At 63.2% G+C, this 57,233-nt stretch carries 49 protein-coding genes and 1 pseudogene (1 of these 50 running past the window's edge); 23 read left to right on the forward strand and 27 right to left on the reverse strand.

Features of this window, described 5'->3' with window-relative positions; genetic code table 11:
- From PJE01S_RS06205 to PJE01S_RS06220, 4 genes are all read left to right on the forward strand, one after another.
- The coding region (locus PJE01S_RS06205; RefSeq protein ID WP_218017503.1) for an electron transfer flavoprotein subunit alpha/FixB family protein at positions 1–381 on the forward strand (381 nt) is incomplete at its 5' end.
- Positions 382–477: 96 nt separating this feature from the next.
- Positions 478–2,268, forward strand: a complete 1,791-nt coding sequence (locus PJE01S_RS06210; RefSeq protein WP_068832299.1) for an acyl-CoA dehydrogenase — start codon at positions 478–480, stop codon at positions 2,266–2,268.
- A 107-nt stretch (positions 2,269–2,375) separates the two neighbouring features.
- The gene (locus PJE01S_RS06215; RefSeq protein WP_068832300.1) at positions 2,376–3,329 is read left to right on the forward strand and encodes an NAD(P)H-dependent flavin oxidoreductase; all 954 of its coding nucleotides are present in this window, start codon (positions 2,376–2,378) and stop codon (positions 3,327–3,329) included.
- Between the two features lie 30 nt (positions 3,330–3,359).
- Entirely contained in the window at positions 3,360–4,484 is a 1,125-nt protein-coding gene (locus PJE01S_RS06220; protein ID WP_068832301.1) for an acyltransferase family protein, read from the forward strand.
- A gap of 61 nt (positions 4,485–4,545) precedes the next feature.
- Here the strand turns inward: PJE01S_RS06220 and PJE01S_RS06225 are convergent, their stop codons facing one another.
- Both PJE01S_RS06225 and PJE01S_RS06230 read right to left on the reverse strand, forming a co-directional pair.
- Positions 4,546–4,893, reverse strand: coding sequence for a DOPA 4,5-dioxygenase family protein (locus PJE01S_RS06225; protein ID WP_068832542.1), 348 nt, complete (start codon positions 4,891–4,893; stop codon positions 4,546–4,548).
- A gap of 71 nt (positions 4,894–4,964) precedes the next feature.
- Complete coding sequence (locus tag PJE01S_RS06230) at positions 4,965–5,231, reverse strand: hypothetical protein (RefSeq protein ID WP_068832302.1); 267 nt, start codon at positions 5,229–5,231, stop codon at positions 4,965–4,967.
- Positions 5,232–5,371: 140 nt separating this feature from the next.
- Between PJE01S_RS06230 and PJE01S_RS06235 the strand changes: the two genes are divergently transcribed.
- Entirely contained in the window at positions 5,372–6,457 is a 1,086-nt protein-coding gene (locus tag PJE01S_RS06235; RefSeq protein ID WP_068832303.1) for a PA0069 family radical SAM protein, read from the forward strand.
- A 241-nt stretch (positions 6,458–6,698) separates the two neighbouring features.
- On the forward strand, positions 6,699–7,040 hold the full coding sequence (locus tag PJE01S_RS06240) for a hypothetical protein (RefSeq protein ID WP_068832304.1): 342 nt from the start codon (positions 6,699–6,701) through the stop codon (positions 7,038–7,040).
- 239 nt (positions 7,041–7,279) lie between these two features.
- Here PJE01S_RS06240 and PJE01S_RS06245 read toward each other — a convergent pair.
- Positions 7,280–7,495: pseudogene (locus tag PJE01S_RS06245) on the reverse strand (ABC transporter permease); the annotation flags it as partial.
- Positions 7,496–7,562: 67 nt separating this feature from the next.
- Here PJE01S_RS06245 and PJE01S_RS06250 point away from each other — a divergent pair.
- Together PJE01S_RS06250 and PJE01S_RS06255 are read left to right on the forward strand one after the other, a co-directional pair.
- Positions 7,563–8,807 carry a molybdopterin-dependent oxidoreductase gene (locus PJE01S_RS06250; RefSeq protein ID WP_068832306.1) on the forward strand — a complete coding sequence of 415 codons (1,245 nt, stop codon included), beginning with the start codon at positions 7,563–7,565 and terminating at the stop codon, positions 8,805–8,807.
- Positions 8,804–9,205, forward strand: a complete 402-nt coding sequence (locus PJE01S_RS06255; RefSeq protein WP_245660653.1) for a hypothetical protein — start codon at positions 8,804–8,806, stop codon at positions 9,203–9,205. The genes PJE01S_RS06250 and PJE01S_RS06255 overlap by 4 nt, the downstream gene beginning before the upstream one ends.
- Before the next feature lie 358 nt (positions 9,206–9,563).
- Here PJE01S_RS06255 and PJE01S_RS06260 read toward each other — a convergent pair whose 3' ends face one another.
- From PJE01S_RS06260 to PJE01S_RS06270, 3 genes are read right to left on the reverse strand one after another with little or no spacing between them, the layout of a single operon-like run.
- The gene (locus PJE01S_RS06260; RefSeq protein WP_068832307.1) at positions 9,564–11,015 is read right to left on the reverse strand and encodes a bifunctional 2-methylcitrate dehydratase/aconitate hydratase; all 1,452 of its coding nucleotides are present in this window, start codon (positions 11,013–11,015) and stop codon (positions 9,564–9,566) included.
- 11 nt (positions 11,016–11,026) lie between these two features.
- Positions 11,027–11,920, reverse strand: a complete 894-nt coding sequence (gene prpB / locus PJE01S_RS06265) for a methylisocitrate lyase (RefSeq protein WP_068832544.1) — start codon at positions 11,918–11,920, stop codon at positions 11,027–11,029.
- Between the two features lie 2 nt (positions 11,921–11,922).
- A complete protein-coding gene (locus PJE01S_RS06270) occupies positions 11,923–12,912 on the reverse strand; it encodes a tripartite tricarboxylate transporter substrate binding protein (protein ID WP_068832308.1) in 990 nt (329 codons plus the stop codon).
- A 250-nt stretch (positions 12,913–13,162) separates the two neighbouring features.
- On the opposite strand from PJE01S_RS06270, the gene prpR reads away from it, so the two are divergent.
- On the forward strand, positions 13,163–15,130 hold the full coding sequence (prpR, locus tag PJE01S_RS06275) for a propionate catabolism operon regulatory protein PrpR (RefSeq protein WP_068832309.1): 1,968 nt from the start codon (positions 13,163–13,165) through the stop codon (positions 15,128–15,130).
- 88 nt (positions 15,131–15,218) lie between these two features.
- Here the strand turns inward: prpR and PJE01S_RS06280 are convergent, their stop codons facing one another.
- The 12 genes from PJE01S_RS06280 to PJE01S_RS06335 all read right to left on the reverse strand — a co-directional run bounded on the left by PJE01S_RS06280 (position 15,219) and on the right by PJE01S_RS06335 (position 29,203).
- Positions 15,219–15,887, reverse strand: a complete 669-nt coding sequence (locus PJE01S_RS06280; RefSeq protein ID WP_068832310.1) for an amino acid ABC transporter permease — start codon at positions 15,885–15,887, stop codon at positions 15,219–15,221.
- Positions 15,888–15,993: 106 nt separating this feature from the next.
- Positions 15,994–16,776 (reverse strand): transporter substrate-binding domain-containing protein, encoded by a 783-nt coding sequence (locus PJE01S_RS06285; RefSeq protein WP_174548522.1) that lies wholly within the window; start codon positions 16,774–16,776, stop codon positions 15,994–15,996.
- Between the two features lie 139 nt (positions 16,777–16,915).
- The gene (locus tag PJE01S_RS06290) at positions 16,916–18,577 is read right to left on the reverse strand and encodes a phosphoethanolamine transferase (RefSeq protein WP_068832311.1); all 1,662 of its coding nucleotides are present in this window, start codon (positions 18,575–18,577) and stop codon (positions 16,916–16,918) included.
- 112 nt (positions 18,578–18,689) lie between these two features.
- A complete protein-coding gene (gene fghA, locus PJE01S_RS06295; RefSeq protein ID WP_068832312.1) occupies positions 18,690–19,559 on the reverse strand; it encodes an S-formylglutathione hydrolase in 870 nt (289 codons plus the stop codon).
- A 59-nt stretch (positions 19,560–19,618) separates the two neighbouring features.
- Positions 19,619–20,725, reverse strand: coding sequence for an S-(hydroxymethyl)glutathione dehydrogenase/class III alcohol dehydrogenase (locus PJE01S_RS06300; RefSeq protein WP_068832313.1), 1,107 nt, complete (start codon positions 20,723–20,725; stop codon positions 19,619–19,621).
- 290 nt (positions 20,726–21,015) lie between these two features.
- Positions 21,016–22,155, reverse strand: a complete 1,140-nt coding sequence (dnaJ, locus tag PJE01S_RS06305; RefSeq protein WP_068832314.1) for a molecular chaperone DnaJ — start codon at positions 22,153–22,155, stop codon at positions 21,016–21,018.
- 114 nt (positions 22,156–22,269) lie between these two features.
- The gene (gene dnaK, locus PJE01S_RS06310; RefSeq protein ID WP_068832315.1) at positions 22,270–24,210 is read right to left on the reverse strand and encodes a molecular chaperone DnaK; all 1,941 of its coding nucleotides are present in this window, start codon (positions 24,208–24,210) and stop codon (positions 22,270–22,272) included.
- A 135-nt stretch (positions 24,211–24,345) separates the two neighbouring features.
- Complete coding sequence (grpE, locus tag PJE01S_RS06315; RefSeq protein ID WP_068832316.1) at positions 24,346–24,906, reverse strand: nucleotide exchange factor GrpE; 561 nt, start codon at positions 24,904–24,906, stop codon at positions 24,346–24,348.
- A gap of 479 nt (positions 24,907–25,385) precedes the next feature.
- A complete protein-coding gene (locus tag PJE01S_RS06320; protein WP_068832317.1) occupies positions 25,386–25,709 on the reverse strand; it encodes a winged helix-turn-helix transcriptional regulator in 324 nt (107 codons plus the stop codon).
- Between the two features lie 205 nt (positions 25,710–25,914).
- Entirely contained in the window at positions 25,915–26,976 is a 1,062-nt protein-coding gene (locus PJE01S_RS06325) for a Gfo/Idh/MocA family protein (protein WP_068832318.1), read from the reverse strand.
- Between the two features lie 2 nt (positions 26,977–26,978).
- Entirely contained in the window at positions 26,979–27,959 is a 981-nt protein-coding gene (locus PJE01S_RS06330; protein WP_068832319.1) for a Bug family tripartite tricarboxylate transporter substrate binding protein, read from the reverse strand.
- A gap of 398 nt (positions 27,960–28,357) precedes the next feature.
- Positions 28,358–29,203: a FadR/GntR family transcriptional regulator gene (locus PJE01S_RS06335; RefSeq protein ID WP_245660655.1), complete on the reverse strand. Its 846-nt coding sequence runs from the start codon at positions 29,201–29,203 to the stop codon at positions 28,358–28,360.
- 153 nt (positions 29,204–29,356) lie between these two features.
- Here PJE01S_RS06335 and PJE01S_RS06340 point away from each other — a divergent pair, with 153 nt between their 5' ends.
- From PJE01S_RS06340 to PJE01S_RS06395, 12 genes are all read left to right on the forward strand, one after another.
- Positions 29,357–30,166, forward strand: coding sequence for an NAD-dependent epimerase/dehydratase family protein (locus PJE01S_RS06340; RefSeq protein ID WP_068832320.1), 810 nt, complete (start codon positions 29,357–29,359; stop codon positions 30,164–30,166).
- A 4-nt stretch (positions 30,167–30,170) separates the two neighbouring features.
- A complete protein-coding gene (locus PJE01S_RS06345; RefSeq protein ID WP_068832321.1) occupies positions 30,171–31,079 on the forward strand; it encodes an SMP-30/gluconolactonase/LRE family protein in 909 nt (302 codons plus the stop codon).
- Positions 31,080–31,200: 121 nt separating this feature from the next.
- A complete protein-coding gene (locus tag PJE01S_RS06350) occupies positions 31,201–32,187 on the forward strand; it encodes a TRAP transporter substrate-binding protein (protein ID WP_068832322.1) in 987 nt (328 codons plus the stop codon).
- Between the two features lie 87 nt (positions 32,188–32,274).
- A complete protein-coding gene (locus PJE01S_RS06355) occupies positions 32,275–32,769 on the forward strand; it encodes a TRAP transporter small permease (protein ID WP_068832323.1) in 495 nt (164 codons plus the stop codon).
- Positions 32,760–34,112: a TRAP transporter large permease gene (locus PJE01S_RS06360; RefSeq protein WP_068832324.1), complete on the forward strand. Its 1,353-nt coding sequence runs from the start codon at positions 32,760–32,762 to the stop codon at positions 34,110–34,112. Before PJE01S_RS06355 ends, PJE01S_RS06360 begins: the two co-directional genes overlap by 10 nt.
- Before the next feature lie 50 nt (positions 34,113–34,162).
- Positions 34,163–35,752 (forward strand): galactarate dehydratase, encoded by a 1,590-nt coding sequence (gene garD / locus PJE01S_RS06365; RefSeq protein WP_068832325.1) that lies wholly within the window; start codon positions 34,163–34,165, stop codon positions 35,750–35,752.
- 88 nt (positions 35,753–35,840) lie between these two features.
- Positions 35,841–36,623, forward strand: a complete 783-nt coding sequence (garL, locus tag PJE01S_RS06370) for a 2-dehydro-3-deoxyglucarate aldolase (RefSeq protein ID WP_068832326.1) — start codon at positions 35,841–35,843, stop codon at positions 36,621–36,623.
- Positions 36,624–36,666: 43 nt separating this feature from the next.
- Positions 36,667–37,554: a 2-hydroxy-3-oxopropionate reductase gene (gene glxR / locus PJE01S_RS06375; protein ID WP_068832327.1), complete on the forward strand. Its 888-nt coding sequence runs from the start codon at positions 36,667–36,669 to the stop codon at positions 37,552–37,554.
- 76 nt (positions 37,555–37,630) lie between these two features.
- Positions 37,631–38,593, forward strand: coding sequence for a Bug family tripartite tricarboxylate transporter substrate binding protein (locus PJE01S_RS06380; RefSeq protein WP_068832328.1), 963 nt, complete (start codon positions 37,631–37,633; stop codon positions 38,591–38,593).
- 164 nt (positions 38,594–38,757) lie between these two features.
- Positions 38,758–39,876: an aldose epimerase family protein gene (locus tag PJE01S_RS06385; RefSeq protein ID WP_068832329.1), complete on the forward strand. Its 1,119-nt coding sequence runs from the start codon at positions 38,758–38,760 to the stop codon at positions 39,874–39,876.
- Positions 39,877–39,930: 54 nt separating this feature from the next.
- Positions 39,931–40,452, forward strand: a complete 522-nt coding sequence (locus PJE01S_RS06390; RefSeq protein WP_068832330.1) for a DUF3299 domain-containing protein — start codon at positions 39,931–39,933, stop codon at positions 40,450–40,452.
- A 17-nt stretch (positions 40,453–40,469) separates the two neighbouring features.
- Positions 40,470–41,786, forward strand: coding sequence for a M20/M25/M40 family metallo-hydrolase (locus PJE01S_RS06395; RefSeq protein ID WP_084389394.1), 1,317 nt, complete (start codon positions 40,470–40,472; stop codon positions 41,784–41,786).
- A 122-nt stretch (positions 41,787–41,908) separates the two neighbouring features.
- Here the strand turns inward: PJE01S_RS06395 and rpoD are convergent, their stop codons facing one another.
- From rpoD to ggt, 3 genes are all read right to left on the reverse strand, one after another.
- Positions 41,909–44,377: an RNA polymerase sigma factor RpoD gene (gene rpoD / locus PJE01S_RS06400; protein ID WP_084389395.1), complete on the reverse strand. Its 2,469-nt coding sequence runs from the start codon at positions 44,375–44,377 to the stop codon at positions 41,909–41,911.
- Between the two features lie 337 nt (positions 44,378–44,714).
- Positions 44,715–46,736: a DNA primase gene (gene dnaG / locus PJE01S_RS06405; protein WP_068832331.1), complete on the reverse strand. Its 2,022-nt coding sequence runs from the start codon at positions 46,734–46,736 to the stop codon at positions 44,715–44,717.
- Between the two features lie 232 nt (positions 46,737–46,968).
- The gene (gene ggt, locus PJE01S_RS06410; protein ID WP_068832332.1) at positions 46,969–48,807 is read right to left on the reverse strand and encodes a gamma-glutamyltransferase; all 1,839 of its coding nucleotides are present in this window, start codon (positions 48,805–48,807) and stop codon (positions 46,969–46,971) included.
- 111 nt (positions 48,808–48,918) lie between these two features.
- On the opposite strand from ggt, the gene PJE01S_RS06415 reads away from it, so the two are divergent.
- Positions 48,919–49,854 (forward strand): LysR family transcriptional regulator, encoded by a 936-nt coding sequence (locus tag PJE01S_RS06415; RefSeq protein ID WP_068832333.1) that lies wholly within the window; start codon positions 48,919–48,921, stop codon positions 49,852–49,854.
- A 13-nt stretch (positions 49,855–49,867) separates the two neighbouring features.
- Here PJE01S_RS06415 and PJE01S_RS06420 read toward each other — a convergent pair whose 3' ends face one another.
- From PJE01S_RS06420 to PJE01S_RS06445, 6 genes are all read right to left on the reverse strand, one after another.
- Positions 49,868–50,611 carry an amino acid ABC transporter ATP-binding protein gene (locus tag PJE01S_RS06420; RefSeq protein WP_068832334.1) on the reverse strand — a complete coding sequence of 248 codons (744 nt, stop codon included), beginning with the start codon at positions 50,609–50,611 and terminating at the stop codon, positions 49,868–49,870.
- 26 nt (positions 50,612–50,637) lie between these two features.
- A complete protein-coding gene (locus tag PJE01S_RS06425; protein WP_084389396.1) occupies positions 50,638–51,741 on the reverse strand; it encodes an amino acid ABC transporter permease in 1,104 nt (367 codons plus the stop codon).
- Positions 51,742–51,745: 4 nt separating this feature from the next.
- Positions 51,746–52,942 carry an amino acid ABC transporter permease gene (locus tag PJE01S_RS06430; protein WP_068832336.1) on the reverse strand — a complete coding sequence of 399 codons (1,197 nt, stop codon included), beginning with the start codon at positions 52,940–52,942 and terminating at the stop codon, positions 51,746–51,748.
- The gene (locus PJE01S_RS06435) at positions 52,942–53,979 is read right to left on the reverse strand and encodes an amino acid ABC transporter substrate-binding protein (RefSeq protein ID WP_068832337.1); all 1,038 of its coding nucleotides are present in this window, start codon (positions 53,977–53,979) and stop codon (positions 52,942–52,944) included. Before PJE01S_RS06435 ends, PJE01S_RS06430 begins: the two co-directional genes overlap by 1 nt.
- A 405-nt stretch (positions 53,980–54,384) precedes the next feature.
- A complete protein-coding gene (locus tag PJE01S_RS06440) occupies positions 54,385–55,152 on the reverse strand; it encodes a 3-hydroxyacyl-CoA dehydrogenase (RefSeq protein WP_068832338.1) in 768 nt (255 codons plus the stop codon).
- Between the two features lie 199 nt (positions 55,153–55,351).
- Positions 55,352–56,410, reverse strand: coding sequence for an extracellular solute-binding protein (locus PJE01S_RS06445; RefSeq protein WP_068832339.1), 1,059 nt, complete (start codon positions 56,408–56,410; stop codon positions 55,352–55,354).
- A 160-nt stretch (positions 56,411–56,570) separates the two neighbouring features.
- Here PJE01S_RS06445 and PJE01S_RS06450 point away from each other — a divergent pair, with 160 nt between their 5' ends.
- Positions 56,571–57,233 carry the 5' portion of a patatin-like phospholipase family protein gene (locus PJE01S_RS06450; RefSeq protein ID WP_068832549.1) on the forward strand. Its footprint extends 228 nt past the window's final position, so only the first 663 of its 891 coding nucleotides appear in the window; its start codon is at positions 56,571–56,573; the stop codon falls past the right edge of the window.

Consider the following 57,233-nt stretch of genomic DNA (forward strand, 5'->3'; position numbering starts at 1 on the left):
AAGAGCGACCGCCCGGAGCTGACCGCCGCCAAGATCATCGTCTCCGGTGGCCGGGCCCTGGGCAGCGCCGAGAAGTTCAACGAAATCATGACGCCGCTGGCCGACAAGCTGGGCGCCGCGCTGGGCGCCAGCCGGGCCGCCGTCGATGCGGGCTACGCGCCCAACGACTGGCAGGTCGGCCAGACCGGCAAGATCGTCGCGCCCCAGCTCTACATTGCCTGCGGCATCTCGGGCGCCATCCAGCACCTGGCCGGCATGAAGGATTCCAAGGTCATCGTGGCCATCAACAAGGACCCCGAGGCACCGATCTTCTCGGTGGCCGACTACGGCCTGGAGGCGGACCTGTTTACCGCCGTGCCGGAACTGGTGGCGGCGCTGTAATTGCTGCGATTTGAAAAGGCATCGCTCGCGGTGCCTTTTTTTCTTGGCCAATCGATTGAATGACTGATTGAGCATTAGTAGACACCGGAGACAACCATGAGCTACAAAGCCCCCCTCAAGGACATGCTGTTTGACATCCAGCATCTGGCCAACATTGACCAGGTGGCGCAGATCCCCGGCTTTGAAGACGCCGGCTTTGAAACGGCGCAGGCGGTGCTGGAAGAATGCGCCAAGTTCAACGAGGGCGTGCTGGCGCCGCTGAACTTTGAAGGCGATAAAAACCCTTCGAGCTGGAAAGATGGCGTGGTCACCACCACCCCCGGCTTCAAGGAGGCTTTCAGGCAGTATGTGGAAGGGGGCTGGCAAGGCCTGCAGCACCCGACCGACTTTGGCGGCCAAGGCCTGCCCAAGACCATAGGCGCGGCCTGCGGTGAAATGCTCAATTCGGCCAATATGAGCTTTGCCCTGTGCCCGCTGCTGAGCGACGGCGCCATTGAAGCGCTGCTGACGGCCGGTTCCGACGAACTCAAGGCGGTCTACCTGGAAAAGCTGGTGAGCGGCCAGTGGACCGGCACCATGAATTTGACCGAGCCGCAGGCCGGCTCCGATCTGGCCATGGTGCGCAGCCGCGCCGAGCCGCAGCCCGACGGCAGCTACAAGGTGTTTGGCACCAAGATTTTCATCACCTATGGTGAGCACGACATGGCCGAGAACATCGTGCACCTGGTGCTGGCCCGCGTGGCCGGCGCACCGGAAGGCGTGAAGGGCATCAGCCTGTTTGTCGTGCCCAAGTTCCTGGTGAACCAGGACGGTCGCTTAAGCGCGCGCAACGACGTGCACTGCGTCAGCATAGAACACAAGCTGGGCATCAAGGCCTCGCCCACGGCCGTGCTGCAGTACGGCGACCACGGCGGCGCCGTCGGTTACCTCGTCGGCGAGGAAAACCGCGGCCTTGAATACATGTTCATCATGATGAACTCGGCGCGCTACGCCGTGGGCATGCAGGGCATCGCGATTGCCGAGCGCGCCTATCAGAAGGCGGTGACGTTTGCCAAGGACCGGGTGCAAAGCCGCCCGGTCGATGGCTCCATCAAGGCCAGCGCGCCCATCATTCATCACCCCGACGTCAAGCGCATGCTGATGACCATGCGCGCCTACACCGAAGGCTGCCGCGCCATGGCCTCTAGCGCGGCCGCGGCCTACGATGCATCGCACCACCATCCCGATGCCGGGGTGCGCCAGCAAAACCAGGCCTTCTACGAATTCATGGTGCCGCTGGTCAAGGGCTACAGCACCGAGATGAGCCTGGAGGTCACCTCGCTGGGCGTGCAGGTGCATGGCGGCATGGGATTTATCGAAGAGACCGGCGCAGCGCAGTACTTGCGCGACGCCAAGATTCTGACGATTTACGAGGGCACGACCGCCATCCAGGCCAACGACCTGGTGGGCCGCAAGACCGCGCGCGATGGTGGCCAGACCGCCAAGGCCATTGCCGGGCAAATTGAAACCACTGAAAGCGAGCTGCTCCAGCAGGGCAGCGCCGATGCGCTGGCCGTGGCCAGGCGCCTGAAAGCTGCGCGCCAAGCCTTGCTTGATGTGGTCGAGTTTGTCACCGCCAATACCAAAACCAACCCGAATGCGGTGTTTGCCGGCAGCGTGCCCTACCTGATGCTGGCCGGCAATGTGGTGGCCGGCTGGCAAATGGCGCGTTCACTGCTGGTGGCGCAGGAGCAACTGGCCCAGGGTGTCGATGCCGGCTTCATGAAGGCCAAAATCACGACGGCCCGCTTTTACGCCGACCACCTGCTGACCAAGGCTCCCGGCATGCGCGACAGCATTGTCGAAGGCGCCGACAGCGTGACCGCGCTGGCACTGGACGCCTTCTGATCAGCGCTGTCTAGCTACTGATTTGATAGCCTCTCTCGCTCATTGTGATTGGGCTAGAGCGGTATTTTCTTGAAAATTTTGCTTCACTGAACTTGTTGAAAGACGCTATGTCCAGACTGCCCGCTCCGCTGAACAATCTGCCGCTGCCCATCATCGGCTCGCCGCTGTTCATCATCAGCAATCCCAAGCTCGTGATAGAGCAGTGCAAGGCCGGCGTCGTGGGCGCCATGCCCGCGCTCAATGCGCGCCCGGCTTCGCAGCTGGAAGACTGGCTGGCCGAGATCACCGAAACCTTGGCCGCCTATAACCAGGCCAACCCCGGCAAGCCGGCTGCGCCGTTTGCCATCAACCAGATCGTGCACAAGTCCAACGACCGGCTGGAGCACGACATGGAAATGTGCGTGAAGTACAAGGTGCCCATCTACATTACCAGCCTGGGCGCGCGCGAGGACATCAACGCCGCCGCGCACAGCTACGGCGGTGTGGTGCTGCACGACATCATCAACAACAAGTTCGCGCGCAAGGCCATCGAAAAAGGCGCGGACGGCCTGGTGGCCGTGGCGGCTGGCGCCGGCGGCCATGCCGGCGTGAAAAGCCCGTTTGCGCTGATCCAGGAAATCCGCCAGTGGTTCGACGGCCCGCTGGCGCTGTCGGGCTCCATCTCGACCGGCGGCGCCGTGCTGGCCGCGCAGGCCATGGGCGCCGACTTTGCCTACATCGGCTCGGCCTTCATCGCCACCGAGGAGGCGCGTGCCGCCGACGCCTACAAGCAGGCGATCGTCGAGGGCAGTTCCGACGACATCGTTTACAGCAACCTGTTTACCGGCGTGCACGGCAACTACCTGGCGCCGTCCATACGCGCCGCCGGCATGGACCCCGAGAACCTGCCCCAGAGCGACCCGAGCAAGATGAACTTTGGCGGCGACAAGTCCAAGGCCTGGAAGGACATCTGGGGCGGCGGGCAGGGCATTGGCGCGGTCAGCAAGGTGCAGAGCACGGCCGCCTTTGTGGCCCAGCTCAAGCGCGAGTACGAAGATGCCCGCCTTCGGCTGGCGCTTTGAAGTCCGCTCCGAGCTTGATCGCCAGCCCTCATGCGTTCGCCTGAGCAGCGCCTGCGCGGCATCGATGCGCTCAAGGGCATGGCCTGCGCCCTGATTGTCTGGCACCACCTGGCTTTTTACGGCCCGATGTCGGATGTGGTTCACGCCTTTGTGCCGGGCCTGACGGACTGGCTTTATGACTATGGGCGTATGGCGGTGCAGGTGTTTCTGGTGGTCGGCGGCTTTTTGGCGGCCAGTTCGCTGGCGCCCCAGGGCCAGGCGAGCTTCAGGCAGCCTGGCCGCCTGCTGCTGCGCCGCTACCGGCGGCTGCTCCAACCCTATCTGCTGGCGCTGGCTGTGAGCGTGCTGGTGGCCGCGCTGGTGCGGCCGTGGTTTGAACACCCCTCGGTGCCCGAGGCCCCTACGTCGCAGCAAGTTCTCGCCCATGTGCTGCTGCTGCAGGATGTGCTGGGCCTGGAGGCGCTGTCGGCAGGCGTCTGGTATGTGGCGATTGATTTTCAGCTGTTCGTGATCAGCGTGCTGATTCTTGCTTTCGCACGCCAGCTGCAGCAGCGCTGGCCGCAATTGCCCGTGCGGCTCGGCATGGGCCTGCTGCTGCTGCTGCTGGCCATGTCCTCGCTGCTGTTTTTCAACCGCCGGGCGGGCCTGGACATGACGGGCCTGTATTTCTTTGGCTCCTACGCCCTGGGCATGATGGCCTTCTGGGCCTCGAACACGGCCAGCGAGGTCAGGCGTGGGCAGTGGCTGCTGGCCATCGCCCTGCTGGGCGGGGCGGCGCTATTGCTGGATTTCCGGGGGCGGATCGCTCTCGCGCTGGTGCTGGCGCTGGGCCTGGTGTGGCTGCAAAAAAGCGCCTGGCCCAGGCCATGGCGGGAGCCGCGCTGGCTGGTGCAACTCGGCCAGATGTCGTACTCGGTGTTTCTGATTCATTTCCCGGCTTGCCTGCTGGTCAATGCGGTGGTGAGTTTTTTCTGGCCGACACAGCTCATGGCCAACGCGCTGGGAATGCTGGCCGCCTTCGTGCTGTCCCTGTTGGCGGGCGCGTTGCTGTACAGGCTTGTTGAATCCCGGCAACTGCCAGCACGTGGCGCGTCTCAGGCGAGCCCCCCTCTCGCCATCATTCCTGCCACTGCGGCTTTTGTTGATGGAAGCTAACTTGGGCCCATGAAGGACGGGCGCAGGCAGCTATCAAATAGATAGCGATCAGGTTCTTCGTTCAGCGCCTGAACATCTCCAGCTTCAAGACTGAGGCGTTGCCCAGCCACGTGGCATGGGTCGTGTGATCCGCCAGGTCATCGCCCGTGACGCCGTGCACAAAAACATCAAGCCCTTCGCGGTGCTGCTCCAGCCACGGGATCAGGCGCTCAAATTCCACGCTGTCAAACGCCAGCTGGCAACTCCAGTGCGGATGCGGGCCGACTTCGCGCTCATGTACGCGCCCCACGGTGACCTTGAAAAGCTCGCCCGCCTGCTGGCACAGCGCACGCGCCTGCGCAACGGTTTCCGGGCCGAAATAGACATGGGCGTGGTAGTGGCTGTGGATGTTTTCGGGGCGTTGGGTCATGGCAAAAGAGAGGAAAGACAAAAGGGGATGCCCGGGCCGCCATGTCGGGCGGGCGAGGGGCCGCTACAGATTCAAGCGCCTTCCAGAAAAGTCATGTCCGGCAATGGCATGTCCGGATTGTCCTGGCGGGCCTGCGCATGAACCTTCCTGATGCGCTGGCGGCAATGGTCGAGGTCATCGACCTGAAAAAGAAACAGCACCTCCCCGGGGGCTTCCGCGTTTTGCCAAAGATGCTCGAGGACCATGCCCTGTTCGGCATGGTCGGCAGCATCTTTTTCGAGTTGCTGTTTGACGTCCGCCAGTTTGACGCCTGTGAGTTTTGCCAATACGTGCGCCATGTTCAACCCCTGGGTAGGGGGCCATTATTGCGGCCTGAATCACCCCGCGATTGCCATGGGGTTTTTGCTTGTTTATACTGTATTTATATACAGTTATTTGTGGGCGCCCGAAATCATACCCGCAGGTCGTTTTGCATCCCATGGCTGAAGTCATCATCCCTCTCCATGCCATCAAGGGCCGGGGCAGCGCCACGCGCATCGCGCACCGGTTCGAGAAGGAGGCGCGCGCCGCCTATGACGATGGCTGGGGCACGCTGGAAGAGGCCGCAGGCGAGGCGCGGTGGCTGGAAACCGAGGTGCTGTTTGAAGACGCCCGCAGCGCCATCACGCACAACGACTCGCCCGACATCTTTTTTGACTATGGCCTCAACCCGTACCGGGGCTGCGAGCACGGCTGCGTCTACTGCTATGCGCGGCCCACGCACAGCTACCTCAACCTGTCGCCGGGCCTGGACTTTGAAACCAGGATCATCGCCAAGCGCAATATTGCCGAGGCGCTGCGCGCCGACCTGGGCAAGCGCAGCTATATGCCCAGGCTGCTCAACATCGGCTCGGCCACCGACTGCTACCAGCCGGTGGAGCGCGAACTGCGGCTCACACGCGGCGTGATCGAGGTCCTGCAGCAGGCCAGGCATCCGTTTTCACTGGTCACCAAGTCCAGCGGCGTGGAGCGCGACCTGGACCTGATTGCCCCCATGGCGGCCGACAGGCTGGCTGCCGTGTACGTCACTATCACCACGCTGGACGGCGAACTGGCACGCAAGCTGGAGCCGCGCGCCGCCGCCCCGCATCGCCGCCTGCGCACCATCGCGACCTTGGCGGCCGCAGGCGTGCCCGTCGGCGTCAGCGTGGCGCCGCAGATCCCGTTTGTGAACGAGGATATGGAGCAGGTGCTGGAGGCGGCCTGGGACGCGGGCGCGCGCACGGCGTTCTACACCGTCATACGCCTGCCCTGGGAGCTGGCACCGATATTCAAGGAGTGGCTGGAACTGCACTACCCGCGGCGCGCCGCCCGCATCATGGCGCGCATTCATGAGATGCGCGGCGGCAAGGACTACGACAGCGATTTCGCCTCGCGTATGAAGGGCAGTGGCCTGTGGGCCGAGCTGATTGCCCAGCGCTTTGAGAAAACCTGCCATCGCCTGGGCCTTAACCGCCAGCGCACCGAGCTGGACCTGAGCCAGTTCCGGCCACCGGGGTCGGCCGGGCAGGGCAGTCTTTTCTGACGCACCCCCCGGCTTGAGCGCAGCGTCGGTCGTTATTCACTTCAAAGTCAAATCAGTCCTGTATCTCCTACCTTGATTCCCTGCTCACATTTTGAACAGCAGCCAAGAGCTAGGTTTTTCGGGGGCAAGGTCACTTTACCGTCCAGCAACAATTCGCCCGTCAACGCAAGCATTCGATCTGCCGTTGAACGTTCAGGTTTGCAGGCAGTTGTGACCAGCAACCTTCAAAAGGAAATCAATCATGAAAAAACTTCTGATCGCTGCCGCACTCTTTTCCGTCCTCGCCGCGTCAAGCTTTGCGCAAGCCGCTACTGGGGAGCATAAAGACAATCACTTCCAGAAGACGCACCCGCGCCGCGAGCAGGTCAACGAACGCCTGGCCAACCAGAACAAGCGGATCAAAGAAGAGGTCAAGGAAGGCGATATGAGCAAGGCCAAAGCAGCCAGACTTCACAAAGAAGACCGTCAGATTCGCCAGGAAGAGCGCGCCATGGCGGCACAAAACGGTGGCCACATCACCAAGCTAGAACAAAAGACGTTGAACCAGCAAGAGAACAAAGTCAGCGCGCAAATCGGCAAGTGAGCCGGCGCCTGAAGCGGCGGTGAATCAAGGTCATGGATGGCTGATTTTTTGCCAGCATGACAGCCTAAAAAAAAAAGATGGCCTCCAGGAGAGGTCATCTTTTTGGATGTTGTGGAGTGAATGTTTTCAGCGCACAAGTCCACAGCATGACGACTCGCCTTTTCTGAAGGTGAACCGCCTTTAAATCTCTCCTGCATCCCCTAAATCAGTAAGTGGATCAGTGATTGCCGGTAAGGTCGTCAACTGACCGGTATCAGCAACTCGCGCAGGTAGCTGCGGTTCAGCCGCAGCTCCAGCCATTTCTGCAGCGTTTCACACGTGGCGCTCATGGCCCGGTAAATCGCTGCTGCCGCGAGATACAGCGGGAAGGGCTGGAAAGTCGTCGCAATGACTTCCTTGGTGGCCAGCATCCGTTCGCTCACGGCAATCACCGACACCAGCGAGGTGTCCTTGACAGGTTTGTTTCACCTGTACAAAAGCATAGAATGATCGCTTCAGATACCGGCCTACGGAGGACATCTTATGAAAAAGTCCGTTAGCAGTGAATCGCGTCGCAGGCTTCTGGCCGGTACCGGCGCTCTTGCGGCGCTGTGGCCGGTGCGCATTCTGGCCGGCGAGGTCGGCAGCTCGGGCGCGCTGGGCTTCGCCGAGATTCCCGACGGAGCGCTTGCCGAACAGCATCTGTACGCGCTGCCAGGCAAGGTGCCGCTGATCAAGAAGACCTACCGCCCGCCCAACTTCGAGACGCCGCTCGAGTATTTCCGCACGCCGATTACCCCGAACAACGCGTTCTTCGTGCGCTATCACCTGGCCGGAATTCCCGAGGTCAAAGCTGCCGATTGGACGCTCACTGTCGGCGGCGAAAGCGCCGGGCGCGAGCTTGCATTCACGCTGGATCAGCTGAAGAAGGAATTCGAGCCTGCCGAGCTTACAGCGGTGTGCCTGTGCTCGGGCAACCGCCGCGGCCTGTTCGAGCCACATGTCACCGGTGTCGAATGGGGCGTGGGCGCGATGGGCAATGCGGTCTGGCGCGGCGTGCGCCTGAAGGACATTCTTGCCAAGGTAGGTGTCAAGAGCGATGCGCTCGAAGTGGTGTTCGACGGTGCAGACCACCCCGTCATGGACAAGACGCCTGACTTTGTCAAATCGCTGCCGGTGGACGTCGCGCTCGACGAGAACACGCTGATTGCGTTCGAGATGAACGGCAAGCCGCTGCCGCACTGGAACGGTTTTCCCGCGCGCCTCGTCGTGCCGGGCTGGACCGGTACCTACTGGATCAAACAATTGATAAGCGTCAGGGTCGTGTCCAAGCCCGAGGCGAACTTCTGGATGAGCACGGCCTACCGGCTGCCGCGCGGCAAGTTCAAGACGCCCAGCTTCAAGTCGCAGGTGGGCAGTGCGAACGAGCCGATCACGACCATGGTCGTGAACTCGCTGATCACATCGTTGAAGAGCGGACAGCAGATTGCCCGCGGCAAACCGATCGAGGTGAAAGGCATTGCCTGGGACGGTGGCGCGGGCATAGCCCGCGTCGACGTGTCGTTTGACCTGGGCGCGAGCTGGCAGCAAGCAAGACTAGGCCGCGACCTTGGCCGCTTCTCGTTCCGCGAATTCGCGCTCGCCGTACCGGCGCGCGAGCGCGGCGCTGTCGTGGTGATGGCGCGCGCCACCAGCCGCTCGGGAGAAACGCAGGTCGAGCAACTCATCCACAACCCCGCCGGCTATCACCACAACGTGATCCAGCGCTTGTACCTGGAGGTGGTATGAAGACGCCCATGCGAACCGTTGCCGCTGGACTGGCCCCCACGGTCGCCCACTGCGTGCGGCTCCCTGCCCCTCGAGGGGGCCGCGTTTCACCTTGGGGCGGCCCGGCGGTGAAACTGGCCCTTGCGCTCGCCCTGGCCGCTACCGCCGCTACTGCCGCCACCGCGCAGGAATCGATAGTCGTGCTGAAAGAGGGGCCCGGCAAGGACAAGGCGATGCAGTGTATCGCCTGCCACAGCCTTGATTACATCCAGATGAACTCGCATTTTTTAGATAAGGCCGGCTGGACCGCGTCGATCAACAAGATGATCAACGTATTCGGCGCGCCGATTCCCAAAGAAGACGTGGAGATCATCGCGAACTACCTCGTGCAGAACTACGGCCAGCCTGCTGCCAAGTAGCTGCCTGCAGGCCATCCAGACCCTGGCGGCCGCAGGCACGACCCGTGGAGAAGTTCACTCATGCAAGGCTTGCATTTCACTGCAGACCTGTGCCCCTGCCGGGCGGGGGCGTTGGCGCCCGCCTGCCTGGAGATGAATCACCTGCGAGGCCACAGCCTCCACGGCGCCGCAGCACCACGCTACATCGACGGACCGCAAGCCGCACGCCAAGACCGCGTCGACCTGGGTGTGGCAGGTCGGCGCATACGGCGTTCCGGGAAGCGCTCGCCATCAGCCTCCCGCGCAGCTGACACACCAGTCGCCCGGTGCCCATGCCCTGTGGCATTCACTGGCACGACGTCATGAACAGGGCAAGGCCTCAGATCACATACATGTCCACATAGTCGTTGACCGCCATCGAATCGAGCCGCTGCGGGTCCAGGCTGACCTCGGCGATGCGCTCCTGCTGCTTCTTTGGAAACCGCCGCGCCAGGTTGGTGCGGAACTTGGCCTCTAGCAGCGGCAGGCCGTCAGCGCGGCGGCGCTTGTGGCCTATCGGGTACTCGACCACGATCTCGGGCAGCACGGTGCCGTCCTTGAGCTCGACCGTCATGGCGTTGGCGATGCTGCGCTTGTCGGGGTCGTGATAGTCCTTGGTGAACTGGGGGTCCTCGACACAGCTGATCTTGTCGCGCAAGGCATCGATGCGCGGGTCGGCGGCGACCTGGTCTTCGTAGTCGGCGGCGGTGAGGCGGCCGTGGATCAGCGGTACCGCGACCATGTACTGGATGCAGTGGTCGCGGTCGGCCGGGTTGTTCAGCGGGCCTTTCTTGTCGATGATGCGTATGCAGGCCTCGTGGGTGCGAATCGTCACGCGCCGGATGTCGTTGCTGGTCTTGTTCAATTCGGCGAGCTTTGCGCGCACCGTCATTGCCGCCTCGACCGCCGTCTGGCTGTGGAACTCGGCCGGGTAGCTGATCTTGAACAGCACATGCTCCATCACGTAGCTGCCGTAGGGGCGCTGGAACTTGAAGGGCTGGCCCTTGAACAGCACGTCGTAAAAGCCCCAGGTCTTGGCGCTCAACACACTCGGGTAACCGATCTCGCCGGTGCGGGCGATCAGTGCCAGGCGCACCGCGCGGCTGGTGGCGTCGCCGGCGGCCCAGCTCTTGCGCGAGCCGGTGTTGGGCGCATGGCGGTAGGTGCGCAGTGATTGTCCGTCCAGCCAGGCCAGCGACACCGCGTTGATGATCTCGTCGCGGCTGAGGCCCAGCATGTGCGCGACCACCGCAGTGGAGGCCACCTTGACCAGCACCACATGATCCAGGCCCACCTTGTTGAACGAGTTCTCCAGCGCGATCACGCCCTGGATCTCGTGCGCCTTGATCATGGCGGTCAGCACGTCGCGCATGGTCAGCGGCTTCCTGCCGGCGGCGACGGCCTGGCGGCTCAGCCAGTCGGCGGTGGCCAGTATGCCGCCCAGGTTGTCGCTGGGGTGGCCCCATTCGGCCGCGAGCCAGCAGTCGTTGAAGTCCAGCCAGCGGATCATGGCGCCGATGTTGAAGGCGGCCGCGACCGGGTCGAGCTGGAACTGCGTGCCCGGCACCTTGGCGCCGTTGGGCACCACGGTGCCGGGCACCACCGGCCCGAGCAGCTTGGTGCAGGCCGGGTACTCGAGGGCCTCGAGGCCGCAACCCAGTGTGTCGATCAGGCAGGTGCGCGCGGTGTCATAGGCGAGGGAGCTGTCGATGATGTACTGGCTGGCGTAGTCGGCGATGTCGACCAGCACCTGGTCGGGTTGAGGACGGATGTTGGAAATCTGATGGGACATGGAATTTCTGCTTACTTTTTGGAGGCGAAGAGCGCGTCGAGTTTTTGCTCGTACGCGTGATAGTCGAGGTAGTCGTACAGGTCGGCCCGCGTCTGCATGGTCGGTATGGCCGCTCGCTGGTGGCCGTCGCGGCGCAACACCTGGTAAAAATTCAAGGCCGCGGCATTCATGGCGCGGTAGGCGCCGCAGCAATAGAGCGCCATGTCGACCTCGACCGAGCGGAGTTCGTCGAGCGAGAAGATGGGCGTCGCGCCAAACTCGGTGAGGTTGGCCAGTACCGGCCGCTGCACCGCCTTTTTGACCTGGCCGTACATCGCCAGTTCGGTCATGGCCTCCGGGAAAATCATGTCGGCACCGGCCTCGGCGTAGGCGCAGGCGCGGTCGATCGCGGCCTGCAGGCCAAGCGTCGCGGCCGCGTCGGTGCGGGCCATGATCACAAAGCTGTCATCGGTGCGGGCGTCGACGGCGGCCTTGATGCGGTCCACCATCTCGGCCGTGTCCACCAGTTCCTTGCCCGGCCGGTGGCCGCAGCGCTTCTGGCTGACCTGATCTTCCAGGTGCACGGCGGCGGCGCCGGCCTTGATGAACGACCGGATGGTGCGGGCGATGTTGAAGGCGCCGCCCCAGCCGGTGTCGATGTCCACCAGCACCGGCAAGGTGGTAGCGTCGGTGATTCGGCGCACATCCACCAGCACGTCTTCCATGGTGCTGATGCCCAGGTCAGGCATGCCCAGCGAGTTGGCGGCCACCCCGCCGCCCGAGACATACAGGGCCTGAAAGCCGCAGGCCTCTGCCATGCGCGCGGTGTAGGCCGTGATGGCGCCGACGATCTGGAGCGGCGCCGCATCGGCGACTGCCGCGCGAAAGGCTGTGCCTGCAGAGACGCGTGGCAAGGAGGTCTGCATGCTCATTGGTCCGCCTTGATGCCGGCCTGACGGATCACCTTGCCGTAGCGCTCCACTTCGGCCTGCAGCAAGCTGCCGAACTGTGCGGGCGAGCCGCCTGCCGTGCCAACACCGTTGATCGCGAGCCGGTCCTCCATTTCCTTGGTCGCCAGCGTTGCATTGATTTCACGGTTCAACGCCTCAACAATGGGGGCCGGCACGCCCTTGGGCGCAATCAAACCATGCCATGCCACCACGTCGTAGCCAGGCACACCGGCCTCGGCCACCGATGGGATGTCCGGAAACGCGGCAAGCCGCTTGGCTGTGCCGACGGCCAGCGCACGCAACTTGCCAGCCTTGACATGCTGCATCACGGCCTCGGTGCCCGCGAACATCATCTGCACGTTGCCGGCGATCAGGTCGGTGACGGCGGGGCCGGTGCCCTTGTAGGGCACATGCGTGGCCTTGGCCTTGGCGAGGTCCAGCATGTATTCGGTCACGATATGAAGATGGCCGCCCTGGCCGCTGGAGCCGTAAGCGATTTTCCCGGGCTCCTTGCGCATCAGGTCCAGCAACTCGGCAAGACTCTTGACCGGCAGCGCCGCGTTGACCACCAACACATAGGCGCCGCGCGACAGCTGGATGACCGGCGTCATGTCGGCGATGGGATCGAAATTGAGCTTGTAGACGCTCGGGTTGACGGTGTAGCTGCCCGCCACCAGCAGCAGCGTGTAGCCGTCCGGCGGCGATTTGAGCGCCAGCTCCGTCCCCAGGTTACCTCCGGCGCCGGGACGGTTTTCAACGATCACGGGCTGTTTCAGACGCTCGCCCAGCTTGGTGGCCACCACGCGCGCGATGTAGTCGGTGCCGCCGCCAGGGGCAAATGGCGCAATGATCTTGATGGGCTTCGCCGGGAAGGTTCCGCTTTGCGCAAAACCGGCAGGCGCGGCAACTGCTCCCAGGGCGCCAACCGCCAAGGTGCCGAAATCGCGACGCGTGATGACTGGCTTCATATCAGGTCTCCTTATGCTTATTGAATGGTTCGCCTCCGTTGAGAGACTGATCACTGTAGGCAAGAGGTGTGCCCGCCTGATGCTCACGGTAAAAAGCAATGAAGTCATTGATTTGATTGATTATTTTTTATGCCTTTGGGGCTTGTCGTTGCGGCGTTTCATTTTTTTGTTGCAAATATGCGCATTTATTCAAAATTGAAACCGTCGGGCCATAATCCGGACCACCCAATCAGCATTCACTGACAGCCCCATGAGTCCTGAAGACACCGCCAGCCGCCATGCCGCGATAGCGCATCATCCCGTGATCTGGGCGGTGAGCGCCTATCGTCTGACCGACATCTTTCGGGGCATCGCGCCGGAGTTCTCGGCGCAGGCCGACATCCACATCATCAACAAAGGCTTCGCGGACGCGGTGGATGAGATTCAGGCGCGTCTTCGTCATGAGCGCTGCGATGTGATTGTGGCGGCCGGCTCCAACGGCGCCTATTTGCGCGAGCATCTGGCGCTGCCCCTGGTGCTGGTCAAGGTCGGCGGGTTCGACATCCTGGCCGCCCTGACGCGCGCGCGGCAGGTGTCGGACCGCATCGCCATCGTGACTCATAAAACCACGGCACCGGAACTGGGCAAATTCATCCGGTTGTTCGATTTGCCGATCAAGGAACGCTCCTACGAGACGGCGGACCAGGCCAGGCATTGCATCCGGGCGCTCGCGGCCCAGGGCATCGCGGTGGTGGTGGGGCCGGGGCTGGTCGCCAACCTGGCGGACGAGCTGGGCTTGCATGGCGTCTTTCTCTACTCACTTGATTCGGCGCGTGAAGCATTTTCGGACGCCGTGGAGATCGCACGCATCAAGCATGTGGAGGCCTCGCGCCATGCGCAGCTGGATGCGGTGCTGCAGCATCTGAGCGACGGCGTCGTGGCCATCGACATGACGCAGAAGGTGCTCTCCGTCAATCCGGCCATGCTGCGCCTGGCGGGCAGCCCGGAGACACCGATGGCGCAATGGCTGGGCAAGCCGCTGCGCGAGGTGCTGCCGGCCGTTCGCGCCGGTTCGGTGCTGACGCGGGGCTGGCCCGACCTGGGCAGCGTGGAACAGGTCGGTCAGCGCACGCTGGTCATCAACCGGGTTCCGGTCTTTGAGCAAGGCGTGCAAACCGGCGCCGTCCTGACCGTCATCGATTCGGGCGACGTCGAGCAGGTCACCAGCCGTTTGCGCCTGCACCAGCAGGTCAAGAACCGCCACGCGCGCTACCACCTGCACCAGGTGGCGGCTGTGTCGACGCGCATGAAGCAACTGATTGCCCTATGCGAAACCTATGCCAGGCGCAGCGACGCCACTGTTCTGATTTCAGGCGAAAGCGGCACTGGCAAGGAGTTGATTGCGCAGGGGATTCACAATGCCAGCCGGCGTGCCGCGGAGCCTTTCCTGGCCATCAATTGCGGGGCGTTCACGGAGTCACTGCTGGAAAGCGAACTGTTTGGCTACGAGGACGGTGCGTTCACCGGTGCCCGCCGAGGCGGAAAAGCCGGCCTGTTCGAGTCAGCGCACCTGGGCACCATTTTTCTGGACGAGATCGGGGAGATGCCGCTGGTGCTGCAGACCAGGCTGTTGCGCGTGCTGCAGGAAAAGGAGGTCATGCGGGTCGGCGGCCGCGAGTCCATTCCTGTCGACGTGCGCGTCATTGCCGCCACCCACCGGGATTTGCTGGGCATGGTGGAGGCACAGCAGTTTCGGCAAGACCTGTTTTACCGCCTGAACATCCTGCAGGTGGTGATCCCGCCGCTGCGGCAGCGTCCGGAAGATCTGGCGCTGCTGGCCGTGACGCTGTTCGATGCCGCGTTCAAGCGTGCCGGCCTGCAAGACCAGGCGCGCGACATCGTCAAGTCAGTGCTGCCATTGTTCATGTCCCACAGCTGGCCCGGCAACGTGCGGGAACTTGAAAATGCCGCCGAGCGGCTGGCCATTGGCTGCATCGCCCTCCACGGCATACCGGGTCCGGACGATTTGCAGCGCCTGCTCCCCGAGCTGCATGGGCCGCGCGTGGCTGGCAGCGGTGCCCGGCCGCCCGCAGCGGCGGGCGAACTCAAGGCCGTCACCCGGCAAACGGAGAAAGCCCATTTGCAGAGCGTGCTGTCGGAATGCACCGGCAATCAGGCGGAAGCTGCCAAGCGGCTGGGTATCAGCCGGGCAACGCTTTGGCGCAAATTGCGCGCCTGAGCGGGCCGGTTCCGGCCTTCATTCCCGGCGCGGCGGCTCATGCGGATGCGCATGCCCGGACCGCCTGGACCGCCCCCGTTGGGCCGGCTTAGCGCAGATAACTCCGGTTCAAGCGTGTTTCGAGCTTTTTCTGCAGCGCTTCAAAGCTCGCGCTCATGGCCCAGTAAATCGCCGCTGCCGCGAGATACAGCGGAAAGGGCTGGAAGGTCGTCGCGATGACTTCCTTGGTGGCCAGCATCAGCTCGCTCACGGCAATCACCGACACCAGCGAGGTGTCCTTGATGAGGCTGATCAGGCTGTTGGACAGGCTGGGCACGGCCAGCCGCAAGGCTTGCGGGCCGACCACATAGCGCAGCGTTTGGGCCTGCGTGAGCCCCAGGCTGCGGGAGGCATCCCACTGGCCATGCGCCACGCCGTTGATGGCGCCGCGAATCGTCTCCGACAGGTAGGCGCCGACGTTCAGGCTCAAGCCCAGAATGCCGGCGGTGATGGGTTCAAACTGGATGCCTATGCTGGGCAGGCCGAAGTAAATCACAAACAGCTGCACCAGCAGCGGCGTGCCGCGCATGCAGCTGACATACAGTGCGGCAAACCGCGACAGGCCGGGCACCCTGGCCAGCCGCGTGATGGCCACCAGGGTGCCGATGATGGCGCCAAAAAATACGGAGGCCACGGCCAGCAGCAGCGTCCACCCCGCACCCGTGAGCATCAGGGGCAGGGCATCGCGCAGCAACTGGGGCACGCCAGAAAAATCCATTGCAATCTCCACAAATAAAAACCCCGGCATCAAGCCGGGGTGCTTCAGACGTCGGGTGCGCTCGGGGCGCGCGGCTGAATGAATGTTACTTTGTTCCCGCCGGGTTTTATTTGGCGACAGGCGGTTTGCTCACGTCGCGGTCAAACCATTTGCTGGAAATTTTGGCGAAATTGCCGTCGGCCTGCAGATCAGCCAGCGCCTTGTCGATGGCGGTCTTGAACTTGGGGTTGTTCTTGACGAAAGGAATGCCGGATTTTTCCAGCTCGCCCACCGGGGCGCCGGGCTTGAGGGGTAGCTTGGTCTGCTTGACGATGTAGGGAATCAGCAGGCTGTCGTTCAACGCTGCGTCAATGCGGCCCAATGCCAGGTCCTGCAGGTATTCCTGCGCGCCGGGATAGGTTTTGATGTCGATGCCGCCGACGGCTTTGGCCATGTCGCCAAAGTTGGTGCCCTGGCCCAGGCCAAGCTTCTTGCCTTTGAGGTCTTCCAGGGTTTTGAACTCGCGCTTTTCGTTCTTGCGGATGATCAGCTGCGGGCTGGAGACGGTGTAGGGCTCGGAGAAATCAAAGGTCTCTTTTCGCTTGTCGGTGATGCCGACCTGGTTGATGACCACGTCGTATTTGCCGGCCTGCAGGCCCGCCAGGATGGCGCTCCACTCGCTGGTGGTGAATTCGGCCTTGACGCCCAGCTTTTGCGCCAGCGCGTTGGCAAGTTCGACTTCAAAGCCGGCCAGCTTGCCGTTTTCCTTGTAGTTAAAGGGCGGGTAAGTGCCTTCCAGGGCCACCTTGAGCGTGCCGCGCTGCTTGACGGTGTCCAGCAAATCGGCGGCACCGGCGCTCAAGGCGAGTGTGAGGAGAAGGCCGGAGGCCAGGGCTTTGCGAATATTCATATTCAACCTTTGCATAAGGAGGTTCTTGTTGAGACGAAAAAACGAATATTAAACCTGGCCTTGGAAGCGGAAAGCCGGCAGCCCAAAAGCCCGGGCTTGCATCAGGGCGAATGCGCCGCCTGGCTTTTGGTGGTGGCCCTCAGGGCTGGGCGCAGTGCGCGTAGATGTCGAGCGCGGGCTGGTAAACGCTGGTCTGCACATTCATCAGGCCCAGGACCGAATGGAAGTAGTTGTCATGGCTCACATGCGCGTCGAGTTGCTGCTTGAGGCAGGCGGTGGTGATCTTGCTGCGCTGCTCAAACTGGGGCGACAGCCAGGTGATCCAGGGCACGCGTTTTTGCACATCGGGCGCAATGCCGTAGGGCATGCCGTGCAGGTAGAGGTTGTTTTCGCCCAGCGACTCGCCGTGGTCGGCCAGGTAAAGCATGGCGGGCGCGCTGCGCGCTTCCTGCGTTTTAAGCCAGTCGATGGTGGCGCCCAGAAGGTGGTCGGTGTAGACGATGCTGTTGTCGTAGGCATTGACCAGCGCCGCACGATCGCAGCTTTGCAGGGAGTTGCTGGTGCACTCGGGCAGGAACTTCTTGAAGGCCGCGGGCGAGCGCTTGTAATAGGCCGGACCGTGGCCGCCCATCTGGTGCATCACCACCACCACGCCTTTGGCGCGGCGTTCGGCGGGCAGTGCGGCAATGCGCTCATCGAGGCCCTGCAGCATCACCTCATCAAAACATTCGCCGCCGTCGCACAGGCCGGGCACCTTCAGCTGCGTGGTGTCGACGCTGGGAATCCGGTCGCAGGCGCCCTTGCAGCCCGACTGGTTGTCAATCCAGAGCACGGCCAGGCCGGAATGCTGCAGCACGTCCAGCAGGCCCTCGTAATTGGCGGGGCGCGAGTCGTAGGCGTCGCGCCCGAAATTGGAAAACATGCAGGGCACCGATGCCGCCGTGCTGGTGCCGCAAGACCAGGCGTTGTGCTGGCTGACGATGTTTTCCCGCGCCAGCCGGGGCGTGGTGGGGCGGTTGTAGCCGTTGATGGCGAAGTTGCCGCTGCGCGCCGTTTCGCCCAGCACCAGCAGCAGCAGGGGCGGTTTGGCCTGGGCCGTGTAGCTGGCCCCCAGCTTCGCGTCTTTGCCCAGGGGCAGGATGGTGGTCTCGTCGCGCTGAAAGGGTTTGGCCGCGATGGAGCCCAGGGCGTAAAAGGAGTTGAGCGGGTTGATCAGGTAGCGCACATGCGTGTAGTTGCGCATCACCGAGGCGATGCTTTGAAAGAACAGCATCACCACCAGCACCAGCAGGGCGCAGGCGCCGATCAGGGTCATGGCATTGGCGAGCACCTGGCGCGCGGCGCCTTTGCGCCTGACTTTTTGCCGCCACAGGAAATAGCCGGGCAACACCGCCAGCGCTGCCACCGTGCCCAGCAGGCGCCAGTTCAGCAGGTCGCGCGTTTCACGCACATCGGTCTGCAAGGTGTTGACCATCATGGTCTGGTCGATGACCACGCCATAGGCCATCATGAAATAGGCGCCCAAGGCGGCCGAGACCAGGAAAATCGTGATGACGGGCTTGAGGGTCCAGCGCCAGGCCAGCAGGCTGAGCAGGGCGATGGTCGCCAGAGCAATCACCAGCCCCAGCGCGATGCTGATGGTGACGGCCTGGCCTGCGCTCAGGTCGGGCAGGCGGCCCAGCTCGCGCCACAGCGCCACGTTGCAAACGGTGGCGATCCAGAGGCTGGCCAGCACAACCAGCCAGAACTGCCGCATGCCGTCGGCATCCTGTCCGGTATTTCTGGAGCCCTTGCGGAACATGCGTGGAGGAGCGGGTTTGGTAGCGGGTGTCAACAGGGGGGAGGAAGCGTGCAACGACATAGCGTTGCATTGTATTTGTAGCGCCTTATGCCAGGCTTAGGTCATGCCGGGCTCACGCCCAGGCCAGCAACTGGCGGGCATGGTGTTTCAGGTGGTCTTCCATGAAGGTCGCGATGAAGTAATAGCCGTGGTCGTAGCCCGCATGGCGGCGCAGTGTGAGGGGCTGGCGGACGGCGGCGCAGGCTGCTTCGAACAAATGCGGGTGCAGCTGCCCGGCGAGGAATTTGTCGGCCAGGCCCTGGTCAATCAGGATGCCGCCGGGGTAGGGCGTGCCGGACCGGCCGCCCATCAATGCCGTGGCATCGTGCGCCTGCCACGTGGAGGGGTCTGCGCCCAGGTAGCCCGTGAAGGCCTTTTGGCCCCACGGGCACTGGCTGGGGGCGCAGATGGGGGCAAAGGCCGAGACTGACTTGAACAAATCACCATGTCTAAGTGCCAGCGTCAAGGCGCCGTGGCCGCCCATGGAGTGGCCGAAGAGGCCGATCCGGCCGGCATCCAGCGGCAGGCTGCGGGTCAGCAGCGGCAGCAATTCGGCGGTGAGGTAGCTCTCCATGCGGTAGTGCGTGGCCCAGGGCGCTTGCGAGGCGTCAAGGTAAAAACCGGCGCCCACACCAAAGTCCCAATTCTCCGTCTCTCCGGGCACAGCGGCGCCACGCGGGCTGGTGTCGGGCGCAATCAGCGCCAGGCCCAGTTCGGCCGCCCAACGCTGCGCGCCCGCCTTGGTCATGAAGGTTTCCTCATTGCAGGTCAGGCCCGCCAGGTAGAGCAGGGCCGGCACCCTGGCGCCTGGCTGTGCCTGGGGCGGCAGATAGACCGAAAACTTCATCGGCAGGCCGATTTCCGTCGAGGCATGCTGGTAGTAGCGCTGCACGCCGCCAAAGCAGGCCTGCTCGCTCAGCAGTTCGAGTTGGGTAGGGTTCATTTGACTACTGATTTGATAGCGGCCAGCGCTTGACTGGCAAGCGCTGGAGCGCTGTTTGATTAATAAAGCACGACGCCGCGGATGGATTCGCCGCGCTTCATGAGGTCAAAGCCCTTGTTGATGTCTTCGAGCGGCATGGTGTGGGTGATCAGGTCGTCGATGTTGATCTTGCCTTCCATGTACCAGTCGACGATCCTGGGCACGTCGGTGCGCCCGCGTGCGCCGCCAAAGGCCGAACCTTCCCACTTGCGCCCGGTGACGAGCTGGAAGGGGCGGGTGCTGATCTCCGCGCCGGCTTCGGCCACGCCTATGATGATGCTGCGGCCCCAGCCCTTGTGCGTGCATTCCAGCGCCTGGCGCATCACCTGGGTGTTGCCTATGCACTCGAAGCTGTAGTCGGCGCCGCCGTCGGTCAGCTGCACGATGGCATCGACCACGTTCTCGACTTCCCTGGGGTTGATGAAGTGCGTCATGCCGAATTGGCGGGCCATGTCCTGGCGCGCCGGGTTGATGTCCACGCCGATGATCTTGTCGGCGCCCACCATCCTGGCGCCCTGGATCACGTTCAGGCCAATGCCGCCCAGGCCGAACACCACCACATTGGCACCGGCTTCGACCTTGGCGGTGAAGATCACCGCGCCTATGCCGGTGGTGACGCCGCAGCCGATGTAGCAGACCTTGTCGAAGGGCGCATCTTCACGGATTTTTGCCAGCGAAATTTCGGGCGCCACCGTGTGGTTGCTGAAGGTCGAGGTGCCCATGTAGTGGAAGATGGGCTGGCCGCCCAGGCTGAAGCGGCTGGTGGCATCGGGCATCAGGCCCTTGCCCTGGGTGCCGCGTATCAGCTGGCACAAATTGGTCTTGCGCGACAGGCAGAACTTGCACTGGCGGCATTCGGGCGTGTAGAGCGGAATGACGTGGTCGCCCTTCTTGAGCGTCGTCACGCCGGGGCCCACATCGACCACGATGCCCGCGCCTTCATGTCCGAGGATGGCGGGGAAGATGCCTTCCGGGTCGGCGCCCGAGAGCGTGTAGTAGTCGGTGTGGCAGATGCCTGTGGCCTTGATTTCGACCAGCACTTCGCCGAGCTTCGGGCCCTCCAGGTCGACGGTTTCTATGGTCAGGGGTTGGCCTGCTTGCCAGGCGACGGCGGCTTTGGTTTTCATGGGGTGTCGATCTGCGTAGAGTGGAGCGAGGAAGAAGATGCGCGTGCGAGGCGCGAATCGGCACTATAAGCCAGACCCCGTTTGCGCGTGCCGGGTAACACGCGCAAGGCCTGGTCTGTAGTGCTTGATTTTGAAGGAAATAGGCTTCCAGGCCTTTAGGTACGGGCGCGAATAGCTATGAATTAAATAGCGATCTGCCCATACGGGCGCATTCAAAAAAAATGCCGGAACAGGTCCGGCATTGGCGTGTGTGCGAGGCCAGGAGCCGCTCGCAAAACCCGGCGCTGAACTCAGGCCGTGAAGAAGCTCTTCAGCTTGTCGGTCCAGCCTTCTTCGCTGGGCGAATGCTTGGCACCGCCTTTTTTCAGCGACTCGTCCAGTTCCTTGAGCAGCTTGCGCTGGTGTTCCGTCAGCTTCACGGGGGTCTCCACCGTGATGTGGCAGTACAGGTCACCGGGGTAGCTGGAGCGCACGCCCTTGATGCCCTTGCCGCGCAGGCGGAACTGCTTGCTCGACTGCGTGCCTTCGGGAATGTCGATGGCCGCCTTGCCAGACAGCGTGGGCACTTCGATTTCGCCGCCCAGTGCCGCCGTGGTGAAGCTGATGGGCACGGCGCAGTGCAGGTCGTCGCCGTCGCGCTCGAAGATGTCGTGCTTTTTGAGTCGGATCTCGATGTACAGGTCGCCCGGCGGGCCTCCGTTGGTGCCGGGCTCGCCGTTGCCGGTGGAGCGGATGCGCATGCCGTCGTCAATGCCGGCCGGAATCTTGACTTCCAGCGTCTTGTTGTTTTTGGTCTTGCCCACGCCGTGGCAGGCCACACAGGGTTCGGGAATCAGCTTGCCGGTGCCTTTGCACTGCGGACAGGTCTGCTGCACGCTGAAAAAGCCCTGGCGCATCTGCACCACGCCGTGGCCGTGGCAGGTGGTGCAGGTGACGACCTTGGTGCCGGGCTTGGCGCCGCTGCCATGGCAGGTGCTGCAGTCGTCCCAGCTCGGGATGCGGATTTGCGCGTCCTTGCCTTCGGCCGCTTCTTCCAGCGTGATTTCCATGGCGTAGCTCAGGTCGCCGCCACGGTAGACCTGGCGCCCGCCGCCCCGCTGGTCACCCCGCTGGCCGCCGAACACATCGCCGAAGATGTCGCCGAAGGCTTCGGCGAATCCACCAAAACCCTCAGCGCCCGGACCGCCGCGCATGTTGGGGTCCACGCCCGCATGGCCGTACTGGTCATAGGCGGCGCGCTTCTGGCTGTCGGAAAGCATTTCGTAGGCTTCCTTGGCCTCCTTGAATTTCTCTTCGGCCGCCTTGGACGTCTCACCCTGGTGGCGGTCAGGGTGGTGCTTCATCGCGAGTTTGCGATAGGCTTTCTTGATGTCTTCATCGCTGGCGTTCTTGGGGACGCCCAGCGTGTCGTAGTAGTCTTTTTTGGCCATGAAAATGCGTGTTCGGTAAATAAAAATTCCGCGGTCCGCAAACGGGAAAGCGGAACCGGGTGTTTAAGCCCGGATTCCGCTTGCCTGCATCGGGGCAAAACCCCGAGCGGGGTCTTAACCCTTTTTGACTTCCTTGACTTCGGCATCCACCACGTTGTCGTCGGCAGGCTTGGCCTGGGCCTGTTCGGCACCGGCCGCACCGGCGGCATCGCCGCCGGCGGCCTGCGAAGCCTGCATGTCGGCGTACATTTTTTCGCCGAGTTTCTGGCTGGCTTCCATCAGGGCCGCGTTCTTGGCGTCAATGGCGGCTTTGTCCTCGCCCTTGAGTGCTTCTTCCATGTCCTTGATGGCGGTCTCGATTTTTTCCTTCTCGCCGGCGTCCAGCTTGTCGCCGTACTCTTTCAGCGATTTCTTCACGCTGTGCACCATGGCTTCGGCATTGTTCTTGGCCTGCACGAATTCGACTTTTTTCTTGTCTTCTTCGGCGTTCAGCTCGGCGTCTTTGACCATCTGCTGGATCTCGGCCTCGGTCAAACCGGAGCTGGCCTTGATGGTGATCTTGTTTTCCTTGCCGGTGCCCTTGTCCTTGGCGCCCACATGCAGAATGCCGTTGGCGTCGATGTCAAACGACACCTCGATCTGCGGCGTGCCGCGCGCTGCCGGCGGAATGCCTTCGAGGTTGAATTCGCCCAGCGCCTTGTTGCCGGCAGCCACTTCACGCTCGCCCTGGAACACCTTGATGGTCACGGCCGGCTGGTTGTCTTCCGCGGTCGAGAAGGTCTGTGCAAACTTGGTCGGGATGGTCGTGTTCTTCTTGATCATCTTGGTCATCACGCCGCCCATGGTTTCAATGCCCAGGGACAACGGGGTGACGTCGAGCAGCAGCACGTCGGTGCGGTCGCCGGACAGGACCTGGCCTTGAATGGCAGCGCCCACGGCCACGGCTTCATCGGGGTTCACGTCCTTGCGCGGCTCCCTGCCGAACAACTCCTTGACTATCTCCTGCACCTTGGGCATGCGCGTCTGGCCGCCGACCAGGATCACGTCGTGGATGTCGCTCACGCTGACACCTGCGTCCTTGATGGCGGTGCGGCAAGGGGCAATGGTGCGCTCGAGCAGTTCTTCGACCAGGGCTTCCAGCTTGGCACGCGAAAGCTTGATGTTCAGGTGCTTGGGACCCGAGGCATCGGCCGTGATGTAGGGCAAGTTGATGTCGGTCTGCGCACTGTTGGAGAGCTCGATCTTGGCTTTCTCGGCGGCTTCCTTCAGGCGTTGCAGGGCCAGCACGTCCTTGCTCAGGTCCACGCCTTGCTCTTTTTTGAACTCGCCGATGATGTAGTCGATGATGCGCTGGTCGAAGTCTTCGCCGCCCAGGAAGGTGTCGCCGTTGGTGGACAGCACTTCGAACTGTTTCTCGCCATCGACGTCGGCGATTTCGATGATGGAGATGTCAAACGTCCCGCCACCCAGGTCATACACCGCAATCTTGCGGTCGCCTTTTTCCTGCTTGTCCAGGCCAAAGGCCAGGGCCGCAGCGGTGGGCTCGTTGATGATGCGCTTGACGTCCAGGCCGGCAATGCGGCCGGCATCCTTGGTGGCCTGGCGCTGGCTGTCGTTGAAGTAGGCCGGCACCGTGATGACGGCGTCGGTGACAGGCTCGCCGAGGTAGTCTTCGGCGGTCTTCTTCATCTTGCGCAGGATGTCGGCGCTGACCTGCTGGGCGGAAATTTTCTTGTTGCGCACTTCGACCCAGGCATCACCGTTGTCGGCGGCCACGATCTTGTAGGGCATCAGGTTGATGTCCTTTTGCACTTCCTTCTCGGTGAACTTGCGGCCGATCAGGCGCTTGATGGCGTAGAGCGTGTTCTTGGCGTTGGTCACCGCCTGGCGCTTGGCCGACGCGCCCACCAGCACTTCACCGTCTTCCTGGTAAGCGACGATGGACGGCGTGGTGCGTGCGCCTTCCGAGTTCTCGATGACCCGGGTGGTGTTGCCTTCCATGATGGAGACGCAGCTGTTGGTGGTGCCCAAGTCGATGCCGATGATTTTTCCCATGATTTACTCCTGCTTTTTTGATTCGTTAAAGGTTGGATGGTGGGGCGGCTGATGTTTCAGCCCTTGTGGATCAAGTTGTTGATGACTTGTGGATAAGTTTTGTGACTTCAAGTGCTCCAACCCCTTTTTTTCTGCTTACTTCGGGGCCGCCACGGTCACCAGGGCCGGGCGCAGCATACGGTCAGCAATCAGGTAGCCTTTTTGCAGCACGCTGACCACGGTGTTGGCTTCCTGCTCGGACGGCACCATGCTGATGGCCTGGTGCAGGTGCGGGTCAAACTTGGCGGCACCGACCGGATTGATTTCGACCACCTTGTTGCGCTCGAGTGCGCTCTTGAGCTGCTTGAGCGTGGCTTCCGAGCCTTCGCGGATATGTTCCAGCGTGGCGTCGGTGATGGCCAGGCCGGCCTCCAGGCTGTCGGCCACGGGTAGCAGGCTTTCCGCAAAGCTTTCCACGGCGAACTTGCGGGCCTTGGCGATTTCGTCTTCGGCGCGGCGGCGGGCGTTTTCGGCATCGGCCTTGGCACGCAGGTAACTGTCGGCCAGTTCGGCGTTTTTGGCTTGCAGGGTGGCGATTTCGGCTTGTGCCACGGTCAAGGCATCAAACTCGTTGGCGGCCTGGGCGGCTTCCAGCTCTTCAGGGCTGGGGGCGCCCGTCAGGGGTTGATCTTGCTCGGGTTGGTTATTTGTAGACATGCGCAATGACAGGTTTCAAGCTAATAATTTATTTAACTGGGGGTTGTAAAGCCCTTTTCAAGGCAAGGGCTTCACTGGGGGACAGAAATTTTCAGCCACAGGGCTGGCGCAGCGGGGGAGTCTGTTGAGCCACCCCCGGCGTGCCTGGCGTCTGGCGCAAACCGCCGTCACCAAGGTCATGCCGGATTGTAGATGCTGGGGGAAACCGGGGCTCTGGCGGGCTGGCGGCCGCCGGGTGGGGGCGCCAGCCAGGGGTTGGCGCATGGTTGCTATGCTATTGATAGCTTTTTGCGGCCGCTGTGATTGGGCTGGAGGCTGAAAACAGCCTGAAATGGTGGCGCGGGGGCCGGGTCTGCGCCGGCGCCGCCCGCTTTGGCTTGCCGGACGGCGTCACCGCTTTCGGGCCTGCCGGTGTTTTTCCGGCAAAAAAAACAGGCCCGAGGCCCGTCTTTTTTTGCAAGCGCGGAGCGCCTGGGGGTTTATTTTTTCTTGACGACGGCGACCTTGGTCTGGTTGGTGGCCCACTTGCCGGCAAAGGCCTGCAGGTCATTCAGGCGCTTGAGCAGGTCGGCACCCATCGTGGTGACGGTGTAGCCATCGCTGCCATGGCCCAGCAGGCCGGCGGCGCGCAATTCCTTGATGCGGGTGTTCAGGGTGTTCGGCGTGATGCTGCCAATGCTGTCTTGAAGGAGGCGAAAGGTCTGGGGATGGCCGTCTTTCAGGGCCCACAACACACGCAGCGCATAACGTGATTCCAGCAGCTCAAGCAACTGGCTTACGGCTGCATTTTCTTTGGCACTCATTGGGTTTTCTCCTCTGGTCACGGTTTGATCACGGTTGATTGGTAACGGAAAGCGTGGCGCCAAATATAACGCAAATTCCGGATTGCTACGAGTTTTATAGCTGCCAACGCCCGCTGCATGTGCACTGGCGGCCTGAAACTCTTGGAAAACCCGGTTGCGGACGGGCGCAAAAAGGTGCTGGAATTCTGCGGCGTCCAAGTTGGCCCTACATCACCGGAATCAGTGCCGCCGGGTGCAGCGAGATCGTGCTGCCGGTTTTCGACGACTCCATGATGGCTTCTATCACTTGCTGCACGCCGAGCGCCGAGCGCCCGGTCACGGCCGGCGCACTGCCGCTTTGCACGGCGGCAATGAAGTCCTGCAGCACGGCCCGGTGGGCGGCATGGTCGAATTGCATGGGGTTGGCGCCGCCGCCCGAAGCCTGCCGGGCGCCCCGCGTCATGGTTTGACCGTCGCTCAACATCACCCGCAGCTCGCCCGCTTCCAGCGTGGCGCTGCCGTGGGTGCCGTTGAGCTCGATGCGCTCGGGAAAGCCGGGATAGGCGGCGGTGGTGGCCTGCACGACGGCCACGGCGCCGCCGGCGTAATGCAGCAGCGCGGCCGCCGTGTCTTCGCATTCCATGCGGTGCACGGGGCTGGTGCTGGCCAGGCCGGTCACGCGTTCGGGCAGGCCGGTGAAACTCAGCAGCAGGTCCAGCGTATGGATGGCTTGCGTGATCAGCACGCCGCCGCCATCCCGCGCCAGGGTGCCGCGCCCCGGCTCGTCGTAATAGCTTTGCGGCCGCCACCAGCGCACGGACGCCGCGGCGCTGACCAGCTGGCCCAACTGGCCGGCGTCGAGCACTGCCCGCATGCCCAGGGCGGCCTCGCGCAGGCGGTGCTGCAGCATGACGGCCAGCGTGACGCCGTTTTCTTCACAGGCCTCGACCAGCGCATTGGCGCGGTTCAGGTCAATCTCGAGCGGCTTTTCGACCAGCACATGCTTGCCCGCGTGGGCTGCGCGCTGCACGATGTCCAGGTGGGTGTTGGCCGGCGTCAGCACCAGCACGGCCTGCACGCCGGCATCTTCCAGGATGTCTTCAAGCCGCGTGGTCTTGCGGGCGCCCGCTGGCACGCGCACGGCGGCCAGGCGCTCGGCACTTCGCCCATAGACCCAGACGACCTCCGCCTGGTCGGCGAGATCGTCCAGACTCTGGAAATGAGGGGCCGAGGCGAGTCCGGCCCCAATGACGGCCAGGCGCAGCCGCGCGGAAACAAGGTTGGGCATGCTTATTCGAGCTTGATGTTGGCGGCCTTGATGACCTGGGCCCATTTCTCGACTTCCGCCTTCTGGAAGCTCGCGAACTGGTCCATGGCCATGGCCGAAGGCTGCATGCCCAGTGCTTTCAGGCGCTCCTGCATCTCGGGCTGCTGCAGGATTTTTGCGATTTCGGCATGCAGCCTTTCAACCAGAGGCCTGGGCGTACCTGCAGGCGCAAAAATGGCTTGCCAGGACAGGACTTCAAAACCGGGCACACCCGACTCGGCCACCGTGGGCACGCTGGGCAGCGATTCCAGCCGCTTGGCAGAAGTGACGGCCAGTGCGCGCACCTTGCCGCTCTGGATATGGGGGCCGGCCACCACGGTGGTGTCGAACATCATGTCGACCTGGCCGCCAATCACGTCCTGAATCGCCGGACCGCTCCCCTTGTAGGGCACATGGATGAATTGCGTGCCCGACTTGAAACCCAGCAGCTCCAGGGCCAGGTGCTGCGAGGTACCGTTGCCGGCGGAGGCCGACGAGATGGTTTTGGGCTTGGCCCTGGCGGCGGCGAGCACGTCCTGCAGGCTCTTGTAGGGGCTGTTTTGGCCGACGATCAGCACCACGGGATTGGTGCCTATCAGCGTCACGGGGGTAAACGACTTGACCGGGTCGTAGCCCAGCCTGGGGTAGAGGCTCACATTGATGGCGTGCGAGCTGATGGTGCCGCCCAGCAGGGTGTAGCCGTCGGCGGGTGCGCGTGAGGCGACTTCGGAGCCCACGCTGCCGCCGGCGCCGCCCCGGTTGTCCACCACGATGGTGGTGCCCAGGGCCGGGCCCAGCTTTTGCCCTATCAGCCGGCCCAGGATGTCGGTGGTACCGCCGGCCGGAAAGGGCACGATGTAGGTCACGGGCTTGGTGGGCCATTTGTCCTGGGCCCAGCCGGGAAGGGCCACCGCGCCGGCGATGGCTGAGGCGAGCGTGGAAAGCATGAAGGAACGGCGTTGCATGTGGTCTCCTGTGATGGTATTTCTTATTAAACAAGGCGCCTCGGGGGATACCGTCCCCGAGGCGCCGTACTGGGGGGAAGTCAGGTCAAATTCACGCTGAAACCGTTGGACGCTTCTAACTTTCCAGGCGATGACGGCATACGCGCTCGGCGAACCATGCCGCGCGGCAGGCACGGCCGGAGCTGTCCGTCCGGATCAGCGGCTTGCGGGGGAAAAACGGACCATGCGCGCCGCTCAGTTTGGGCCGCATGCCGTCTTGCCCGGCGACGGGGATCAGCCAAAGCCGGGTCATGCATGGTGTCTGGGGCGTTGCGGGCTGGGACGCGGTGGAGGCGGGCATGCCGGTTGTCTTGAGGGTGGATAAATTATTGTCAGTTATCGTACAACTTGATTTTTGTTTAGACAGGCGGGTTTGTCGTCATGCCCGCCGGCAAGGGGCTGTTCGTCCCGCCATCCGGGTTTTGCATGGTGTGTGCGTTGTTGCCCCGGCGCAGGCGTTCCCGGCTGTTGCTCAAGTGGGTGCGCATGGCGGCGCGTGCCGCCTCCGCATCCTGGTTGCGGATGGCGTTGTAAATGCTCTCGTGCTCGCTGTGGACACGCTGCAGGTAATTGAAGCGGCCCTCGGGCGCGCTGTGCGCCGTGTTCACGCGGGTGCGCGGAATGATCATGGTGCCCAGGTAGGTCATCAGGTCGGCAAAGTGGCGGTTGCCGGTGGAGCGGGCGACCTCCATATGGAACTGGAAGTCGGGCGGCACCGCGTCGGAGTCCAGGCTGATGGAGTCCTGGAAGGCCCGCAGGGCATTTTCCATGGCCAGCAGGTTTTCCGGTGTCCGCCTCTGGGCGGCGAGGCCAGCGGCCTCCGTCTCAAGGCTGATGCGCAGCTCCAGCACCGAGATGACGTCGGCCACGGTGGCGAAATCTTCGGCGGTGATTTTGAAGTTTCCCGCCTCCTGCGGCGGCAAGACAAAGGTGCCGATACCGTGCCGGGTTTCGACCAGGCCGGACGCCTGGAGCCTGGACAGCGACTCGCGGACCACGGTACGGCTGACATCGAAGCGGGCCATGATTTCGGCTTCGGTGGGCAGCTTTGCGCCCGGCTGGAGCCGTCCTTCGCGGATGCTGGCGGTCAGGTTTTCGACGATTTCGCCGACCAGTCCGCGGGGACGGCGCGCGCGCAGCGGCGCCTCGGCAAAAGAGGGCGTCAGGCTGGCTTCGGCGCGGCTAGGGGTTTTCACTGAGGACATTGAAAAACAATTGACAAGCAAAAAGGAGGGCCTGAGAATTCTCAGTCATCAGACAACCTACGACTGATGCGGTAATGGGTTGACTTTAACAAACTTCAAAGAAAAGTCCAGTGCTCGCTGCTTGGCGATAAACACCGGACCCAAGACTCAAAAATGACCATCAAAGTTCATGAAAAGCTGTTGCTGACGGGCGCTGCGGGCGGTTTGGGCAAGGCCCTGCGCGAGCGCCTGAAGGCCAATTGTTCGGTGCTTCGCCTGTCCGATGTGCAAGCCTTTGGCGAGGCGCTTGCGGGGGAAGAGGTGGTGCTCGCCGACCTGGCCGATGCCGCGGCCGTCAGCCAGATGGTGGAGGGCGTGGATGCCATCGTCCACCTGGGCGGCATGTCGGTAGAAGGGCCGTTCGGCCCGATATTGCAGGCCAATATTCTCGGTGTCTACAACCTGTATGAGGCGGCGCGCAAGCATGGCGTCAAACGCGTGGTGTTTGCCAGCTCCAACCATGTCACGGGCTTTTACCGCCAGGATGAAACCATCACCGCTGACCACCCGGCGCGGCCTGATGGCCTGTACGGGCTGAGCAAGGCCTTCGGGGAAGACCTGTCGCGGTTTTACTTTGACCGCTACGGCATAGAAACCGCCTGTGTGCGCATAGGCTCCTCGTTTGCCGAACCCAGGGATCGCCGCATGCTGGCCACCTGGCTGAGCTTTGACGATTTGCACCGCCTGATCACCGCCTGCCTGACCACGCCGGTGCTGGGGCACAGCATCATCTTCGGCATGTCCAACAACGCCGTGACCTGGTGGGACAACAGCCGGGCCCGCCATATCGGCTACGTGCCGCAGGACAGTTCCGACGTCTTCCGTGAGGCGGTGTATGCGCGCACGCCGCCGCCCGACCTGAAGGACCCGGTCGCCCAGTACCAGGGCGGCGGCTTTGTCGTGGCCGGCCCGTTCGGCGACTAGCAGCATGAGCCGCGACATCACAAAAGCAGAGCTGGTGCTCGACGCGCGCAATGGAACGGGTGAAAGCCCGGTCTGGCTGGCCGCGGAGCAGGCGCTGTACTGGGTCGATATCCCGGCGCGCAAGCTGTGCCGCTGGACGCCGGCCACCGGGCAGGCCAGCAGCTGGCTGGCGCCTGAAATGCTGGCCTGTATCGCTCCCATGGGGACGGCGGCCGGCTGGATCGCCGGCGCCGAAAGCGGCATTTTCAGGCTGCAGCCGCAAGCCGATGGAGGGCTGGGCTTTGAACGTCTTGCGCCCGTCAGCCATGCCATGGAAGGCATGCGCTTCAACGATGGCCGCTGCGACCGCCAGGGCCGTTTCCTGGCCGGAACGATGTTGATGAATATGGCCGCCGGCGCCCGTGTAGGCTGCGTATACAGCTATGGAAAAAGTAGCGAACTGACAAAACTGCTGGACGGCTTCATCACCCCCAACGGCATGGCTTTCAGTCCCGATGGGCGCACCATGTACCTCTCCGATTCCCACCCTTCGGTGCAGTCGGTCTGGGCCTTCGACTACGACATTGAGACGGGAACCCCCTCCAATCGCCGGCTGTTCATCGACATGAATCCCTTGCCCGGACGCCCGGACGGCGCGGCGGTGGATGCCGACGGCTGCTACTGGATCTGCGGAAACGATGCCGGGCTGGTGCACCGCTTCACGCCGGACGGCAAGCTGGACCGCTCGCTGGCCGTGCCCGTGAAGAAGCCGGCCATGTGCGCCTTCGGTGGCGCCGGCCTGGACACCCTGTTCGTGACGTCGATCCGCCCGGAGGGCGTCGATTTATCTGACCAGCCGCTGGCCGGTGGTGTGTTTGCGTTGCGCCCCGGCGTGCGCGGGCTGCCCGAGCCCGCGTGTCCGCAGTCTGCCTGAGTCATGTCGCCGGGTTGACGCTGAAAGTTGGCAGGGCGATCAAGTGCAAAGGTATGGCAAAGAATTTTCCGCGCGTACCCCATCCCTGGCGAAAGCCGTTTTTGTTTATCAAGGAGACCTTATGAATTTCAAGCTCAAAAAAATATCCGGCCTGGTGGTGGTCGCCCTGTTTGCCATGACGGCGACAACCGCCATGGCGCGCAATTTCCGCTCGGCCGACGTGCATGCCAAGGATTTCCCGACGAATCAGGCGGTGAAGTTCATGGGCGACGAGCTTTCCAAGGCGACCGGCGGCAAGGACAACATCAAGATCTTCGGCGACAGCTCGCTGGGCTCCGAGAAGGACACCGTCGAGCAGGTGAAGATCGGCGCGCTGGACATGGTGCGTGTCAACACCGCGTCCTTCAACGGCATCGTGCCCGAGTCCGTGGTGCCGGCGCTGCCTTTCCTGTTCCGCGACATTGAGCACTTCCGCAAGACCATGTACGGGCCGCAGGGCGACAAGATCCTGGCTGCCTTCGAGAAGGCCGGCTTCGTCGGCCTGGCGCTGTACGAAAGCGGCGCGCGCTCGATCTACGCGAAGAAGCCGATCAAGTCGATTGCCGACATGAAGGGCCTGAAGCTGCGCGTGCAGCCCTCGGACCTGTGGGTCAGCCTGGTCGGCGCGATGGGCGCCTCGGCCACGCCAATGCCTTTCGCCGAGGTCTACACCGGCCTGAAGACCGGCCTGCTGGATGCCGCTGAAAACAACTACCCCTCCTACGACGAGGCCAAGCACTTCGAGTCGGCGCCGGTCTACTCCGAAACCATGCACTCGATGTCACCCGAGATTCTGGTGTTCTCGAAGAAGATCTGGGACACGCTCAAGCCCGAGGAGCAGGCCGCCATCCGCAAGGCCGCCAAGGCCTCGGTTCCGTTTTACGTGAAGCTGTGGGAAGCCAAGGAAAAAGATGCCAAGGCCGCCGTGATCAAGGGTGGCGCGAAGATTGTTTCGGTGTCCGAAATCGACCGCAAGGGCTTTGTCGAGGCCGAAAAACCGGTCTGGGACAAGTACACGAACACGCCGGAACTCAAGGCCTTGGTTCAGGACATCGTCAACGCGAAGTAATCTTTATTCGCCATCTGGCTTGCTAGCCAGTTTTAGTTGAACCCCTCGGCGCATTTCCGCGCCGAGGGCCGTTCAGGAGGAAAAATAATGGATTTTTTTTCGGCGTTGAATGCGCGATTGTCGCGCTGGACGATGTATCTGGCCTGTCTCTGCCTGGCCGGGCTGCTGGCTGTGGTCGTCTATGGTGTCGTCCTGCGTTATGTTTTCAATGACGCCCCCCCTTATGTCGAGCAGGTCGCCCTGCTGCTGGTGATTTCGGTGGCCATGTTCGGCGCTTCCGCGGGCGTGCGGGATGCCGGCCACATTGGTCTGGATTCGCTGGTTGCCGTGCTTCCAGCAAAAGCCCAGTTCTGGTGCGAGGCCGTCGTCTATGTCCTGACCGTCGGGTTTGCGATCATGCTGTTCGCCGGCGGCGCCGAGATGGCCGTGTCGACACACGGCAGCACGATTCCCACGCTGGGACTTTCCGAGGCCGTCCGTTATGTGCCCATCCTTATTGCCGGGGTCCTCATCGCCTTGTTCTCCATAGAGCACCTGCTTGCTCAATTCACCGGTAAGGAAGTGGTCCCATCATGGCATTGACCGTTCTCTGTCTGAGCTTCGTTGTTTTCCTGTTGCTGGGCGTGCCGGTCGCATTCGCGATCGGGCTGAGTTGCCTGGCGACGTTTGCCGTGGAAGGCCTGCCGTTTGAAACGGCCATCCAGATGATGGTCTCCGGCATGAACGTGTTTTCCTTTCTCGCCATTCCGTTTTTCATCTTTTCCGGCGAGTTGATGCTGCACGGCGGCATTGCCGACAAGATCGTGAACTTCGCGCGCAGCCTGGTGGGCCACTGGAAGGGCGGCCTGGGCCTGGCGAACGTCGTGGCCTCCACGCTGTTCGGCGGGGTGTCCGGCTCCCCCGTGGCTGATACCTCGGCCATGGGCGGCGTCATGATTCCCATCATGAAGCGGGAGGGCTACAGCGCCGCCTACGCCGTCAACGTGACGACGCATGCATCCCTGTCGGGCGCGCTGATGCCGACGTCGCACAACATGATCATCTACGCGTTCGCCGCGCAGGCCGCTACCGGAATGATTGGCGGGCATGTCATCAAGGGCGTCTCCATCGGCGACCTGATGTTTGCCGGCTTGGTTCCCTGCTTCTGGATCATGGTGTGCATGCTGGTCACTGCCTACTGGCAGGCCGTGAAGTATGGCTATCCCAAGCGTGCGGATGGCTCGACCATGGTCGAGCGGTTTCCGGGCTGGAACGCGGTGCTGCGCACCTTCATTGCATCGCTCCCGGGCTTGATGGTGGTGGTCATCATTCTCTTTTTCATCATGGAGGGCATTGCGACCGCCACCGAGGCGGCGGCCATTGCGGTGACCTATTCGCTGTTGCTGACGGTCTTCATTTACCGCACCATGAACAAGCAGAAGCTGCTCAAGTCTCTGGCCAAGGCGTCCAAGACCACCGGCGTGATCCTGCTGCTGATCGGCGTGTCCAACATGCTGCGCTACCAGATGGCTTACCTGGAAATACCGGACGCGATTGAGGCCGCGCTGCTGACTGCAACGACAACGCCCTGGGTGATGCTGCTGTATATCAACATCATCCAGATCATCCTGGGCATTTTCCTGGACATGGCGGCGCACATCCTGATCACCACGCCCTTGTTCTTGCCGCTGGCGATCCAGATGGGCGTCGGCCCGGTGCAGTTCGGCATGATGCTGCTGTTGAACTGCGCGCTGGGGCTTGTCCATCCCCCCGTAGGGACGGTTCAGTTCGTGGGGTGTGCGATCGGAAAAATTTCCATCGGGGAGGCGACAAAAACGGCCTGGCCGTATTACCTGGCCATCTGCATCGCCATCACCCTGGTGACCTACGTGCCGGCGTTTTCCACCTGGCTGCCGTCACTGATCACCGGGCACCCGGTGCTGTAACCAGGGGCGTACATTGATGCTTTCCCAACGTGCATTTCAAAGACACTGCAATGAGTAACGCCACCCCGCGATCGCCGCTCCACATCCGCATGCACCCGCGCGACAACGTCGCGATTGTCGCCAACGATGGCGGCCTGCCCGCGGGCGCCACCTTCGCCGACGGCCTGCGATTGTGCGAGCGCGTGCCGCAGGGGCACAAGGTGGCGCTGGTCGATCTGCCCCAGGGCAGCGCCGTGCTGCGCTACAACGTGCCCATAGGCTATGCCCTGAAAGACATTCAGGCCGGCAGCTGGGTGCATGAGCGGCTGCTGGAAATGCCGGATGCGAGGGGCCTGGACAATCTGCCCATCGCCACCGTGAAGCCTGAGCCCCTGCCTGCGCTGGAGGGTTACACCTTCGAGGGCTACCGCAACCCGGACGGCTCAGTCGGCAGCCGCAACATCCTCGCCATCACCACCACGGTGCAGTGTGTGGCCGGCGTGGTGGAGTTCGCCGTCAAGCGCATCAAGGAAGAGCTGCTGCCGCGCTTTCCGAATGTGGACGACGTGGTGGGCCTGGAGCACAGCTACGGCTGCGGCGTGGCCATCGATGCGCCCGACGCGGTCATTCCGATTCGCACCCTGCGCAACATCTCGCTCAACCCCAACTTTGGCGGCGAGGTGATGGTGGTCAGCCTGGGCTGCGAGAAGCTGCAGCCCGAGCGCCTGCTGCCGCCGGGCAGCATACAGATCATCGATGAACGCAATGTGGCCGATGTCGGCGTCAACGCCGATGCCGGGCTGGACGTGGTTTGCCTGCAGTCGGAAAATCATGTCGGCTTCATGTCCATGATCGACTCCATCATGGAGACGGCCTTGCTGCACCTGGAGCGGCTGGATGCCCGCCGGCGCGAGACCGTGCCGGCCAGCGAACTGGTGGTGGGTGTGCAATGCGGCGGCAGCGATGCCTTCTCCGGCGTCACGGCCAACCCGGCCGTGGGCTTTGCCACCGACCTGCTGGTGCGCGCCGGTGCCACCGTGATGTTTTCGGAAGTCACCGAGGTGCGCGACGGCATCGACCAGCTGACCTCGCGGGCCAGCACGCCTGAAGTGGCCGAGGCCATGATCCGTGAAATGGCCTGGTACGACGCCTACCTGCAAAAGGGCCGTGTGGACCGCAGCGCCAACACCACACCGGGCAACAAGAAGGGCGGCCTGTCCAATATCGTCGAGAAGGCCATGGGCTCCATCGTGAAATCGGGCACGGCGCCCATCAGCGGCGTGCTGTCGCCGGGCGAAAAAGTCAGGCAGAAGGGGCTGATCTACGCCGCCACGCCGGCCAGCGATTTCATCTGCGGCACGCTGCAACTGGCCGCGGGCATTAACCTGCATGTGTTCACGACGGGCCGCGGCACGCCCTATGGCCTGGCGGAGGTGCCTGTCATCAAGGTCGCCACGCGCAGCGACCTGGCCAGGCGCTGGCACGACCTGATGGACATCAACGCCGGGCGTATCGCCGACGGCGATGCGTCCATCGAAGAGGTGGGCTGGGAGCTTTTCCATTTCATGCTGGAGGTGGCCAGCGGCCGCAAGAAAACCTGGGCCGAGCACTGGAAGCTGCACAACGCGCTGGTGCTTTTCAACCCGGCGCCCATCACCTGATGGTGATGCACGGGCAAGCCCCGACAGGTCGAGCCGACCATACAGGCCGTACAGACCAGACCGATTGACCGACTAAAAGAGAAATTCCATGACACAAGCGACCCCTTACCAGAGTTACCCCAACAGCTTCAAGCGGGATCTGCTTGCGGGTAAAAAACTGATTGGCTGCTGGTCCTCACTGGCCAACGCCATCACCACCGAGGTGCTGGGCGTTGCCGGCTTCGACTGGATACTGCTGGACGGCGAGCATTCGCCCAACGATGTGGCCACCTTCATCCCTCAGCTGATGGCGCTGAAAGACAGCCCCAGCGCCCCCTTTGTGCGCCCGACCAGCAACAACGCCGTCGAGATCAAGCGCCTGCTGGACGCCGGGTTCTACAACTTTCTGGTGCCCTTTGTCGAATGCGCGGACGAGGCGCAGCGCGCGGTCGCTGCCACGCGCTATCCGCCGCAAGGCATCCGCGGTGTCTCCGTCTCCCAGCGCAGCAACCGCTACGGCACCGTGCCCGACTATTTCAAGGGCATCAACGAGCAGATCTGCGTGGCCGTGCAAATCGAAAGCCAGGCCGGCGTGGCTGCCTCCCGAGCGATTGCGGAGACCGAGGGCGTGGACTGCATTTTTGTCGGGCCGTCCGATCTCGCGGCGGGCCTGGGCCACCTGGGCAACGCTGGCCATCCGGACGTGCAGCAAGCCATTGCCAGTGTGTTTGCCAACGCCAGGGCCTGCGGCAAGCCTATAGGCATTCTGGCACCGGTCGAGCTTGACGCCAGGCGCTACATGGACATGGGCGCGACCCTTGTGGCCGTGGGCAGCGACCTGGGCATCTTCCGCGCGGGAACGCAGGCCTTGCGTGAGCGCTACGGCGCCTGATTGGCGCATCATTTTTTTTGAATCTTTTGACAGGAGTCTTTCAATGAGCAAACTTGGATTTATTGGCCTGGGCATCATGGGCGCGCCTATGGCGGCGCAGTTGATCAAGGCCGGGCATGAGGTGTTTCTTAACACCCGGAGCAAGGTACCCGCTGATCTGTTGACCGGAAAGGCGAAGGCCTGCGGCTCCGCCCGCGAGGTCGCCGAACAGGCCGACATCATCTTCCTGATGCTGCCCGACACCCCCGATGTGGCCAAGGTGCTGTTTGGCGAGAACGGCGTGGGCTCGGGTTTGAGCAAGGGCAAGACGGTGGTCGACATGAGTTCCATTTCGCCCATGGAGACCAAGGAATTCGCCAAGGAAATCAACGCCCTGGGTTGCGACTACCTCGATGCGCCCGTCTCCGGCGGTGAGGTCGGCGCCAAGGCCGCCAGCCTGACCATCATGGTCGGTGGTCCCGAGGCCGTGTTCGAGCGTGTCAAGCCGCTGTTTGAACTGATGGGCAAGAACATCACGCTGGTGGGCGGCAATGGCGATGGTCAGACCTGCAAGGTCGCCAACCAGATCATCGTGGCGCTGAATATTGCCGCCGTGGGCGAAGCCCTGCTGTTTGCCAGCAAGGCCGGGGCCGATCCAGCCAAGGTGCGCCAGGCGCTCATGGGCGGCTTTGCGTCCTCGCGCATTCTGGAAGTGCATGGCGAGCGCATGATCAAGCGCACCTTCAACCCGGGCTTCCGTATCGGTTTGCACCAGAAGGATTTGAGCCTGGCCCTGAGCGGCGCGCGGACGCTGGGCGTCGCCCTGCCGCAAACTGCCAGCGCCGCGCAACTGATGCAGGTCTGCAGCGCCAATGGCATGCAGGACCTGGACCATTCCGCGCTGGTGCGTGCGCTGGAACTCATGGCCCATCACGAGGTCGCCTCCGCCTGAGCGGCAGGGCAGTTTCGTGCCTCGGGCATGACGCCGGCGGCAGGCTTGCAGGCAAGCAGAAGAACAAGGAGACATCATGAGCATCAATCGACGAGAACTTATTGCCGGCTCGCTGGCCCTGGGCCTGGGTTCTGCCCATGCGCAGAACTGGCCGGCCAAACCGATCCGCCTGGTGGTTCCTTACCCGCCGGGCGGTTCTTCGGACATCATCGCGCGCTCCATTGCCCAGCCCTTGTCGGAGGCGCTCAAGCAGTCCGTCATCGTGGACAACAAGGCCGGGGCCAATGGCAACCTGGGCGCGGATTTCGTGGCCAAGTCGGCGCCCGATGGCTATACGCTGCTGCTTTGCGACACCGGCGCCCTGGCCATCAGCCCCTCGGTCTACACCAGGCTGTCGTTTGATCCCTCCAAAGACCTGCGCGGCGTGACCATGCTGGCCTATTCGCCGCACCTGCTGGTGGTGCACCCCTCCGTGCCGGCCAACAACCTCAAGGAACTGGTGGCCCTGTCAAGGCGTTCGGAGCTGAATTTCGCGGTAACCGCCATGGGCAGTGCGCCGCACCTGGCCGGCGTGGCCGTCGAGCGCGCCAGCGGCGCCAAGTGGCAGTTCATTCCCTACAAGGGCGGCTCGCAGGCGATCACCGACACGATTGCCGGGCAGACCCAGGTCCTGATGAACGGCATGCTGGCGACGCTGCCTTTCGTTCAGAGCGGCAAGCTCAAGGTACTGGGCGTCTCCAAAAGCACCCGCATGCCCCTGATTGGCGACGTGCCGACACTGGCCGAGCAGGGGGTGGCGAATTTTGAGTCGGGAACCTGGCAGGGCGTGCTGGTGGCCCATGGCACGCCGGCCGGCATTGTGAGCCGCCTCAACGCCGAGCTCATCAAGATCATTCGCAATCCTGACATCCGCGCCAAGCTGGCGGGGCAGGGCGCCGAAGTGGTCACCATGGCAGCGGCCCAGCAGGACGAGTTCTTTAACCGCGAGAGAAGCCGCTGGGCGAAAGTCGTGGCGCAGGCCGGTATCAAGCTGGACTGAAAGTATGCTCCTTATTTCATAGCTTATGGTGCAAGCACCGTAAGGGGCTGGCGCTGATTTTTCGATTAATTTCGGTGCCTGGCTCGGGAAGCTTTGGGGGATTTGTATGGCATATACCGGGCCGACCCGACCACCCGGCAGCAGTTGCTGAGTATCATTTCGCAATGAACGACGACACTTTTCCTGGCGACCGCCTGCTGGATCCGGCGCGATTTGAACGCGAGGTCGATGGCCAACCGGTCAGGCTGTTTACCTTGCGCAACAGCCGGGGAATGGTGGCCGCCATCACCAATTACGGCGCCAAGATCGAGCAGCTTGTCGTGCCCGACCGTCAGGGCCGCTTTGACGACGTGGTGCTGGGCTACGACAGCCTGGAGGGCGTGATAGGCGGCTCGCCCTCCATGGGCGCCTTTGTCGGGCGCTATGCCGGCCGCCTTGCCAACGCCCGCTTCACGCTGGCCGGTAGCGACCATGTGCTGAGCGCCAACAACGGCAAGCATTGCCTGCACGGCGGGCTGAGGGGTTCGCGCTTTCGGGTTTTCGAGGCCGAGCAGCACGATGAGTCCAGCGTCGAAATGCGCTATGTGTTCGCCGACGGCGAAGAGGGCTTTCCCGGAACGCTGGCGCTGCACCTCACGTACCGCGTGACCGAGGCCAATGAACTGCTGCTCGACTACGAAGCGCTGGCGCTGGACAAGCCCACCGTCGCCAGCTTCACCACGCATGCGTTTTTCAACCTCAACGGCGAGGCCGGCGGCAGTGCGCTGGGCCATGAGGTGATGATTTGCGCGGACCGCCATTTCGCCATGAACGCAGAACTCGTGGCCACGGGCGAGATACTGCCCGTGGAGCAAACGCTTTTTGACTTTCGCCGGCCCACGGTTCTCAATACACGGGTGCGCGGCGTGCCTCCCGAATCCGGTGCCGGCCTGAATGCGACGGGCGAATGGGTGGACGGCTATGACTGCTGTTATCTGGTGAATCGTTCGCCGTCCGACGGGCTGGCGCTGTGCGCCCGTGTCCGTGCCCCGGAGAGCGGGCGCGTGATGGAGGTCTGGTCGACGGAGCCTGCCATGCAGTTCTACACCGGCCTGCTGCCGCAGGAGCCCCTGCCGGGCGGCCACGGCAAGCGCGGCTGGGCGTATTTTCAGCAGCAAGGCCTGTGCTTTGAGCCGCAAGGCTACCCCAATGCGCCCAACCGGCCGGAGTTTCCATCCGCCGTTTACCAACCGGGCCAGAGCCGCCATGGGCGCACGCTCTACCGCTTCAGCACAGCGCCGTAGCTTCGCGCGCGAGGTCGTGGTGGCCGTGCATGCCCGGCTTGATACACTCATTGCATGAGACGCCTGCGCTTTGTCCAGCTTGATCTGCTGTCGATCCTGGCCTTGATTTGTCTATCGACCTTGATGCTGTTGCTGCCGGCAGCCGCGCAAACCGTGGCGCAGTCCTCTGCAGCGGCTCTGCACGACCCGAGCACTTCCATGCTGCCCGATGCCCGGGGCGCGGTGCCCTGGTCCTTGCTGAGTACCGTCACCATCAAGATGACCAAGGGCAAGCTGGGTCCGGACTTTCCGGCGGGGCTGCGGCCGTTCAACGGCAAAACCGTCAAGCTGCAGGGCTACATCCTGCCAATCGAAGCCGGGCAGACACACAGCTACTTCCTGCTCTCGGCATGGTCACCTACCTGTCCGTTTTGCCAGACGGCAGGGCCTGAAGCCATGGTGGAGGTGCGGGCGCGCACGGCCGTGAAATATTCGATCGACCCCGTGGTGGTCGAGGGGCGCCTGATGCTGCTGGACAACGACCCCAGCGGCATTTTTTACCGGCTGGTCGAAGCGGCGCCCGCCAGCCTCAAATAAACCCAAACGGAGATTCAATGCTACGACGCTTGTTCACTGTCGCCACGCTCACGCTGGCGATGACCGCGGCCTATCCCCAAACGCCACTTCCGCCGATCAATGCGGATACCGAGGCGGTGTTTGCAAGGCTCACGGCCCACGCGGGCGTCAAGCAGGCGGTTGACTTTATCAAGGCCGATGACGAGCGCACACTGAAGGACCAGATTGAACTGACCGAAATCCCCGCGTCGCCCTTCAAAGAGGCGGTGCGCGCGATGGAATACCAGAAGCGGCTGAAAGCGTTGGGCCTCGCCGACACCCGCATCGACGCCGAAGGCAACGTGATTGCCGTGCGCAAAGGCAGCGGCAACGGGCCTGTGCTGGTGGTGTCTGCTCATCTGGACACCGTGTTTCCAGAAGCTACGGATGTGAAGGTCAAGGTCAAGAGCAATCGTTATGAAGCTCCGGGTATTTATGACGACGGGCGCGGTCTGGCGGCGCTGCTCAGTGTGATCCGTGCGCTCAATCAGACGGGTCTGAAGACCGTGGGCGACATCGTGTTTGTGGGCACCGTGGGGGAAGAGGAACTGGGAGACCTGCGCGGTGTCAAGGCACTGTTTCGCGATAACAAAGGCATTGACGGCTTCATTTCTCTGGACGGCCTCGACATCGGCCGTATAGTGAACCAGGCCACCGGCAGCCGCCGCTTTCGCATCATTTATACCGGCCCCGGCGGGCATAGTTTTTCGGCCTTTGGCCTGCCTTCAGCCACGCATGCGCTGGGCCGCGCCATTGCCAAAATCAGCGAAGTGCGGACAAGCGACGAGCCCAAAACCACGTTTACCGTGGGCACGCTCAAGGGCGGCACCTCGGTCAATGCGATTGCGGCCGATGCCGAACTGGGGCTGGACATGCGTTCCAACAGCGCCGCTGAGCTCAAGAAGCTGGAAGACCGCATCATGGCGCTGGCCCGTGAGGCCGCTGATGATGAAAACAAACGTTGGGACAAAAAAGACGTGATCAAGGTGGAGTTCAAGCTCGTCGGCGACCGGCCGGCGGGCGCCGGGCTGCTTGATTCACCCATGGTGCATGCCGCTCGGCGAAGCGTGGCCACGGTGGGCGGCGAGGTGCGTCACATCGGTGCTTCCAGCACGGACTCCAACCTGCCGATCAGCCTGGGCATTCCGGCCGTGACGCTGGGCGGCGGAGGCGTGGGCGGTGGTGCGCACGGGCCCGGTGAATGGTTCTCGCCGATCAATGCCTGGCTCGGCCCGCAGAACACGCTGCTGACGGCGTTGTCGCTGGTGGGTGTGGACGGCATCACGACGCCGCTGTTACCCAAGCGGGCGCGCTGAGCTCGATAGGTTCGCCATAGAAAAAGCCCCAGGCCGCGCATGCGGTCTGGGGCTTTTTTGTTACACGGATTCCGTATCAGATCCGCAATGACAGCCTACAAGGGGCCGCCACCGGCGAAAGGTCAGAGCGTGTCGATAAAGCTGCGCAGCTTGTCGCTGCGGCTGGGGTGTTTGAGCTTGCGCAAGGCCTTGGCTTCGATCTGGCGAATGCGCTCGCGCGTCACGTCGAACTGCTTGCCGACTTCTTCCAGCGTGTGATCGGTGGACATTTCGATACCGAAGCGCATGCGCAGCACCTTGGCTTCGCGCGGCGTCAGGCTGTCCAGGATGTCTTTCACCACATCGCGCAGGCCGGCTTGCATCGCGGCTTCCAGCGGTGCGGTGTTGGCGCCGTCTTCGATGAAGTCGCCGAGGTGGGAATCGTCATCGTCGCCGATAGGCGTTTCCATGGAGATCGGCTCCTTGGCGATCTTCATGATCTTGCGGATCTTGTCTTCAGGAATCTCCATCTTGGCGGCCAGGATGCTGGCATCCGGCTCGAAGCCGAATTCCTGCAGGTGCTGGCGCGACAGGCGGTTCATCTTGTTGATGGTCTCTATCATGTGCACAGGGATGCGGATGGTGCGGGCCTGGTCGGCGATCGAGCGCGTGATGGCCTGGCGAATCCACCAGGTGGCGTAGGTCGAGAATTTGTAGCCGCGGCGGTATTCGAACTTATCCACGGCCTTCATCAGGCCGATGTTGCCTTCCTGGATCAAATCGAGGAACTGCAGGCCACGGTTGGTGTACTTTTTCGCGATCGAGATCACCAGGCGCAGGTTGGCCTCGATCATCTCCTTCTTGGCGTCGCGCGAGTTGGACTCGCCTTCGTTCATGCGCTTGTTGATGTCCTTGAGCTGGCCCAGCGGCACCACCACACGTGCCTGCAATTCGGCCAGCTTGGTCTGCAGTTCCTGGATGGGCGGAATGTTGCGCGCCATCACGGCCGACCAGGGCTTGCCGGCGGCGACCTGTTTTTCGACCCACTTGAGGTTGAGCAGATTGGGCGGGAAGTCCTTGATGAACACTTCCTGCGGCATGCCGCATTTCTCGACGATGATGCGGCGCAGCTCGCGCTCTTTCTTGCGCACGTCCAGCACCTGGCCGCGCAGCATGTCGCACAGCTTTTCAATGGTCTTGGCGGTAAAGCGCACCGTCATCAGCTCATCGCTCAGGGCCTTCTGAGACTTGGCGTAAGACGGCGTGCCGTAGCCTTCCTTGTCGTAGGTTTTGTGAACCTTCTCGAACAGCAGGGCGACCTTGTCGAAGCGGCTGAGCGCTTCCTTCTTGAGCTCTTCGAGCTTTTTGGTCAGGGCCTTGGAGCCGCCCTTGCCGTCGTCGTCGTCTTCCTCGTCGAACTCGTCAAAGTCTTCCTCGGCCACATAGTCATCGGCCTCGTTGGGGTTGGAAAAACCGTCAACCACGGTCGAGATGACGATCTTGCCTTCGCGGATTTCCTCGCCCAGCCGCATGATCTCGGCGATGGTGGCGGGGCTTTCCGAGATGGCTTCCATCATCTTCATGAGGCCGCCCTCGATGCGCTTGGCAATCTCGATTTCGCCTTCGCGGGTCAGCAGCTCGACCGTACCCATTTCACGCATGTACATGCGGACCGGGTCGGTGGTGCGGCCGAATTCGCTGTCCACGGTGGAGAGGGCCGCTTCGGCTTCTTCTTCGGCTTCCTCTTCCGTGGCCACGGTCGGGCCGGTGTTGTTCAGCAGCAGGGTTTCCGCGTCAGGGGCCTGCTCGTAGACCGCCACGCCCATGTCGTTGAGCATGTTGACGACGACTTCCAGCGTTTCGGCATCGACCAGCTTGTCGGGCAGGTGGTCGGAGATTTCGCCGTGCGTCAGGTAGCCGCGCGTCTTGCCCAGCTTGATCAGGGTTTTCAGGCGCATGCGGCGCTTGAGCATGTCCTCTTCGGAGAGGACGGTTTCGTCCAGGCCGAATTCCTTCATCAAGGCGCGTTCCTTGGCCTTGCTGATCTTCATGCGCAGCGGCTTGACCTTTTCCGTCGTCGCTTCTACGGCTGCGGGTTCTTCGGCAAACTCGGCTTCGATGTCCGACAGGTCCTCGTCGCCGTCCGGCTTGGCGCTCTTGGGCTTGCGGCCGCGCTTGGCGCCGGTCGTCGCAGGCGCGCCGCCCTCAACGGCAGCCGCCGGGTTTTTCGGCGGACGGCCGGGTTTCTTCTTGGCTGGGGTTGATGCGGCTAGCAGCGCATCGGCAGCGGCGAGGAGCTGGGCTTGGGTTGATTTGGGCGGCACGGCAGTAACTTTCTTCAGGGGCGTATCGGATTTCGCAGATTTCGGAGGCGCTTTGCTCACCGGGGCATGCTGGGTACTGGTTGTAGAGGATATGGCGGTTTTTCCGGGCTTTTCAACCTTGGCACTCACGGGAGCCGGCTTGACGGCCGGTTTGGCGGGCGTTTTGACTGGAGGCTTGCTTGCCGGCCTGGCCACCGCCTTGGCGGTGGTTTTTGGCTTCGCGGCCGCTTTGGACGGCGTGCCGGGCTTGCCCGCCTGCGTAGCGGACTTGGACTTTGCAAAAGGCATGAGACCTCCAGTTGTCGGAATAGTTCTAAATATCGATCGAATTACCAGTAAACAAAAATGCGCTTGCGCCTGACCGGGGGGCAAGACACAGGTGTCAAAGATTCAGAGTTCAAAGCGAGAGCGTTAAAAAAACAAGCCAGCCAGTGCCGGGGCACGCGGGGCGGGTTATTTCTTTGGGCAAGCTGTGTGGGCGAACATTTGGGGTGCAGTCCTTGCGGGAAAGAGGCCATCTCGTGTGTGAGTTCCCGTTGTGACGGGGGCCGGTGCCGGAGGTGCTGCTGTCGCGCTTGCCGTGAAAAATGGGATTATACCGTGAACGGTGGTTTTTTGCAGGCCATCAGGCCGATTTGGCCGCTGCCTTTTTGGCCCTGGATTGCTCCTCCAGTTCCTTCAACTGCTGGTAAGCAACGGGGTCACTCGGGGCTCGGGCTACCAGATCGGCCTTGTGAGCTTGATGCTTCAAATCCGCCATGTGCTTAAGGATTGCGCGCATTTCGTTCCAGTCGGACTCCACGCCCTCAAGCATTTGCGCCAGCTGGGTCACGGCGTAATGCTCATGGGCGTGGCCGCGCAGGCCCTCGCGCAGGGCCGCCCAGGGCTGGGGCCCGTGCTCATGGATCTGGCTGACCAGCCACACAAACAGGGGGCCGTGCGGCGGGGGCAGGGCCAGCAGCAAATGGTGCTCTTCGGTGCTGAGCCGGTCCCAGCTTTGCGGCTCGGTCAGCAGCAGCCGCAGCACCCGGTCTTCGCGGCTGGCGGGCAGGATGCGGCCCGTGACCCGGCGCGGGGCACGGCTGGCGCTGCCATTGCTTTTGTCGAACGAGCGCCCGAACTTGCGCGCAGGCGCGGCGGCCGGCGGCGCGAAATAGTATTCCGAGGGTTCCGACGACGCGTAGTCGGCGTCCTCGCGCTGCTCCGCCGGGTAGCCGGCAAATTCGGGCATCTCGTGCCCCGGGCCGGAATCTTTGGGTGGATTTTGCCTGTAGCCTTTTCCTGATGGGCGGTTGCTGCTATTGTTTTTATAGTTTTTGTAGCCCGGAGCGGCCGGCTGCCAGAGCTGCAGCAGTTCGCGGCTGTCAATCATCACCTTGTCGGCGATCTCGGCCAGCAGCTGGCGCTTGAGGGCGCCGTCGGGCAGCAGGCTCCACAGCGGGCGGGCGTTGCTGGCCATGTGGGCGCGGCCCTCGGCGGTGTCCAGGTCGCAGCCCTCGGCCGCCGCTTCGAGCAGGAAACGGCTCAGCGGAACGGCCTTGCTGACATAGGCCGCAAAGCCTTCCTGGCCATGCTCGCGGATGTAGCTGTCGGGGTCGTGCTCGGCCGGCAGAAACAAGAACTTGACGGTGCGCACGTCGCTGGCAAAGGGCAGGGCGGCGTCCAGCGCCTTGCGCGCCGCGCGGCGGCCGGCGCCGTCGCCGTCAAAGCTGAAGACCACCGAATCGGTGAAGCGGAACAGCTTTTGCACATGGTCGGCCGTGCAGGCGGTGCCCAGCGTGGCCACGGCGTTGGCAAAGCCCAGCTGGGCCAGCGCCACCACGTCCATATAGCCTTCGGTGACCAGCGCGTAGCCATGCTCGCGCAGGGCGGTGCGGGCTTCGAACAGGCCGTAAAGCTCGCGGCCCTTGCTGAAGACCGGGGTTTCCGGGGAGTTCAGGTATTTGGGCTTTTCGTCGCCCAGCACACGGCCGCCAAAGCCTATGCATTCGCCCTTGACGTTGCGGATGGGGAACATGACCCGGTCGCGGAAGCGGTCATAGCGCTTGGCCTCACCCGCCGCGTTTTCTTCGCCGGCCTCGCCGGTGATGACCAGGCCGCTTTCCACGAGCAAGGGGTCGTTGTACTCGGGAAAGACGCTGGCCAAGCTGCGCCAGCCCTCGGGCGCGTAGCCCAGGCCGAAGGTTTTGGCGATTTCTCCGGAGACGCCGCGGCGCTTGAAATACTCAATGGCGCGCTCGGAACTGCGCAGGTTCCGGATGTAGGCCATGCCGGCCTTTTCCAGCACGCTGGTGAGGGTAGCCTGCTGCTCGCGCATCTGCGCGGCTCTCGCCCGGTCCTGCGGCGAGACGTCGTCTTCAGGCACCTGCAGGCCGTATTGCTGGGCCAGGTCTTTGACGGCCTCGATAAAGGTCATGCCGGCGTGTTCCATCAAAAAACTGATGGCGTTGCCGTTTTTGCCGCAGCCAAAGCAGTGGTAGAACTGCTTGGCCGGGCTGACGCTGAAGGAGGGGGATTTTTCGCCATGAAACGGGCACAGGCCCATGAAATTGGCGCCGCCCTTTTTGAGCTGCACATGGCGGCCCACGATGTCGACCACGTCGGCGCGCGCTAACAGCTCCTGGATAAATGATTGGGGGATACTCACGGTCTGTATTGTGCCCCCAGGCCGGTTCCGGGTTGACTCAAGACCGCGCGAAGTTCCGCCGCTACCTGGTGGACAGCCCAAAACTTTGACCGGCAAGATCCAGAAGTTTGAGCTGCACAAACAGGCCGGCCCGGCGGCGGCGATTGATGCGTGCGCTTTTGTGGTGCTGATTTGCTATTAAAAGCGTAGCTGCTCCCGCCCGGTGTGACTGGGCGGAAGCCGCTTTTAATGCTTAGTCGCCCAGCACCAGGCCTTCGCGCCGCGGGTCGGCGCCGCCGAAGTAGCCGGTGGGCGTCTTCTGGATGGCCTGCAGGCCGCTGGTCATGTTCATCTCGCGCACCTCGGCACCGCGTGCCCTCAAGGCCTCCACAGTGGCCGGCGCGAAGCGTTTTTCTTCGAGCAGGCTGGGGCCGCCCAGCGAGCCAAAGTTGGGCAGGTCGATAGCCTGCTGCGGCAGCAGGCCCCAGTTGAGCACGCCATACAAGGTTTTGGCCGTGTAGTGAATGATCAGCGCGCCGCCGGGACTGCCGCCGCTCATGACGAGCTGGCCGGTGTTTTTGTCAAACACCAGCGTGGGCGCCATCGACGAGCGCGGACGCTTGCCGGGCTCCACCCGGTTGGCCACCGGTTTGCCCTCGGCGTCGGTCGGGGTAAAGCTGAAGTCGGTAAGCTCATTGTTGAGCAAAAAGCCGCCTGCCTTGCCGGTGCCGCCGTCGGTCATCAGGCGCGAGCCGAACTGGTCTTCAATCGTCGTGGTCATGGCAATGGCGTTGCCATAGCCGTCAATGATGCTGATGTGCGAGGTGCCGTACTCAGGCTGGTCGGGCATGGGCGCGTAAGCGGTTTTGACCACACCCGGCACGCCCGATCTGGCAGTCTTCATGCTGGCGCCGGTGGGCTGGATCAGTTTGGCGCGTTCACTCAGGTAGGCCGGGGCCAGCAGGCTCATCCAGCTGCCGCCGGGCGGCTGCACAAAATCGGGGTCGCCCAGGTACTGGCCGCGGTCGGCAAAGGCGAGGCGCGAGGCTTCGGTATAGAGGTGCAGCCAGTCGGCCGACGGTGTGGGCGCCACGGTGCCAGGCACGCCGCCCATGCCGCTGGTCAGTGGCAGGCTGGCGGCGTTGGTGTTGTTCAAAATGCCGAGAATCTGCCCCACGGCGATGGCGCCGGAGCTCGGCGGCGGCATGCCGCACAGGCGGTAGGCCTTGCCGGCGGCGCTGTAGTCCGAGCAGATCGGATCGCGTTTTTTGGCTTGGTAGCCGGCCAGGTCGCTCAGGGCCAGCTTGCCGGGGTTGCTTGGGTGGCTTTGCACCTTGGTGACGATGGCCTGCGCCACCGGGCCTTGCAGCAGCGCATTGGAGCCCTTGCTGGCGATCTGGCGCAGTACCTCGGCCAGGGCCGGGTTGCGCAAGGTGCTGCCGGTGTCGACCGGCGTGCCGTCGGCCTTGTAGAAATACGCGGCGGCCACCGCGTCGTTCTTCAGGTACTTCTCGTCCTTGAGCAGGGTATTGAGCCGCGCGCTGACCTTGAAGCCGTTCTCGGCCAGCTGGATGGCGGGCACGAAGAGCTGGGCCCAGGGCAGCTTGCCATACTGCTTGTGCGCCATCTCCAGCATGCGCACGGTGCCGGGCGTGCCGACCGAGCGGCCGCCGACCACGGCGGCGTCAAACGGCATCGGTTTGCCGTCCGCGCCTATGAAGAGTTTTCCATCCGCTGCAGCAGGCGCGGTTTCGCGGCCGTCAAAGGCCTCGACCTTGCCGCCACTGGAATGCAGTAAAAACGCGCCGCCGCCAATGCCGCTCGATTGCGGCTCCACCAGCGTGAGCACCATTTGCACCGCAATGGCGGCGTCGATCGCCGAGCCGCCGGCTTTCAGCACCTGGTAACCGGCATCGGTGGCCAGCGGGTTGGCCGCAGCGACGGCAAATTTGCTGGTGGCCCAGCCGGGCTTGGGGGTGTAGCCCGATGAACCTTCGGGCTGCGCCGGGACGGTGTAGCCGAACTGGCCCGGAGCGCTGGCACAGGCTGCGACCAATGCGGTGGCGGCCAGGGCCGGGAGGATGTGTCTCATGCGATATCCTTGACTGTCGTTGTAGGTTGTAGCGGGACCCTGTGCCCGCGCCGGCAAATATAGCTAGCGGTCCCTCGCCTCACAATGGCGTTTCGGAGAAAACACTCTTCCATGGAATTTGACAATCTGGATGCCCTGCGCGTGTTGCTGGCCACGGCAGAAACCGGCAGCCTCACGGGTGCGGGCAAGCGCTGCCGCCTGTCTACGGCTGCCGTCAGCGCGGCGATCAAGCGGCTGGAAAAATCGCTCGGCGTGCGTCTGTTCGAGCGCACCACGCGCGCCGTCAGGCCCACGGCCGAAGGCGCGGTGATGGTGGACCATGCGCGCCGCGCGCTGGAGCTGGTGTCGGAAGGTCAGGCCAAGGTGCGTGCCGGCACCTTCGGTTTGACGGGCAGCATACGCATCACGGCAACCGCCATACTGGTGCGCGAAATGCTCGCGTACTGGCTCGCGGAATTTGCGGCAAGCCACCCCGGCATCGAAATCGACCTGCAGATCAGCGATGCCCACGTTGACCTGGTGCGCGAAGGCATCGATGTGGCCTTGCGCAACGGCCCCCTCGTGGACTCCAGCCATTCGGCGCGCTTGCTGGCGCCGGCCCGTCGCGTGGCCTGCGCCAGCCCGGACTATCTCGCACGCCGCGGAGCGCCTGGCGAACCCGCTGAACTTGTGCAGCATGACTGCCTGGTCTGCCATGTGCGGGAGCGCCGGCAAGACCAGTGGCAGTTTGAACTGCAGGGTGAAGCCAGCGCGCCGTGCCAGGTGCGGGTGGCCGGACCGCTGGCCTGCAACGACGCTTCCATCGCGCTGCAGTGGGCGCTGGAAGGGCGGGGCATCGTCTACCAGTCCGAGATTTCCCTCATGGCCTCACTGGCCAGCGGCAAGCTGGTACGCCTGTTTCCGGCCCACCTGGGTGAGCCGGCGCCGCTGTATGCCGTGGTGCCGAGCCGGCGCTATGTGCCGGCGCGTGTCAATGAAGTGATAGAGCGGCTTTCAGCGCTGCTGACCGAAAGGCTGGCAGCGCTGCATCCGCCCGTCGGCGCATAGCTGCATCCTGTGCCTAGTGGCCGAGGATCTTCGACAGGAAATCGCGGCCGCGATCCGTTCTTGGTGCGGCAAAGAAAGCCTCGGGCGTGTTCTCTTCAACAATCTGGCCCTCGTCCATGAAGATGACGCGGTCGGCCACGGCGCGCGCAAAGCCCATCTCGTGCGTGACGCACAGCATGGTCATGCCCTGGCCTGCGAGACCCATGATCACGTCGAGCACTTCCTTGATCATCTCCGGATCCAGTGCCGAAGTGGGTTCGTCAAACAGCATGATCTTTGGCGTGAGGCACAGCGAGCGCGCAATCGCCACACGTTGCTGCTGGCCGCCCGAGAGCTGCAAGGGGTATTTGTGAGCCTGCTCGGCAATACGCACGCGTTCAAGCTGCGCCATGGCGCGCTCCACGGCCTGCTTTCTGGGCAGGCCGGTCACCCAGGTGGGGCCGAGGACCAGGTTCTCCAGCACCGTCAGGTGCGGGAACAGGTTGAACTGCTGGAACACCATGCCAACCTGGTGGCGAACGGCTTCAATGGCCTTGACGTCGTCGCCCAGCACCGCGCCGGCCACGGTCAGCGTGCCTTCCTGGTAATCCTCCAGCCCGTTGACGCAGCGGATCAGCGTTGACTTGCCCGAGCCCGACGGACCGCAGATCACGATGCGTTCGCCCGGCTGGACCGACAGGTCGATGTCGCGCAGCACGTGAAAGCTGTCGGCGTACCACTTGTTGACTTTGTCGAAGCGGATGATGGCATCGCTCATTGTTTTTGTCCTTGTGCGCCAGGCGGTCAGTGGCCGCGGCTGCGGGCCAGGCGTTTTTCGATGCGCAGGCTGTAGCGCGACATGGCATAACAGCAGGCGAAGTAGATGGTCGCAATGAAGAGATAGGCCTCGATCTTGAAAGGGCGCCAGTTCGGGTCGGAGCCCAGCGCGAGCGACAGCGAACCCGTGAGCTCGTACAGCGAGACGATGGTGACGAGCGAGGTGTCCTTGAACAGCGAGATGAAGTTGTTCACGATGCTGGGCACCACCGAGGCCAGCGCCTGCGGCAAGATGATCTTGCGCTGCGCCTGCCAATAGGACAGGCCCATGCTGGCCGCCGCTTCGGCCTGGCCGCGGCCTACGGTCTGCAGGCCGCCGCGCACGATCTCGGCCATGTACGCCGCGGCAAACAGCGTGATGCCTACGATCACGCGGATCAGTACGTCGGGCGACTTGCCCACCGGCATGAACAAAGGCAGCATGAACGAAGCCATGAACAGCACCGAGATCAGCGGCACGCCGCGAACCAGCTCGACGTAGACCACGCACAGCGAGCGGATCGCCGGCATCGCGGAGCGCCGGCCCAATGCCACCAGAACGGCAATCGGAAAGGCCAGCACCATCGAAATCACGCTGAGCATGAGTGTCAGCGGCAGGCCGCCCCACAGGTCGGTGGGCACCTTGCTCATGCCGCCCACACCGCCGCCCATGAGAACAAAGAACACGGCCAGACCCGCGGACCAGACCAGCGCAAGCCAGGGCTTCCAGCAGCGTGGGCTGCAACTGGCCAGCACGGGCGCGAGCAGCGCAAAGGTCGCCAGCACCGGCCGCCACTGCGCCTTCTGCGGGTAGCGGCCGAGCAGGATGAAGCGGGCCTTCTCGTTGATCACGCCCCAGCAGGCGCCGATGCCGCGTGCCGCCTGGCACTGGTCGGCGTCCGGCACAAACACGGCTTCCATCACGCCCCAGCGCAGGCCCTTGGCGGCGAGCCAGGCAAAGGCTGCAAGCAGCAGCAGCGACACCACCGCATTGGGCAGACTTGAAAAAAGATTGCGGCGCAACCACGGCACCGGGCCCGAGATACGCACCGGCGCGGGCCGTGCGGGAATGGCTTGAAAGGACTCAGGCACGGCTTCAGCGTTCCCTGATCGCGGCGCGCCGATTGAACCAGTTCATCAGCACCGAGGTGCCCAGCGACAGCGTCAGGTACACCCCCATGATGATGGCGATGCACTCCACCGCGCGGCCCGACTGGTTGAGCGAGGTGTTGGCAATCGACACCACCTCGGGGTAGCCTACGGCCACGGCCAGTGAGGAGTTCTTGGTCAGGTTGAGGTACTGGTTGGTCAGCGGCGGGATGATCAGCCGCAGCGCTTGCGGCAGCACGATCAGGCGCATGGTGCGCGCGCGCGACAGGCCGATCGAGGCGCTGGCCTCGTGTTGGCCCAGCGGCACGGAGGCGATGCCGGCACGCACGACTTCGGCGACAAATGCCGAGGTATACAGCACCAGACCCAGCAGCACGGCCATGTATTCGGGACTCAGCGCGCTGCCGCCTTCGACCTGCAGCTCGCTGATGGAGGGGTAGTCGAATTGCGCCGGCGCGCCGCCGGCCAGCCAGCCCAGCCACGTCAGGCCGGTCAGCAGCAGGACGACCACGCTGGCCACCGGTAGCGGGCGGCCGGTGCGCTCGAAGCGGGCGCGGGCGAAACGTGCATAGCCAAAGCCGGCAATGCAACCGAGCGCCAGACCGGCCAGTGCCAGCCAGTGCCCGGGCTCCCACATGAGCGACGGAAACGAAACGCCGTTTTTGCTCAGGAAGACAAGCTGCCCGATGCCCAGCGCCTCGTTGGCCGGAGGCAGGTACTCGATGAAAAGCAAGTACCACATCAGCAATTGCAGCAGCACCGGGATGTTGCGAAAAAGTTCCACATAGCCGTAGCACAGCTCACGCACCAGCGCGTTGTGCGAAAAGCGCCCGATGCCCAGCAAGGTACCGAGTACCGTGCTCAGCACGCAGCCGATGACCGCGACACGCAGCGTGTTGAGCAGGCCCACCAGAAAAGCTTTCCAGTAGGGGTTGACCGGGTCATAGTTGAGCCAGCCCTCGCCTATGTCGAAGCCGGCCGGTTGAAACAAAAAATCGAAGCCACTCTGAATGCCGCGCAGCCGCATGTTGTTCAACGTATTGCCGATCAGCAGCCAGACCAGCAGCGCAATCAGCGCCACGGCCAGCACCTGGTAGACGACGCTGCGCAAGCGGCGGCTGCGCCACGAGAAGTTCCGGCGCGGCGCGGCGCGGGCGGGGCGTGCCGGAATCAGCCCGGACATCAGCGCACCGGTGGTGCGTACATCAGGCCGCCTTTCGACCACAGGTTGTTGCTGCCGCGTGGCAGGGCCAGCGGGCTTTTGGGCCCGACATTGCGTTCAAAGATTTCGCCGTAATTCCCGGTGGCCTTGATGGCGCGCACCAGCCAGTCCTTGTCAAGGCCCAGCAGCTTGCCGGTGTCTTCGCCGCTGCCGAGCAGGCGGCCGACCGCGGGGTCCTTGTTGGCCTGCTGAAGGGCCTCGACGTTGGCCTGCGTCACGCCGTACTCCTCGGCTTCGATCAGGCCGAACACCACCCACTTGGCGATGGCGAAAAACTCGTCGTCACCGCGACGCACTGCCGGGCCGAGCGGCTCTTTGGAGATCAGCTCGGGCAGGACCACGTGCTCGGCGGGGTTTTTGGCCTCCTTGTTGCGGATCGAGGCCAGCCCCGATGCGTCGGTGGTGTAGGCCTGGCAGCGGCCGGAGAAGTAGGCGGCGTTGGCGGCGTCAAATTTCTCGAATACCACAGGCTTGAGGTTGAGGTTGTTGGCCTTTGAGAATTCCGTCAGGTTCTTTTCCGTGGTGGTGCCGGACTGCACGCAGACGGTGGCGTTTTTGAGCTGTTTGGCACTCTTGACCTTGCTCTTGGCCGGCACCATGAAGCCCTGGCCGTCGTAGTAGATCACGCCGGTGAAGCTCAAGCCCAGCGACGCGTCGCGCGTCAAGGTCCAGGTGGTGTTGCGCGAGAGGATGTCCACTTCGCCCGATTGCAGGGCGGCAAAGCGCTGCTGCGAGACCAGCGGCACCCATTTGACCTTGGCGGGGTCGCCCAGCACGCTGGCGGCGATCGCGCGGCAGACATCCACGTCCAGACCCGACCAGTTGCCGCTGCTGTCGGCTTGCGAGAAGCCCGCAACACCGCTGCTGACGCCGCACACCAGTTGGCCGCGGGACTTGATGGCGTCCAGCGTCTTGCCCGCATGGGCCGGCGCTGCGAGCGCGGCCATGCCCAACACGGCGGCAGCCGCAAAGCAGCGTTTTTCAAACAGGTTCAGCATTGTTGACTCCAGAGCTTGGTAGATGATTTATGGGTCCGGTTCAGCCGTCCGATGCCCGGGCGGCATGAATCGATGTTCGCACAAACACCTGAAAAGTAAAGCTTTGCAAGTCCCATGTCATAGTCCGAGTTTTTATAAGCAAATGGGCGCGGGGGCGGCGTCAATCACGCATCGCCATGCCTTGGCAGCGCGCGGCGGCGGGTTTCATGGCTTCCGGTGTCACCGGCTTCATGCAAAACCAGGTTCACCCGGGCGCCGCAGCGAAATGACCTTGCCGGGAGGTGATTTGCAGGCCGCCGAAAAGGTAAGGCCGACGGGACTGTTTTATCAGTCAAATCGGCCTCCAGCCCTTGAGGGAATGCTGTGAATAGCTATCAATTAGATAGCATCCAAACCTGTGTTGTCTTAACGCGGCGCCAGGCGAATGGCGCCGTCGAGGCGGATCACTTCGCCGTTGAGCATGTCGTTTTCGATGATGTGCTTGGCCAGCTTGGCGTAGTCCTGCGGCGTGCCCAGGCGCGAGGGGAAAGGCACACCGGCGGCCAGCGAATCCTGCACTTCCTGCGGCATGGCAAACAGCATGGGCGTGCCGAAGATGCCGGGGGCAATCGTCATGTTGCGGATGCCGTTGCGCGCCAGGTCGCGGGCAATCGGCAGCGTCATGCCGACAATGCCGCCCTTGGAGGCGCTGTAGGCGGCCTGGCCGATCTGGCCGTCGTAGGCCGCCACCGAGGCGGTGGAAATCAGCACGCCGCGCTCGCCGGTGGCTTCGGGTTCGTTCTTGCACATGGCGTCGGCCGCCAGGCGGATCATGTTGAAGCTGCCGATCAGGTTGACGGTGATGGTTTTGCTGAACAGGGCCAGGCCGTGCGCGCCGTTCTTGCCGACGGTTTTTTCGGCCGGTGCAATGCCGGCGCAGTTGACCAGGCCCATCAGCTTGCCCATGGACACGGCCTGGGCCACCACGGCCTGGCCGTCGGCTTCCTGGCTGACGTCGCATTTCACAAACGCGGCCTTGCCTTCACCAAGGTCCTTGGCAACGGCTTCGCCTTTTTCTGCCTGCATGTCGGCGATGACGACCTTGGCGCCGTTGGCCACCAGCATGCGGGCCGTGCCTTCGCCCAGGCCGGATGCGCCGCCGGTGACGATGAATACTTTGCCTGCGATTTCCATGGGGTTGCTCCTTGAAGTTGAAAGATTGAAAAGGGCGGCGGGCCAGCACGGCCTGATGCCTGGGTCGGCCAGCCTGGGAGGCAGGCCGATATTGACGTTAACGTAAACGTCAATTATGACCCATGAAAAAGCCCGGCCGTTTGCCTGCGGCCGGGCTTTTGGGGTGTTTTGGGGGTGAGCAGGCCCTGGGGCTTGCCGTTTACCTGTAACCCACGCGGTCCAGCATCTGCTGAACCTTTTGCTGGTGTTCGCCGACTGCGCTGATGGGAATGGTCTCGGACTTGAAGCCACTGCGGGCCATGGCCTTGAGGGCCGGGTTGTCAATGTCCAGGCCGGCCACGGCGGGCCACTCGTTGTTGCCGTTGGCAAAGTAGTTCTGGGCCTTGGGGCTGGCCAGGTATTCCATGAACCTGATGGCGTTCTCGGGGTGCTTGGCGTTTTTGGCCACGGCCGCGCCGGCAATGTTCAGGTGCGTGCCCCAGTTGTCCTGGTTGGGGAAGACCACGCCCACGCGCTCGGCCACGACCTTGTCCTCCGGCGCGTTGGAACGCATGATGCGGGCGAGGTAATAGGAGTTGGTCAGCGCCACGCCGCATTCGCCGCTGGCCACGGCCTTGATCTGGTCCGTGTCGCCGCCCTTGGGGTCGCGTGCCATATTGGCGACCAGGCCCTTGAGCCATTCCTCGGCCTTGGCCGGGCCCATGTGTTCGGTCACGGCGCCAAACAGCGACAGGTTGTAGGGGTGGGCGCCGGAGCGGGTGCAGAGCTTGCCCTTGTTGCGCGGATCGGCCAGCTTCTCGTAGCTGTCCACATCGGTTTTCTTCATGTGCAGCTTGTCATAGACCACCACGCGGGCGCGGGTCGAAAAGCCGAACCAGGCGATGCCGTCCGGCGTGGGCCTGGCGCGCAGGTTGGCGGGAATGGCGGTTTCCAGCAAGGGCGACTTGATGGGCTTGAACAGGCCTTGCACCTCGCCCGACCAGAGGCGGGCCGCATCGACAAGCAAAATAACGTCGGCCGGCGACGCCGTGCCCTCGGCCTTGAGCCGGGCCAAAATGCCGGCATCGTCGGCATCCACGCGGTTGACCTTGATGCCGGTGGCCTTGGTGAAGTCGGAGAACAGCGCTTCGTCGGTCTGGTAGTGGCGGGCAGAATACAGGTTGACGACCTGTTCCTGGGCGCCGGCGCTGCCGGCGGCGCCAAACAGGGCTGCGGTGGCCAGTGCCAGGCTGGCAAACGACGAAGCTTTTTTGAACATGCTGAAAGAAATCCTGAAAGGTTGGGAGCGGATGAGTTTAATACAAACGCGAATAATTCTCAATTGGTTTGACGTTGAGGGTTGGGGGCGTCAAGGGTTTGGGAGCTTGCCTGCGGCCGGCGACTGGCGCCGGCAGGTGGCCAGGCGCTGCCAGCGCATCATGGCAATGCTGGTCTTGCCCGCCTTGCTGCTGGCCGGCTGTGCGACACCGCCTGCCACGCCTTCCGCTGCGCCGGCCACGGTGGAGCCGGCCGTGAAAAGGCCGCTGAAGATCGGTCTGGCGCTGGGCGGCGGCGCGGCGCGCGGCTTTGCCCATGTGGGCGTGATCGAGGTGCTCGAAGAGGCTGGGCTCAGGCCCCAGTACGTGGTCGGCACCTCGGCCGGCAGCCTGGTGGCGGCGATTTATGCCAGCGGCAAAAACAGTGCCCAGCTGCACCAGACCGCGCTCAACATGGAGGAGGTCGCCATCACCGACTGGATGCTGCCCATCATTGGCCGGGGCATGTTCCGCGGCGATGCGCTGGCCCGCTACGTCAATCAGCTGGTGGGCGGGCGCCTGGTTGAGAACATGGCGATTCCGCTGGGCATCGTGGCGACCGACCTGAACAGCGGCGAGGCCGTGCTGTTCAGGCGCGGCGACACCGGCACCGCGGTGCGGGCGTCCAGCGCCGTGCCGGCGGTGTTTGTGCCCGTCAAGATCAGCGGCCGGGAGTATGTCGATGGCGGACTGGTGTCGCCGGTGCCGGTGCGTTTTGCGCGGCAGATGGGCGCGGACCTGGTGATTGCCGTCGATATCTCCAGCCCGCCCGAGGGCAACCCGGCC

Source organism: Polaromonas jejuensis NBRC 106434, from assembly GCF_001598235.1.
In the GTDB taxonomy this organism is placed as follows: domain Bacteria; phylum Pseudomonadota; class Gammaproteobacteria; order Burkholderiales; family Burkholderiaceae_C; genus Polaromonas; species Polaromonas jejuensis.

Coding starts and splice junctions, on each gene's coding strand:
- fghA (WP_068832312.1), bottom strand. CDS start 19,559: ATGAACCCTACCCAACTCGAACTGCTGAGCGAGCAGGCCTGCTTTGGC.
- PJE01S_RS06255 (WP_245660653.1), top strand. CDS start 8,804: ATGAAGACGCCCATGCGAACCGTTGCCGCTGGACTGGCCCCCACGGTC.
- PJE01S_RS06270 (WP_068832308.1), bottom strand. CDS start 12,912: ATGAAGCCAGTCATCACGCGTCGCGATTTCGGCACCTTGGCGGTTGGC.
- PJE01S_RS06235 (WP_068832303.1), top strand. CDS start 5,372: ATGGCTGAAGTCATCATCCCTCTCCATGCCATCAAGGGCCGGGGCAGC.
- PJE01S_RS06280 (WP_068832310.1), bottom strand. CDS start 15,887: ATGGATTTTTCTGGCGTGCCCCAGTTGCTGCGCGATGCCCTGCCCCTG.
- PJE01S_RS06260 (WP_068832307.1), bottom strand. CDS start 11,015: ATGTCCCATCAGATTTCCAACATCCGTCCTCAACCCGACCAGGTGCTG.
- PJE01S_RS06300 (WP_068832313.1), bottom strand. CDS start 20,725: ATGAAAACCAAAGCCGCCGTCGCCTGGCAAGCAGGCCAACCCCTGACC.
- PJE01S_RS06250 (WP_068832306.1), top strand. CDS start 7,563: ATGAAAAAGTCCGTTAGCAGTGAATCGCGTCGCAGGCTTCTGGCCGGT.
- PJE01S_RS06320 (WP_068832317.1), bottom strand. CDS start 25,709: ATGAGTGCCAAAGAAAATGCAGCCGTAAGCCAGTTGCTTGAGCTGCTG.
- garD (WP_068832325.1), top strand. CDS start 34,163: ATGAGTAACGCCACCCCGCGATCGCCGCTCCACATCCGCATGCACCCG.
- PJE01S_RS06230 (WP_068832302.1), bottom strand. CDS start 5,231: ATGGCGCACGTATTGGCAAAACTCACAGGCGTCAAACTGGCGGACGTC.
- ggt (WP_068832332.1), bottom strand. CDS start 48,807: ATGAGACACATCCTCCCGGCCCTGGCCGCCACCGCATTGGTCGCAGCC.
- PJE01S_RS06345 (WP_068832321.1), top strand. CDS start 30,171: ATGAGCCGCGACATCACAAAAGCAGAGCTGGTGCTCGACGCGCGCAAT.
- PJE01S_RS06420 (WP_068832334.1), bottom strand. CDS start 50,611: ATGAGCGATGCCATCATCCGCTTCGACAAAGTCAACAAGTGGTACGCC.
- PJE01S_RS06360 (WP_068832324.1), top strand. CDS start 32,760: ATGGCATTGACCGTTCTCTGTCTGAGCTTCGTTGTTTTCCTGTTGCTG.
- PJE01S_RS06445 (WP_068832339.1), bottom strand. CDS start 56,410: ATGTTCAAAAAAGCTTCGTCGTTTGCCAGCCTGGCACTGGCCACCGCA.
- PJE01S_RS06380 (WP_068832328.1), top strand. CDS start 37,631: ATGAGCATCAATCGACGAGAACTTATTGCCGGCTCGCTGGCCCTGGGC.
- PJE01S_RS06215 (WP_068832300.1), top strand. CDS start 2,376: ATGTCCAGACTGCCCGCTCCGCTGAACAATCTGCCGCTGCCCATCATC.
- prpB (WP_068832544.1), bottom strand. CDS start 11,920: ATGCAGACCTCCTTGCCACGCGTCTCTGCAGGCACAGCCTTTCGCGCG.
- grpE (WP_068832316.1), bottom strand. CDS start 24,906: ATGTCTACAAATAACCAACCCGAGCAAGATCAACCCCTGACGGGCGCC.
- PJE01S_RS06430 (WP_068832336.1), bottom strand. CDS start 52,942: ATGTCCGGGCTGATTCCGGCACGCCCCGCCCGCGCCGCGCCGCGCCGG.
- glxR (WP_068832327.1), top strand. CDS start 36,667: ATGAGCAAACTTGGATTTATTGGCCTGGGCATCATGGGCGCGCCTATG.
- dnaK (WP_068832315.1), bottom strand. CDS start 24,210: ATGGGAAAAATCATCGGCATCGACTTGGGCACCACCAACAGCTGCGTC.
- PJE01S_RS06330 (WP_068832319.1), bottom strand. CDS start 27,959: ATGCAACGCCGTTCCTTCATGCTTTCCACGCTCGCCTCAGCCATCGCC.
- dnaJ (WP_068832314.1), bottom strand. CDS start 22,155: ATGGCCAAAAAAGACTACTACGACACGCTGGGCGTCCCCAAGAACGCC.
- PJE01S_RS06435 (WP_068832337.1), bottom strand. CDS start 53,979: ATGCTGAACCTGTTTGAAAAACGCTGCTTTGCGGCTGCCGCCGTGTTG.
- PJE01S_RS06395 (WP_084389394.1), top strand. CDS start 40,470: ATGCTACGACGCTTGTTCACTGTCGCCACGCTCACGCTGGCGATGACC.
- PJE01S_RS06390 (WP_068832330.1), top strand. CDS start 39,931: ATGAGACGCCTGCGCTTTGTCCAGCTTGATCTGCTGTCGATCCTGGCC.
- PJE01S_RS06225 (WP_068832542.1), bottom strand. CDS start 4,893: ATGACCCAACGCCCCGAAAACATCCACAGCCACTACCACGCCCATGTC.
- PJE01S_RS06210 (WP_068832299.1), top strand. CDS start 478: ATGAGCTACAAAGCCCCCCTCAAGGACATGCTGTTTGACATCCAGCAT.
- rpoD (WP_084389395.1), bottom strand. CDS start 44,377: ATGCCTTTTGCAAAGTCCAAGTCCGCTACGCAGGCGGGCAAGCCCGGC.
- PJE01S_RS06350 (WP_068832322.1), top strand. CDS start 31,201: ATGAATTTCAAGCTCAAAAAAATATCCGGCCTGGTGGTGGTCGCCCTG.
- PJE01S_RS06240 (WP_068832304.1), top strand. CDS start 6,699: ATGAAAAAACTTCTGATCGCTGCCGCACTCTTTTCCGTCCTCGCCGCG.
- prpR (WP_068832309.1), top strand. CDS start 13,163: ATGAGTCCTGAAGACACCGCCAGCCGCCATGCCGCGATAGCGCATCAT.
- PJE01S_RS06285 (WP_174548522.1), bottom strand. CDS start 16,776: ATGAATATTCGCAAAGCCCTGGCCTCCGGCCTTCTCCTCACACTCGCC.
- PJE01S_RS06290 (WP_068832311.1), bottom strand. CDS start 18,577: ATGTTCCGCAAGGGCTCCAGAAATACCGGACAGGATGCCGACGGCATG.
- PJE01S_RS06385 (WP_068832329.1), top strand. CDS start 38,758: ATGAACGACGACACTTTTCCTGGCGACCGCCTGCTGGATCCGGCGCGA.
- PJE01S_RS06335 (WP_245660655.1), bottom strand. CDS start 29,203: ATGTCCTCAGTGAAAACCCCTAGCCGCGCCGAAGCCAGCCTGACGCCC.
- PJE01S_RS06325 (WP_068832318.1), bottom strand. CDS start 26,976: ATGCCCAACCTTGTTTCCGCGCGGCTGCGCCTGGCCGTCATTGGGGCC.
- PJE01S_RS06355 (WP_068832323.1), top strand. CDS start 32,275: ATGGATTTTTTTTCGGCGTTGAATGCGCGATTGTCGCGCTGGACGATG.
- PJE01S_RS06415 (WP_068832333.1), top strand. CDS start 48,919: ATGGAATTTGACAATCTGGATGCCCTGCGCGTGTTGCTGGCCACGGCA.
- PJE01S_RS06220 (WP_068832301.1), top strand. CDS start 3,360: ATGCGTTCGCCTGAGCAGCGCCTGCGCGGCATCGATGCGCTCAAGGGC.
- PJE01S_RS06340 (WP_068832320.1), top strand. CDS start 29,357: ATGACCATCAAAGTTCATGAAAAGCTGTTGCTGACGGGCGCTGCGGGC.
- garL (WP_068832326.1), top strand. CDS start 35,841: ATGACACAAGCGACCCCTTACCAGAGTTACCCCAACAGCTTCAAGCGG.
- PJE01S_RS06440 (WP_068832338.1), bottom strand. CDS start 55,152: ATGGAAATCGCAGGCAAAGTATTCATCGTCACCGGCGGCGCATCCGGC.